Consider the following 56,314-nt stretch of genomic DNA (forward strand, 5'->3'; position numbering starts at 1 on the left):
CCCCCGCCCCCGCTCCAGCGCCCCCTTCCGGTTCCGGCGATTCCAGCCAGACTGAACACCCAGATTTTTCATGAGCCTTCGCATTTACAACACGTTGACGCGTGCCGTAGAAGATTTTTCGCCCCTGGTTCCCGGCCAGGTGCGCATGTATGTGTGCGGCATGACCATTTACGACCTGTGCCACATCGGCCATGCCCGCATGATGATGGCCTTTGACGTGATCCAGCGCTGGCTCAAGGTCAGTGGCTACCAGGTCACCTATGTGCGCAACATCACCGACATCGACGACAAGATCATCAAGCGCGCCGTCGAGCGCGGCATCACCATCCGGGCGCTGACCGACGAGATGATCACGGCGATGCACCAGGACATCGGCGCACTCGGCATCGAGCCGCCCACGCTGGAGCCGCGCGCCACCGAATATGTGCCGCAGATGCTGGGCATGATCGCCACGCTGGAGCAAAAAGGCCTGGCCTACCGCTCGGACAACGGCGACGTGAACTACGCGGTGCGCAAGTTTGAAGGCTACGGCAAGCTGTCCGGCAAGTCGCTCGACGAGCTGCGCGCTGGCGAGCGTGTCGCCGTGCTGGACGGCAAGGAAGATCCGCTCGATTTTGTGCTGTGGAAAGCGGCCAAACCGGCCGAACCCGCAGATGCCCAGTGGGACAGCAGTTACGGCAGGGGCCGGCCGGGCTGGCACATCGAGTGTTCGGCCATGAGCTGCCAGACCCTGGGCGAGACCTTCGACATCCATGGCGGCGGCGCCGACCTGCAGTTTCCGCACCACGAAAACGAGATCGCCCAGAGCGAAGGCGCCAACGGCAAGCCGCTGGCCCGCTTCTGGGTGCACAACGGTTTTGTGCGGGTGGACAACGAGAAAATGTCCAAAAGCCTGGGCAACTTCTTCACCATCCGCGAGGTGCTGGCGCAATACGACCCGGAGACCGTGCGCTTTTTCATCGTGCGTGCGCACTACCGCAGCGCGCTCAACTACAGCGATGCGCACCTGGACGATGCGCGCAATGCGCTCAAGCGCCTGTACACCGCGTTGCACCTGGTCCAGCCGGCCGCGGTGGTGATCGACTGGTCGCAGCCATTTGCCGCCCGTTTCAAGGCGGCCATGGACGATGATTTCGGCACCCCCGAGGCGATGGCCGTGCTGTTCGATTTGGCGGGCGAGGTCAACAAGACCCGGTCGCCCGAACTGGCGGGGCTGCTCAAGGCCTTGGGCGCGTGCCTGGGCCTGCTGCAAAACGATCCGGCCGCCTTTTTGCAGGCCGGCGCCGGCCTGGACGCCGCCGCCATCCAGGGCCTGATCGCGCAGCGCGCTGCCGCCAAGGCTGGCAAGAACTTTGCTGAAGCCGACCGCATCCGCCAGGACCTGCTGGCGCGCGGCATTGTGCTGAAAGACGCGCCGTCCGGCACAACCTGGGAGGTTGGTTCATGACTCGTTTTTCAAGAAAAAAATGCCTTCGGCCCATGACGGACGGGCGCAAGCAGCTATGAAAAAGATAGTAAAAAGCGGCCCGGCCAGCACCGAGCTGGCCGATGTCGTCGAGCCGGTGGCGACCATCGTGCCGGGCTACTGGGCCGAGGCCTGCAAACACCTGGTCAAGAAAGACCGGGTCATGAAGCGCCTGATCCCGCAGTTCGGCGACGCCTGCCTGCAGTCGCGCGGGGACGCCTTCAGCACGCTGGCGCGCAGCATCGTGGGCCAGCAGATTTCCGTGAAGGCGGCGCAGACGGTCTGGCACCGTTTCGATGCGCTGCCGAAAAAAATGACGCCCGGCAACGTGCTCAAGCTCAAGGTGGACGACATGCGCGCCGCCGGCCTGAGTGCGCGCAAGGTCGAGTACCTGGTGGACCTGGCGATCCACTTCGACGCCGGCACGGTGCACGTCAAGGACTGGGCGGCGATGGACGACGAGGCCATCATTGCCGAACTGGTGGCGATTCGCGGCATTGGCCGCTGGACCGCCGAGATGTTCCTGATCTTTTACCTGACACGCCCCAACGTGTTGCCGCTTGACGATGTGGGGCTGATCAACGGCATCAGCCAGAACTATTTTTCCGGTGAATCGGTCAGCCGCAGCGATGCGCGCGAAGTCGCCGCCGCCTGGGCGCCGTTTTGCAGCGTCGCAACTTGGTATATTTGGCGCTCGCTGGACCCCTTGCCGGTCCTGGGTGCCGAGAAACCCTAATCAAGAAGCCTGAGGAGCAGACCATGGCCAAGAAGACCTTTCTCGATTTCGAGCAGCCGATTGCGGAGCTCGAAGGAAAAATAGAAGAGCTGCGTTACGTGCAGACCGAGTCGGCGGTCGACATCTCGGAAGAGATCGACCAGCTCGCCAAAAAGAGCCAGCAGCTCACCAAGGACATTTACAGCGACCTGACGCCCTGGCAGATCACCAAGATCGCGCGTCACCCCGAGCGGCCCTACACGCTCGACTATGTCAACGAGCTGTTCACCGACTTTGTCGAGCTGCACGGTGACCGGCATTTTTCCGACGACCTGAGCATCGTCGGCGGCCTGGCGCGTTTCAACGGCACCGCCTGCATGGTGCTGGGTCACCAGAAGGGCCGCGACACGAAAGAGCGCGGCCTGCGCAACTTCGGCATGAGCAAGCCCGAGGGTTACCGCAAGGCCCTGCGCCTGATGAAAACCGCCGAGAAGTTCAAGCTGCCGGTGTTCACTTTTGTCGACACCCCGGGCGCCTACCCCGGCATCGACGCCGAGGAGCGCGGCCAGTCCGAAGCCATCGGCCGCAACATCTTCGAGATGGCGCAGCTTGAGGTGCCCATCATCACCACCATCATCGGCGAAGGCGGCTCCGGCGGCGCGCTGGCCATCTCGGTGGCCGACCAGGTCGTGATGCTGCAGTACTCCATCTACTCGGTCATCAGCCCGGAAGGTTGCGCCTCCATTCTCTGGAAAACCTCGGAAAAAGCCGAGGAAGCCGCCGAGGCCCTGGGCATCACCGCGCACCGCCTGAAGGCGCTCGGCGTGATCGACAAGATCGTCAACGAACCGGTGGGCGGCGCGCACCGCGACCACAAGCAGATGGCCGCTTTCCTCAAGCGCGCGCTCAACGACGCCTTCCGCCAGGTCAGCGACCTCAAGGTCAAGGAACTGCTGGACCGCCGCTACGAGCGCCTGCAAAGTTATGGCCGCTACACCGACACCAAGGCCGACGCGAAATAACCCGTCGCCCGCCTGCGGTGGCTGACCTGACATGAGCCGCCGCATCCGTCCCAAGGCGAGGCTTGCCCCGTGAGCACCAGCGTCGACGACGCCCTGCGCGTCTTTTCACCGTCACTGCCTGTGGCCGTGGCCTACAGCGGCGGCGCCGACTCCACGGCCCTGCTGCTGGCCTGCACCGACAAGTGGCCGGGGCAGGTGAGGGCGGTGCATGTGCACCACGGCCTGCAGGCCGCTGCCGACGGATTTGCCAGTCACTGCGAAGCCGTTTGTGTGCAGCTGGACGTGCCCTTGCGGGTCGTGCGGGTCATGGCCAGGCATGCATCCGGCGACAGTCCGGAAGACGCCGCCCGCAAGGCGCGTTATGAGGCATTTCGGGCCCTGGCCCATGAGGAGTGGGTGCAGCCAGCTATCAAAAGCATAGCACTTGCACAACATGCCGATGACCAGGTCGAGACCATGCTGCTGGCGCTGAGCCGCGGTGCCGGGCTGCCCGGCCTGAGCGCCATGCCGGCCCACTGGCAGCGCGACGGCCTGGACTACCACCGCCCCCTGCTGCAGGTGCCGGCGCCGGAGATCCGCGCCTGGCTGGCGCGGCGCGGCGCCGCCTTCATCGAGGACCCGAGCAACACCGACGAGCGTTTCACGCGCAACCGCATTCGCGCACGCCTGCTGCCGGCACTGGCGCAGGCCTTCCCGCAGTTTCGCGAAACCTTTGCACGCAGCGCCCGGCATGCGGCGCAGGCACAGGCCGTGCTGCTCGAGGTGGCGCGTGAAGACCTGCAACTGCTCGGCAGCCCCCCCGAGATCAAGGCCCTGCAACTTCTGTCCGGACCGCGCCAGGCCAACGCGCTGCGCCACTGGCTGCTGGACGCCCACCAGGCCACACCGAGCACGGCGCAGCTCGACCAGTTGCTGGCGCAGGTGGCGGCCTGCACCACGCGCGGCCACCGGATTGACCTGAAGGTGGCCAATGGCCACGTGACACGGGAGGGTGCGTATTTGCACTACGCTGCGGAGCCGGCCCGCTGACGCTGCTGGGTATAATTGAAGGCTTTGCTGGCCTGCCGCCAGGGCGCTTTTCGCAGCGCTTTCCGCCAAAAAAGCAAAAAACCGCACTCCCAACTCCTGATTGACACCCTGCAATGGCTTTGATCGTTCATAAATACGGCGGCACCTCGATGGGCTCGACCGAGCGCATCCGCAATGTCGCCAAACGCGTGGCCAAGTGGGCCAGAGCCGGCCACCAGATGGTGGTGGTGCCCAGTGCCATGAGCGGCGAAACCAACCGCCTGCTGGGCCTGGCCAAGGAACTCGCGCCTGCCAAGGCCAGCGACGCCTACCACCGCGAACTCGACGCCCTGGCCGCCACCGGCGAGCAGGCCTCCAGTGCGCTGCTGGCGATCGCGCTACAGGCCGAGGGCATGGACGCCGTCAGTTACGCCGGCTGGCAGATGCCCATCCGGACCAACAGCGCCTACACCAAGGCCCGCATCGAGTCGATCGACGACAAGCGCGTGCGCGCCGACCTGGATGCCGGCAAGGTGGTCATCATCACCGGCTTTCAGGGCATGGACGACGGCGGCAATATCACCACGCTGGGCCGCGGCGGCTCGGACACCTCGGCCGTGGCCGTGGCGGCCGCCATGAAGGCGCATGAGTGCCTGATCTACACCGACGTGGACGGCGTGTACACCACCGACCCGCGCGTCGTTCCGGAAGCACGCCGCCTGCAGACCGTGAGTTTTGAAGAGATGCTCGAGATGGCATCGATGGGCTCCAAGGTGCTGCAGATCCGCTCGGTCGAGTTTGCGGGCAAGTACAAGGTGCCCCTGCGCGTGCTCTCGAGCTTCACGCCCTGGGACATCGACATCGACGAAGAGGCCAAGTCCGGCACCCTGATCAGTTTTGAGGAAGACGAAAAAATGGAACAAGCCATCGTATCGGGCATCGCGTTCAACCGCGACGAAGCCAAAATCTCCATCCTCGGCGTGCCAGACACCCCGGGCATTGCCTACCAGATCCTGGGCGCCGTGGCCGACGCCAACATCGAAGTCGATGTGATCATCCAGAACATCAGCAAGGACGGCAAGACCGATTTCAGCTTCACCGTGCACCGCAACGACTACGCGCGCGCCATCGACCTGCTCAAGGCCGAGGTGCTGCCCAAGCTGGGCGCGCAGGAGATCACCGGCGACGCGAAGATCTGCAAGGTCAGCATCGTCGGGATCGGCATGCGCAGCCATGTCGGCATTGCCAGCAAGATGTTCCGCTGCCTGAGCGAAGAAGGCATCAACATCCAGATGATTTCCACCAGCGAAATCAAGACCTCGGTGGTGATCGACGAGAAGTACATGGAGCTGGCCGTGCGTGCCTTGCACAAGGCTTTTGACCTGGACCAGCCGGCGGCAAGCCCCTGATCGCTGGACAGCGGCCCAAGTCGTGAGATAATCCGGGCTCAGACAGAATTCAGGAAACGTGACCGAGTGGCCGAAGGTGCTCCCCTGCTAAGGGAGTATGGGGTGTAGAGCCTCATCGAGGGTTCGAATCCCTCCGTTTCCGCCAGACAAAAAGCCACCGCAAGGTGGCTTTTTTTTGTCCTGCTTCAGATGGCGCCGCACGCCGTGTCGCAACCAGTCGTAAAAAAGCAGGCGTCGCCGGGGCGCAGACGTTATGGTGGCGCTTTATCTCCCGGAGCCCCCATGTTGTTGAAGACCCCCCTGATCAGCGCGACGCTGGCCTGTCTTGCCGTTCTGGCCGGCTGTGCTGCGCCCGGTGCACCCTCGACGGGCGCCAGCCCCATGCCGCCAGCTCCCCCGGGAACGGCCTGCAATGCGGACGGTGCCCGGTTCGCGATTGGCAAGGCGCCGGGGGCGAGTGTGGTCGAGGAAGCACGCCAGCGCTCGGGCTCCTACATGGCGCGGGTGCTGCGTCCCAACCAGGTCGTTACCATGGAGTTCAACGCCCAGCGGCTCAACCTCGAGCTGGACGCCGCCGGCGTGATTCGGCGGGTGCGCTGCGGCTGAGGACTGCCGGGCGCAGTCCGCGCCTGTTTTGTTGTATGAAACACTTGTGCTATATTTCGCGAAATATTGATACAAATGTTTCATGCCGACTTCCTCACTGTTTGCCAACGTTCCGCTTGACGGCCTGAGTCCGGAACTGCTCCGTGCGGCGCGCTGGATCGAGGCGCATCCGCGCGAGGTGGCGCTGCATTCCATGCGTGAGTGCGCGCGCCGGGCCGGGCTGGCGCCGGCGACCCTGAGCCGGCTGTCGCAGGCCCTGGGCTTCCAGGGCTTTGAGGCGATCAAGCATCTCTGCCAGGAGTCTTTTTCGGCGCAGGCGGGGTATGCCGGGCGGGCCGAGGTGCTGCAGGCCAGCGCGCGGCATGACAAGGACTGGCTGGCGTTGCTCAATGAAACGCAACACGCCAACACCGCGTCCGTCAGCGGGCTGAACCAGGCCGCGCAGCTGGAGGCCGCGGCCGATGCCATGCTGAAGGCGCGGCGCGTTTATTTTCTGGGCCTGCGCGCCAGCCATGGCCTGGCGCTGCACCTGCACTACACCTATGGCTTGCTGGCGTCCAACGGCGTGCTGGTGCAGGGCCTGGGCGGCACGCTGACCGACCAGATCGGCGACATCGGCCCGGGCGACCTGCTGGTGGTGACTTCTGCCGCCGCGTACACGCGCCAGACGGTGGAGGCCGTGGTGAAGGCACGGGCACAGGGCGCCGACGTGCTGGCCCTGACGGACAGCGCCCTGTCGCCGATTGCCCGCTCGGCCACCCACACGCTGCTGTTCCGGACCGACAGCCCCTCGTATTTCCATTCCATGGTCGGCGCCCTGGCATTGACCGAAGCGCTGGCCGCCGCCGTGGCGGTGCGCGGCGGCCGCAAGGTGCTGGCCCACCTGCAAACCCGCCAGGATCGCCTGGACAGCGAGGGCGCGTACTGGGACGAACGCGCCGACAAGGCCGCCACCGGCCGGCCACAAACTTCTTCACCAAGGAAATAAGCCCATGCCTGCAGCCTCCACCCATGTCTTTCACCGCGAGCTGCAGCACACGCCGCCGGTGGCCGTCAGCGGCCGGGGGGTGTACCTGACCGATGCCGATGGCAAGACTTATATCGACGCCTCGGGCGGCGCCGCAGTGTCCTGCCTGGGCCACGGCCATCCCGACGTGCTGGCCGCCATGCACGCGCAGATCGACAAGCTGGCGTATGCGCACACCAGCTTTTTCACCACCGAAGTTGCCGAGACACTAGCCGCCCAGCTGATCCGGACGGCACCGCCAGGCATGAGCCACGTGTATTTCGTCAGCGGCGGCTCGGAGGCGATGGAGGCCACGCTGAAGATGGCGCGCCAGTATTTCGTCGAGATCGGCCAGCCGCAGCGCACGCATTTCATCGCGCGCAGGCAGAGTTACCACGGCAACACCCTGGGCGCGCTGGCCATAGGCGGCAACCAGTGGCGGCGCGAACCGTTCGCGCCCCTCCTGATGCCGGTCACCCATGTGTCGCCCTGTTATCCCTACCGCGAGCAGCGGGCCGGCGAAACGCCTGAGCGCTATGGCCAGCGCCTGGCGCAGGAACTCGAGCACGCCATCCTTGAAAAAGGCGCAGACCGCGTGATCGCCTTCATTGCCGAAACCGTGGGTGGCGCGACCGCCGGCGTGCTGGCGCCGGTACCGGGTTACTTCAAGGCGGTGCGCGAGGTCTGCGACCGGTATGGCGTGTTGCTGATCCTCGATGAAGTGATGTGCGGCATGGGCCGCACCGGCACCCTGCATGCGTGCGAGCAGGAGGGTGTGTCGCCCGACCTGCTGGCCGTGGCCAAGGGCCTGGGCGGTGGCTACCAGCCGATTGGTGCGGTGCTGGCGCAGAAGAAAATTGTCGATGCGATGCGGGAGGGCACCGGCTTTTTCCAGCATGGCCACACCTACCTGGGCCATGCCATTGCCTGTGCGGCGGCGCTCGCCGTGCAGCAGGTGTTCGAGCGCGACCAGCTCATCGCCCAGGTGCGCACACGGGGCGCCTTCCTGCAGACGCTGATGCAGGGCAGCTGGGGCGACCATCCCCATGTCGGGGATATCCGCGGCCGTGGTTTGTTCTGGGGCATCGAGCTGGTGCAGGACCGCGCGAAGAAGACCCCGTTCGATCCGGCACGCAAAGTGCATGCACGCATCAAGAAGGAGGCGATGGCGCGCGGCTTGATGGTTTACCCGATGGGCGGCACTGTTGATGGCCGTTATGGTGACCATGTCCTGCTGGCGCCACCGTTCATCAGCAGCGAAACCGAACTGACGATGGTGGTGGAGCGCCTTGGTTCGGCCATGGATGCCGCGATCGCAGCGGCTTGAACAACAAGTTTTACAACCTGGAGAAACTGATATGAGCAAGAAGTTTGCGTTGAGTGCCCTGAGCACCGCGAGTGCCGCTGTGGCCATGGCCGCGGCCATGATGTCTGCGCCGGCCGTTGCCCAGCAGAAATTCGTGACCATAGGCACCGGCGGCGTGACCGGTGTGTATTACGCCGCCGGCGGCGCCATTTGCCGCCTGGTCAACAAGGACCGCGCGAAACACGGCATCCGCTGCTCGGTCGAGTCCACCGGCGGCTCGGTGTTCAACGTCAACACCATCAAGGCCGGCGAACTGGACTTCGGTTTCACGCAGTCGGACGTGCAGTACAACGCCGTCAAGGGCCTGGGCCAGTACAAGGACGGCGCCTACAGCGACCTGCGCGCCGTGTTCGCGGTGCATCCCGAGCCCTTCACCGTGGTGGCGCGCAAGGAAGCCAACATCACGAAGTTCGAGGACTTCAAGGGCAAGCGTTTCAACGTTGGCAACCCCGGCTCCGGCACACGTTCATCGATGGAAGAGCTGCTCGCTGCGATGGGCTGGAAGCTCGGTGATTTCTCGCTGGCGTCCGAACTCAAGGCCGACGAACACGGCCCGGCCCTGTGCGACGGCAAGATCGACGGCTTCTACTATGCCGTGGGCCATCCTTCAGCCAACATCCAGGACCCGACCACGTCGTGTGGAGCCAAACTGGTGTCTCTCACCGGCCCGGTGGTCGACAAGCTGGTGGCCGACAAGCCTTATTACGCCAAGGTCACGATTCCCGGCGGCCTGTACCCGAACAACCCGCAGCCCACCGCCACTTACGGCGTGCTGGCCACGGTCGTGACCTCGGCCAAGACCTCGCCCGAGACGGTGTACCAGGTGACCAAGGCCTTGTTCGAGAACTTCGACGAGTTCAAGAAACTGCACCCGGCCCTGGCCAACCTGAATCCGCAGAACATGGTCAAGGATGGCTTGAGCGCGCCGCTGCATGAAGGTGCCGTGCGTTACTACAAGGAAAAGGGCTGGATCAAGTAATCCGGCGCAGCACGCCAGCTGCAGGCCGCGCCGGGGTGCGGCTTGCCAACCAGAAAAGGGCGGAGTGGACTTCGCCCTTTTTTTTGAAGCTCGTGCAAGCGACTTCCTGTTCCTGAAGGATGACCATGGCAACCGATATCGAAAAGGCGCCTGAAGCGCTGCAGCAACTCGTGGCCAAGGTGGACACCGGCGGGCGCAAGCCAACGGGTCTTACCGCGGGCATCATTTTTTCCGTCGCGCTCATCTGGGCGCTGTTCCAGTACTGGTATGCCTCGCCCTTGCCGTTTGCGCTGGGCTTTGGCATCCTCAACGACACCGAGGCGCGCGCCATCCACCTGGGCTTCGCGCTGTTCCTGGCTTTTCTGGCATGGCCGGCCCTCAACAGTTCGCCGCGTGACCACGTGCCGGTGCTGGATTGGGTGCTGGCCTTGCTGGCTGCGTTTGCGGGCGCCTACATCATGCTGTTTTATGCGCAGATCGCCACCCGACCCGGCCAGCCGACAACGATGGACGTGGTGGTGGCCAGCGCCGGCATGCTGCTGCTGCTGGAGGCGACACGCCGTGCGGTCGGCTGGCCGATGGCGGCCCTGGCCGTGGTTTTCGTGGCCTACAGCATGCTCGGTCCCTGGCTGCCCGACGTGTTGTCCCACCGCGGCGCCTCGTTAAACCGGCTGGTCTCGCACATGTGGCTGACCACCGAGGGCGTGTACGGCATCGCGCTGGGCGTGTCGGCCGGCACCATTTTTGTGTACGTGCTGTTCGGCGCCTTGCTGGACCGCGCGGGCGGCGGCAACTACATGATGCAGGTGAGCTTTGCGGCGCTCGGCCACCTGCGCGGCGGGCCGGCCAAGGTGGCGGTGGTGTCGTCGGCCCTCAACGGCATGATCTCCGGCTCGTCGGTGTCCAACGTGGTCTCGGGCGGCATCTTCACCATTCCCCTCATGAAGAAGGCGGGTTACGGCGGCGTGAAGGCCGGCGCCATCGAAACCATGTCCTCGGTCGACGGCCAGATCATGCCGCCGGTGATGGGGGCGGCCGCCTTCCTGATGGTCGAGTATGTCGGCATTCCATATTCGGACATAGTGCGCCATGCCTTCCTGCCGGCCATCCTGTCCTACCTCGGCCTGTTCTACATCGTGCACCTGGAGGCGCTGAAAATGGGCATGCAGCCCATCATCCGGCGGGAACCCAAGCCGCTGCGCGACCGCGTGCTGCGCAATGCCTTCGGCATCTCGGGCAGCATCATCGTGATCGGGTCCCTGTACTACCTGTTCGAAGGCATGAAGGCCATGCTGGGCGGTGCCGCACCCTATGTCATCGCGCTGGCGGTGATGGTGCTTTATGGCGTGTGCCTGCACCAGGCGGCGCGCAGCCCCGACCTGGCGCAGGACATCGACATCGACCATCCCAAGGCGCTGGACACCTGGCCCACGGTGCGCGCCGGCCTGCACTTTCTCATTCCCATCGGCACGCTGATCTGGTGCCTGATGGTCGAGGAGATGTCGCCGGCCCTGGCGGCTTTCTGGGCCGCCACCATCCTCGTCGTGCTGATGCTGTCGCAGCGTCCGCTGATCGACTGGCTGCGCCGTACGCGCACGCCGGACGCCTGGCACGAGGGCTGGCGTTCGGTGGTTGATGGTTTTCACGACGGTTCGCGCAACATGATCGGCATCGGCGTGGCCACGGCAACCGCCGGCATCATCGTCGGCGGCATCACACTCACGGGCCTGGGCCTGCGCATGACGGAGTTTGTCGAGTTTGTGTCGCAGGGCAACGTGATCGTCATGCTGCTGTTCATCGCGTTTTCCTGCCTGGTGCTGGGCCTGGGCGTGCCGACCACGGCCAACTACGTGCTGGTGGCCACGCTGATGGCGCCGGTGGTGGTGGACCTCGGCGCGCGGTCGGGGCTGGTGATTCCGCTGATCGCAGTGCACCTGTTCGTCTTCTATTACGGCATCATGGGAGACATCACGCCCCCGGTGGGGCTGGCCACCTTCGCGGCGGCCGCCATCTCGGGAGAAGACGCGATAGAGACCGGCATCCAGGGCTCCATTTATGCGCTGCGCACGGTGATCCTGCCCTTCATCTGGATCTTCAATCCGCAGTTGCTGCTGATCGATGTCGGCGGGGCGTTCTCCTTCTTCTGCATCGTGTCGGCCAGCATTCTGGCCACCTTGCTGTTTGCGGCTGTCACCATGCACTGGTTCCGCATCAGGAACCGCTGGTGGGAAACCGCGGCGCTGCTGGTGGCGGTGATCCTGCTGTTCCGCCCGGACTTTTTCATGGACCAGCTTGCGCCCGAGTACCGCGACGCCAAACCCGCCGAGGTGTTCGAGATCGCGCGCAATGTGGACAGCGACGGCCGCGTCGTGATGGTGACGCGCGGCACCACGCTGGAAGGCCGCGAGATCGTCAAGACCGTGGCGGTTCAGCTCGGCGACAAGGGCCCGGAAGGCCGCAAGCGCCTGGCCGATGCCGGTCTGCAACTGGTGCCGCTGGGCGACACGTTGCAGATCGGGCAGGCCAAGTTCGGCTCACGCGCCGCCAAGGCCGGGGTGGAGCAGGGCTGGGACGTGACCGCCATCAAGGTGCCGACCGACAGGCCTACGCCGCACTGGTTCTACCTGCCCGCGCTGCTGCTGGCCCTGCTGGTGTGGTGGTCCCAGGGCAGGCGCATGCATCGCGGCAGCGGTCCGGTGCCGCCCACGATGGCGGCCTCTTCTTTTTAGTGAAAAAGGCTTCCGGCCCTTGCTGAATATGCGCAGGCAGCTATCAAAAAAGGAGCATTTCAGGAGTCGACCGAGGCGCTCCAGCGGTCGCCCCAGGCCTTGTCCTGGGCCTTGTCCAGCGAGCGCCGGTCGCGTTTGGTGGGGCGGCCGTGCTCCAGGCTGCCGGCCGGTTCATGGTTCAGCCGGCGCTGCTCGGCCGCCGCCTCCCGCAACTGGATGCTCTCCGGCGTTTCTTCGTAGAGCTGCTGCGCCACCGGCGCCGGTCCGCGCTGCTGGCTCAGGCCCCGGACCTGCACGGTGCGTGTGACCGGCCCCTGCCGCATCGCCACCGTGTCGCCGGCCTTCACCTCACGCGCTGGCTTGGCGTCCTGGCCGTTGACCTGCACACGGTTTTTGCCGATTTCGTCGCTCGCCAGCGAACGGGTCTTGTAGAAGCGCGCGGCCCACAACCACTTGTCAAGCCGCATGGCTGACCTCGCGTGCGCCGCTATGCCAGGGAAGGGGAAACCGGTGTTTCATTGCCCGTCATTGTGGACCAGCGGCAGGCGCACGGTCGCGTCCAGCCCGGCAATACGCCCATGGTCTTCGCGGTTTTCCAGTGTGATGCTGCCGCCCAGCGCCTGCGTGATCTCGCGGCAGATCGCCAGGCCTAGGCCCGAGCCGTGGCGCACATTGCCGGCCGAAAACGGCTGGTACAGGCGGGCGGCCAGTTCGCCCGAAATGCCGGGGCCGCTGTCGCTGACGGTCAGGGCCAGGTACTGGGTGTCGGTGACGAGCCGCACCGACAGCGAGCCGCCGCGCTGGCAGTGCTTGATCGCGTTGTGCAGCAGGTTGCGGCAGAGTTCACCCAGCATCCATTCGTGGGCATTGACGCTGGCCGCCGTGGTTTCGATGTCAAAGTCCAGGTCCTTCTCGGCAATCAGCGGCGCCAGGTCCAGCGCGACCGCGCGCACGACGGCGTCCATGTCCACCGGCCCCAGGTCCGCCTGCTGGCGCAACTGCTCGACCTTGGCCAGCGCCAGCATCTGGTTGGCCAGCAGCGTGGCGCGGTCCACGGTCTGGTTGATCTCGGCCAGCGCCGCCTGGGCGTCCATGTCGCCGTGCAGCGCCGACTGCACCTGCACCTTCAGCACCGCCAGCGGCGTGCGCAGCTGGTGCGCCGCGTCGCGCACAAAACGTTTCTGGTTGTCCAGCAGGTGCTGCAGCCGGCCCATGACCTCGTTGGTCGCCTCGACCAGCGGCAGCAGCTCGCGCGGCGCGTCCGGTGCGGCGATCGCCGTCAGGTCGCCCTCGGGCCGTGCCTGCAGTTCGGCGCTGAGGCGGCGCACCGGGCGCGTGGCGCGCTGCACCACCACCACGGCCACCAGGGCAATCACCGCCAGCAGCAGCGCCTGGCGCCACAGGGTGTCGAACAGGATTTTCCGCGCCAGCGTGGTGCGCAGCTCCAGCGTTTCGGCCACCTGGATGACGGCCATGCCGCGCCCGTTCGGGCTGGCCACCGGCTGCAGCAAAACCGCGACGCGCACCGCGTCGCCCGCATAGACATCGTCGTAAAAATCGACCAGTGCCGCGTAGGGCGGTTTGGCGGGGATGCGGCCGCGCCAGAAAGGCAGCTGTGCATAACCCGAGACCATTTCGCCGTTGAGGCTGGATACCCGGTAAAAAAGCCGGCTCTGGTTGTCGGCCTCGAAGGCTTCGAGCGCCGCATACGGCACGGTCACGCGCAGTTCGGACTGCCCGTCATAGCCGCTCACGTCCAGCTGCTCGCCTATCGACTTGGCCGAGGCCAGCAGCGTGCGGTCATAGGCGGTGTTGACCGCGCCCAGCGCCTGGCTGTACAGGCTGGCCGTGTTGAGCGTGACCAGCAGGCCCACCGGCAGCAGGATGCCCAGCAGAAGGTAGCGCCTGAGCGAGATGGCACCGGATGCCGCCCGCGGCGTGTCTGCGCCTGCACTCATGCATCCACTTTCAGCAAATAACCCAGGCCGCGCAAGGTGACCAGGGTCACGCCGGTGTGCGCCAATTTCTTGCGCAGGCGGTACACCACCACCTCCACCGCCTCGTACTGCACATCGGTCTCGCCGGGAAACACCAGTTCGAACAGTTTTTCCTTGGACACGGCCTGGCCGGGCTTGACGATCAGGGCCTGCAGCAGGGCCAACTCGCGCGGCGTCAGTTCGAGGACCTGGTCGCGGTGGTAAATGGCGCCGCTTTCCTTTTCATAACGAAGCTGGCCCACAAGGTGGTCGCCGGCCCCCGGCTCGCTGCTGGACGCCGTGCGCCGGCGGCTCAGGGCGCGCAGCCGGGCCTCGAGTTCGTCGAGGTCAAAGGGTTTGGGCAGGTAGTCGTCGGCCCCCAGGTTCAGGCCAACGATGCGGTCGCCCACCGTGCCGCGCGCCGTCAGGATCAGCACCGGGGTGGCCAGCCCCTGGCGGCGCGCCTGCTCCAGCACCTGCAGGCCATCCAGCCCGGGCAGGCTCAGGTCCAGCACCACCACATCAGGCTGGGCGGCCGTCCATTGCGCCAGCGCCTTGCGACCGTCGGTGCAGCCCAGCACCTCCATGCCGCGCCGGCCCAGGGCGCGCTGCAGCGCAGCCTGCATGGAAGGGTCGTCCTCGATCAGCAGCAATTTCATGGTGGTCAGCATGGGCAGGACATTAGCACTTTCCCTAGGGCTTTCGGACAGCCGTTTGACAGACAGAAGGCGCATCATCGCTCTGTTACCAACACTACAAGGAGACATGCATGCGTCGCGATACCTTTTTGAAATCCCTGGCCGCGCTGGCCGCCACCGGGGCTTTCCCCCTGTCGGCCCTGGCTGCCGCCAATGTGAAGATGATGATTCCGGCCAACCCCGGTGGCGGCTGGGACACCACAGGCCGTGCCCTCGGGAAGGCCCTGACGGACTCGGGCGCCGCCTCCACCGTCAGTTATGACAACAAGGGCGGCGCCGCCGGGGCCCTGGGCCTGGCCCAGTTCATCAACGGCAGCAAGGGCGACCCGAATGCGCTGATGGTGATGGGTGCGGTGATGCTCGGCGGCCTGATCACCGGCAAGCCACCGGTCAGCCTGTCGCAGGTCACACCGATTGCGCGCCTGACCAGCGAATACAACGTGTTTGTGCTGCCCGCCAACTCGCCGTTCAAGACCATGGCCGACGTCGTGGCCCAACTCAAGAAAGACCCCGGCAGTGTCAAGTGGGGCGGCGGTTCGCGCGGATCCACCGAGCACATCGCTGCGGCCATGATTGCGCGCGAAGTTGGCGTGGACCCTTCCAAGATCAACTACGTGGCTTTCCGGGGCGGCGGTGAGGCCACCGCAGCCATCCTGGGCGGCAACGTCACCGTGGGCGGCAGCGGCTACAGCGAATTTGCGGAGTACATCAACACCGGAAAAATGAAGGCGCTGGCCGTGACCTCCGACACCCGCCTCAAGGGCGTCAACGTGCCCACGCTCAAGGAGCAGGGCATCAACGTGGTGATCGGCAACTGGCGCGGTGTTTACGGTGCACCCGGCATCTCGGCGGCCGAGCGCCAGGCACTGACCGAGATGATTCTCAAGGCCGTCAAATCCAAGAGCTGGATGGAAGCCTCCGAGAAAAACAACTGGACACCGGCCTTGCTGACTGGCGCAGCCTTCGACAAGTTTGTCGATGACGACATGGCCAGCCTGCGCGCCACCATGGTCAAGTCGGGCATGGTCTAAGGCTGCTGGCGTACCAGCACTTTCGGTTTGTCATGGCGGCCTGGTGCCGCCATGCATGTTCACTCGCGCAAGGCAGCGGTCGTTGTGGCATGGATCCTGGATCAAGTCCGGGGTGACAGTCCGTACTCCACGGAAAAAAACTCATGAACCAAGCAACCCTTTCTCCCACGCAAATCCGTTTGCAGACCGTGGTCGGCGCCGGCGTGGTGCTGCTCGCCCTCGGACTGGCGGCAGGTGCCGTCAGCATCCCGTCGGCAGCGGGCTACGGCGGCGTCGGGCCGAACTTTCTGCCGTGGGTGATTTCCGCGGCCCTGCTTATTTGCGGCGTCTTCATCGTGCGCGAAGCGCGCACCGGCGGTTTTCGCTTCCTGGAGGAACCCACGGATGCGGTCCACGGCCACTGGCCCGGCTTTGCCTGGGTGTCGGCTGGCCTGCTGGCCAATGCCGCGCTGATCACCACCATCGGCTTCATCTTCAGCTGCACCCTGTGTTTTGTGCTGGCCGTGCAGGGGCTGCGCGGTGCGGAGGGCAGGGCAGACCGGCGGCCGGTGGCCTGGCTCAAGGACGTGCTGATCGGCCTTGCGATTTCCGCGCCGGTGTTCTGGACCTTCACGAAATTCCTGGCGATCAACCTGCCGGGCCTCACTTCATCGGGCTGGTTGTAAACCATGGACATCTTCAACCAACTGCTGCAGGGCTTCGCCACTGCGGCCACACCGGTCAACCTGTTGTGGTGTTTTGTCGGCTGTGCGCTGGGCACGGCCATCGGCGTGTTGCCCGGCATCGGGCCCGCCGTGGCGGTGGCCATGCTGCTGCCCATCACGGCCAAGGTCGAGGCCACCGCCTCCATGATTTTTTTCGCCGGCATTTATTACGGTGCCATGTACGGCGGCTCCACCACCTCCATCCTGCTGAACACGCCGGGGGAAACGGCCAGCATGGTCACGGCCATGGAAGGCAACCGCATGGCCAAGAGCGGGCGCGCCGGCGCGGCGCTGGCCACCGCAGCCATTGGCTCGTTTGTGGCCGGCACGATTGCCACGGTGTTGGTCACCCTGTTTGCGCCCATCGTGGCGGAACTGGCCGTCAAGCTCGGTCCCCCCGAATATTTCATGCTGATGCTGCTGGCCTTCACCACCGTCAGCGCGGTGCTGGGCAAAAGCACGGTGCGCGGCTTGACGGCCCTGTTTGTCGGATTGGCGGCGGGCCTGGTCGGGCTGGACCAGATTTCCGGCCAGGCACGTTACACCGGCGGGGTGCCCGAGCTGCTGGACGGCGTCGAGATCGTTCTGGTGGCCGTTGGCCTGTTCGCCGTGGCTGAAGCCATGTACGCCGTGCTTTACGAGGGCCGCGTGGCCGAGTCGCAGAACAGGATGAGCCGGGTGCACATGACCGGCCGGGACTGGCGCCGCTCCTGGCCGGCCTGGCTGCGCGGCACCGCCATTGGTGCGCCCTTCGGCTGCATTCCTGCCGGCGGCACCGAGATCCCGACCTTCCTCAGTTATGCCGCCGAGAAAAAACTGGCCAAGGGCAGCGACCAGGCCGAGTTCGGCACGGCCGGTGCCATCGAAGGGGTGGCCGGCCCCGAGGCTGCCAACAATGCCACGGTCACGGCGGCCATGATCCCGCTGCTGACGCTCGGCATTCCGACCTCCAACACCACGGCGATCTTGCTGGGCGCTTTCCAGAACTATGGCATCCAGCCGGGGCCGCAGCTGTTCACCTCGTCGTCGGCCCTGGTCTGGGCGCTGATTGCCTCGCTGTACATCGGCAATGTGATGCTGCTGGTGCTCAACCTGCCGCTGGTGGGTCTGTGGGTCAAGCTGTTGAAGATTCCCAAACCTTACCTGTATGCGGGCATCCTGATTTTTGCGACGGTGGGCGTTTACGGCATGCGGCAAAGCGCGTTTGACCTGTTCCTGCTCTACGGCATCGGTGTGCTCGGGGTGGTGATGCGGCGCTTTGATTTCCCGACCGCGCCGGTCGTGGTCGGCATGATCCTGGGCCCGCTGGCCGAAGCGCAGCTGCGCAACGCCATGTCGATCGGTGAGGGCAGTGCGATGGTGTTCCTGCAGCGGCCCATGTCGGTGATCCTGATCGTGGTGGTGCTGGCGGTGCTGATCCTGCCGCGCCTGGCCAAACGCTGGTCGGCACGCCGGCTGCTGGCCTGAGGCCGATGTTTATCGAAAAATAGGCCGCCAGCCCTTTATCCACGGGGGCAGTTAGCTATTAAAAAAAAAGCGATGCGCGTCCTGAAAGGTGTGTGTTGCATCTGGCCGGCGGCAGTGGCCCAAGCGCCGCGCTACCATCTGCGCATGGATCACACCGACACCACACCGCACGGTTTGCCGCTCGATGCGCAGAGCATCCTGGAGCTGGCCGCCAGGTCCATGTTCCAGCTGTTCTCCAGCATCAGTCAGGGCATGTTTCTGGTGGACCGCACCGGCCGCATTGTCTGGGTCAATGAGGGGTACAAGCGGTTCTTGCCGGCGCTGGGTTTTTCTTCCGTGGACCAGTTTGTCGGCCACATGGTGGAGGAGGTCATTCCCAACACGCAGATGCGCCGCGTGCTGGAAACCGGCGAGCCTTTCCTGATCGACCTGCTGACCAACCGCGCCGGTACCTTTGTCGTCAGCCGCATCCCGTTGCGTGATGAAAGCGGCGGCGACGTCATCGGCGCCATTGGCATCGTGCTGTTCGACCATCCCGAGACCACGCTGCAACCGCTGATCAGCAAGTTTGCGCTGCTGCACCGCGACCTCGACGACGCCCGCCGCGAACTGGCCAGCCAGAGGCTGCAGCCGCCGGGCCAGCGCCAGTCCAAATACACTTTTGCCAGTTTTGTCGGCACCAGCCCCGCCGCGGTCGAGGTCAAGCGCCAGGCGCGGCGTGCGGCCCAGACCTCCAGCCCGGTGTTGCTGTTGGGCGAAACCGGCACCGGCAAGGAATTGCTGGCCCACGCCATCCACGCCAGCTCCAGCCGGGCGCGCGGATCCTTCATCAGCGTCAACATTGCAGCCGTGCCCGACACCTTGCTGGAGGCCGAATTTTTTGGCGTGGCGCCCGGTGCCTACACCGGCGCCGACCGCAAGGGGCGCGACGGCAAGTTCAAGCTCGCCGACGGCGGCACGCTGTTTCTCGACGAGATCGGCGACATGCCGCAGGCCTTGCAGGCCAAGCTGCTGCGTGCCCTGCAGGAGGGCGAGATCGAGCCGCTGGGCTCGAACAAGCTGATTCCCTTTGACGCGCGCCTGATTGCCGCGACCTCGCGCGACCTGGCTGCGCTGGTGCGCGAAGGCAAGTTTCGCGAAGACCTGTTTTACCGCCTCAACGTGCTGCCGATCAAGGTGCCGCCGCTGCGCGAGCGTCGCTCCGACATTCCTGCGCTGCTCGAGGTGCTCGGCGAGGAAATGGCGCTGCGCAGCGGCGACCGTCAGCCAGAGCTGGCGCCCGACGCGCTGGCCCTGCTGTCGGCGCAGACCTGGCGCGGCAACATCCGCGAGCTGCGCAATGTGCTGGAGCAGGCGGTGATGCGCAGCGACTCGCTCAACATCGGCCGCGCGCAGTTTGAGGAGGTGCTCAAGGAGGCCGGCATCGAGCGTATTGCGCCTTTGCCGCTGGCAGAGTTTGGGGACGGCGCAGAGTCCGCCTCCGACCCGCTGCGCCCTCTGGCCGAGCAGGTGGCGCAGGTCGAGCGCCGCGCCATCGCTGCTGCCATGACGGCGACCGGCGGCAACAAGCTGGCCGCCTCGCGCCTGCTCGGAATTTCACGTGCCAAGCTGTACGAGCGTCTGGATAACCCTGTATAAAAATAAGACATTTGTCTGATAATAGATCAATAAAAATGTCTTAAAAATAGACAGTTCAATGACAAATCTGAAAAAACCTATGTAAATCAATGGTTCTTTTCTGGCACGACATGTGCATTCATGGTGCATCGCCCAACAACAGGAGACATCCATGCATCGTCGCACGCTGATCGCGCTTGCCGCACTCGCCACCGCTTTGGTTTCGCCGCTGGCCCTGAGCCAGGCCAAAGAAATCAAGATCGCCCACATCTACAGCAAGACCGGCCCGCTGGAGGCCTATGGCAAGCAGACGGCCACCGGTTTCATGATGGGCCTGGACTACGCCACGGGCGGCACCATGATGGTGGCCGGCAAAAAAATCGTGGTGATCGAAAAGGACGACCAGGGCAAGCCGGACCAGGGCAAATCCCTGCTGGCTGCGGCTTATGGCGATGACAAGGTCGATCTGGCTGTCGGCCCCACGGCCTCGCCCGTGGCGCTGGCCATGCTGCCGGTCGCTGAAGAGTACAAGAAGATTTTGCTGGTCGAGCCCGCGGTGGCCGACTCCATCACCGGCGACAAGTGGAACAAGTACATTTTCCGCACCGGCCGCAACAGCTCGCAGGACGCGATTTCCAACGCCGTGGCGCTGGACAAGGAGGGCGTGACGATTGCCACCATGGCGCAGGACTCGGCGTTCGGCCGCGACGGCGTCAAGGCCTTCAAGGAAGCCATCAAGAAGGGCAAGCTGGTGCATGAAGAGTACCTGCCGCCAGCGACCACCGACTTCACGGCCGGCGGCCAGCGCCTGATCGACAAGCTCAAGGGACTGCCGGGCCGCAAGGTGATCTTCATCATCTGGGCCGGTGGCAATCCGTTCAAGATCGCCGACATGGACCTGAAGCGCCACGGCATCGAGATCGCCACCGGCGGCAACATCCTGCCTGCGATGGTGGCCTACAAGCAGTTCCCCGGCATGGAAGGCGCCGCTTATTACTACTTCGGCATGCCGAAAAACCCGGTCAATGACGCCATGGTGGCCCAGCACTACAAGCAGTTCAAGGCGCCGCCTGACTTCTTCACCGCCGGCGGTTTCTCGGCTGCGATGGCCGTCGTCACCGCGCTGAAAAACAGCAAGGGCGATGCCAGCGCCAACACGCTGATCAAGACCATGGAAGGCATGAGTTTCGACACGCCCAAAGGCAAGATGACCTTCCGCAAGGAAGACCACCAGGCCATGCAGAGCATGTACCACTTCAAGATCAAGGTGGACCCGGCCTTTGCCTGGGGCGTGCCTGAACTCGTGCGCGAGATCAAGGCGGAAGAGATGCAGATCCCGATCCGCAACAAACGCTAAAACAGCGTGCTCGGCTACTGCGCAACCGCCATGCCGCGTTGCGCAGTGCTCGAAATCCTCATGGACCTTTAGTCCATTCCGGTTTCTGCGCGCTGTGCGCCTTGCCCGACGATTGCTCGCTACGCCGCTCCCGCTGTTTTGGGGGTGCAAAAAATATGCTTCAAACCAAAGAACTCACGATCCGCTTCGGCGGGCACGTGGCGGTCAATGCTGTCAGCTGCACCTTTGCGCCTGGCACCTTGACGGCCATTGTTGGCCCGAACGGCGCCGGCAAGACCACGTATTTCAACCTGATCTCGGGTCAGCTCAAGGCCAGCAGCGGCACGGTTTTTCTCAATGGCGAGGACATCTCCGGCCTGAGCGCCTCGGCACGCACGCTGGCCGGCCTGGGCCGGGCTTTCCAGCTGACCAACCTGTTTCCCAACCTGTCGGTGCTGGAAAACGTGCGTCTGGCGGTGCAGGCCACGCACCACGGCAAACACCGGCGCGGCCTGAACCTGTGGAGCATCTGGAGCGACCACAAGGCCTTGCTGCAGCGCGCCGAAGAAATCCTGGAAATCGTGGCGATGCAGGGCAAAGCCGCGATGCCGGTGGCCAGCCTGCCGCATGGTGATCAGCGCAAACTTGAGGTGGCCTTGCTGATGGCGCTGGAGTCGCAGGTGTTCATGTTCGACGAACCGACCGCCGGCATGAGCACCGACGAGGCGCCCGTGATCCTGAACCTGATCCGCCAGCTCAAGCAGGACAAGAGCAAGACGATTTTGCTGGTGGAGCACAAGATGGATGTGGTGCGCGAACTCGCCGACCGCATCATCGTGCTGCACAACGGCGCGCTGGTGGCCGATGGCGAGCCGGCCGAGGTGATTGCGTCGCCGATTGTGCAGGAAGCTTATCTGGGGGCAAGCCCCCAGAACGCTTTCGCACAAGACAGGACGCCCCCCCATCCCGGCCTTCCCCCTCGAGGGGAAAGGAGTGAACAGCCATGACAAAAAATTTGCTGACATTGGAGGGCGTGCACACGCACATCGGCGCGTACCACATCCTGCACGGGGTGGACCTATCGATTCCGCGCGGCCAGCTGACCATGCTGCTGGGCCGCAACGGTGCCGGAAAAACCACGACACTGCGTACCATCATGGGCCTGTGGCAGGCCTCGCAAGGGCGTGTCAGTTTTTCGGGCCGTGACATCACGAAACTCAGCACGCCGCAGATTGCCGAACTCAACATCGCCTACGTGCCCGAAAGCATGGGCATTTTCTCGGACCTCACGGTCAAGGAAAACATGTTGCTGGCTGCGCGCAGCGCCAGACGTGCCAGCCAGATGGACGAAGCACGCCTGCAGTGGATCTTCTCGCTGTTTCCGGCGGTCGAAAAATTCTGGAACCACCCGGCGGGCAAACTCTCCGGTGGCCAAAAGCAGATGCTGGCCGTGGCCCGCGCCATTGTGGAGCCGCGTGAACTGCTGATCGTCGACGAACCCAGCAAGGGCCTGGCGCCAGCCATCATCAACAACATGATCGATGCGTTTGCGCAGCTCAAGGCCAGCGGCGTGACGATTTTGCTGGTGGAGCAGAACATCAGTTTTGCCAAACGCCTGGGCGACAGCGTGGCCGTGATGGACAACGGCCGCGTCGTGCATGCCGGGTCCATGGCCGAACTGGCCGAAGACGCTGCCTTGCAGCAATCACTGCTGGGACTGGCACTATGAAAACCCTTGATTTCGACTGGAAACCGCTGGCGCTCGTGCCCCTGCTCGCTGTGGGGGTGTTCCCCTTCATCGGCTCCAGCTCGACCTGGCTCACGCTCACGGTGGCCGGCCTGGCCATGGGCATGATCATCTTCATCATCGCCTCCGGGCTGACGCTGGTGTTCGGCCTGATGGACGTGCTCAATTTCGGCCACGGCGTGTTCATCGCGCTGGGCGCCTTTGTGGCCACCAGCGTGCTGGGCGCCATGAGCGACTGGACCGGCTCGCAGGAGCTGTGGCGCAACCTGGTGGCGGTGCTGCCGGCCATGCTGGTGGCGATGCTGGTGGCCGGTGCCGTCGGCCTGGCGTTTGAGCGTTTCATCGTGCGGCCGGTCTACGGCCAGCACCTCAAGCAGATTCTCATCACCATGGGTGGCATGATCATCGGCGAGGAACTGATCAAGGTGATCTGGGGTCCGGCGCAGATCGCGCTGCCCTTGCCCGAGGCCATGCGCGGCTCGCTGCTGGTCGGTGACGCGGCGATTGAAAAATACCGGCTGATCGCCGTGGTTGTTGGCCTGGCGGTGTTTGCCCTGCTGGCCTGGACGCTGGCGCGCACCAAGATCGGCCTGCTGATCCGTGCCGGCGTGCAGGACCGCGAGATGGTCGAGTCGCTGGGCTACCGCATCAAACGCCTGTTTGTCGGCGTGTTTGTGGTCGGCAGCGCTCTGGCCGGCCTGGGTGGCGTGATGTGGGGCCTGTACCAGCAGAACGTGGTTCCGCAGATGGGCGCGCAGGTCAACGTGCTGATCTTCATCGTGATCATCATAGGCGGGCTCGGTTCAACCGGCGGCGCGCTGATAGGCGCCTTGCTGGTGGGCCTGATGGCCAACTACACCGGTTTCCTGGCGCCCAAGGTGGCGTTGTTTTCCAACATCGCGCTGATGGCTGCGGTGCTGCTGTGGCGGCCGCAGGGCATCTACCCCGTGACCAACCGCTGAGGACGCGCCCGATGAACACCTTCCTCACCCGCGTTCTTTCCGGCGACTTTCCGCGCAACCGTGTGCTGGCCGTGATTCTGGTCGGCCTGCTGCTGGCACTGGCGTTTGCACCCTTCATTTTCCCCGGCGTCAAGGCGCTCAACGTCGCCGCCAAGGTGCTGATTTTCATCGTGCTGGTGGCCAGCTTTGACCTGCTGCTGGGTTACACCGGCATTGTCAGTTTTGCGCACACCATGTTCTTCGGCATCGGTGCCTATGGCATTGCCGTGGCCACCACCCACCTGGGCCCAACCTGGGCGGCGCTGGCCGTGGGCCTGCTCTGCGCGCTGGCGCTGTCGTTTGTGCTGTCGCTCGCCGTCGGTCTGTTTTCGCTGCGGGTCAAGGCCATCTTTTTTGCCATGATCACGCTGGCCGTGGCCTCGGCCTTCCAGACGCTGGCCTCGCAGCTGTCGGACATCACCGGCGGTGAGGACGGCCTGACTTTCAAGGTGCCCGAGCTGCTGTCGCCGAGCTTCGAGTTCATGGCGCAGCCTTTCCTGGGCGTGTCGATGGATGGTCGCCTGCTTTGTTACTACCTGCTGTTTGTGATTGCGCTGGTGCTGCTGCTGAGCCTGCTGCGCATCGTCAACTCGCCCTTCGGCCGCGTGCTGCAGGCGATTCGCGAGAACGAGTTCCGCGCTGAAGCCATTGGCTACCGCGTGGTGGTTTACCGCACCACCTCCAGCGTGCTGTCGGCCTTGTTTGCCACCGTGGCCGGCGCCATGCTGGCGCTCTGGCTGCGTTACAACGGCCCGGACACCTCGCTGTCGTTCGAAATCATGATCGACGTGCTGCTGATTGTCGTGATCGGCGGCATGGGCACGATTTATGGCGCAGCCATAGGCGCGGCCCTGTTTCTGGTGGCGCAAAGCTACCTGCAGGACCTGTTGCGCCTGGGCAGCGAAGCCGCGACCGGCCTGCCGTGGCTGGCGGCCTTGTTGTCACCCGACCGCTGGCTGCTCTGGCTCGGCGTCCTGTTTGTTTTATCGGTGTATTACTTTCCCACCGGCGTGGTGGGGCGGCTCAGGGCCGCGCGTAGCCAGGGAACAACCCCCCGGACCTGAATGCCAGGCCACCCGCAGGAGACAAAAAGATGACGACAAGCTTCAAGACCTGGGGTCGACAGATGCTGGCCGCGCTGGCCCTTTGCGGGCTGGGCGGCATGGCGCAGGCGGCTGATCTGGTCATTGGTCAGGTCGCGCCGCTCTCGGGTGTGCTGGCCAGCACCGGCCACCAGATGGTGGTGGGCGGCAAGATCTATTTCGACCACATCAATGCGCAGGGCGGGGTGCACGGCGCAAAAATCCGCCACGAGGTGGTGGACGACGGCTACAAGGTGCCCGAGACCGTGCGCCTCACGCGCGAGATGCTGGCCAAACCCGAGGTGGTGGCCCTGTTCGGCTTTGCCGGCACGGCCAACGTCACGCAGTTGTTGACCGACGGCGTGCTCGATGTCGGCGGCGCCGCCCTGGTGGCGCCCTACACCGGCGGCGAGTCGCTGCGCAACCCCTTCAACCCCTGGATCTTTCATGTACGCGCCGGTTATGCCGACGAGGCCGAACACATGGTGCAGCAGGTGACGACGCTGGGCATGAGCCGCATCGCGGTGATGTACCAGGACGACGGCTTCGGCAAGGCCGGCCTGCTGGGCGTCGAAAACGCGCTGGCCAAACGCAAGCTGAAGCTGGCCGTGGCGGCCGGTTATGAGCGCAACACCGACAAGGTCGAAGAGGCGGTCAAAAAGATCAAGGCGTCGGACGCGCAGGCCATCATCATGATTTCGGTCAACAAATCCACGGCGGCTTTTGTCAAACTCTACCGCGAGACCGGCGGCGGTGCGCAGCTCTACAACATCTCGGTGGTGGACCCGGCCGAACTCGTCCGGCTCGCTGGCCTGAAAAATGCCCACGGGCTGGGCATCAGCCAGGTGGTGCCTTACCCCTTCATGCCGAACACGCCGGTGGTGCGTGAATACCATGCATTGCTGAAAAAGTACGCGCCCGCCGAAGTCGTCAACTACACGAGTTTTGAGGAATTTGTCGGCGCCAAGGTGCTGGTCGAAGCCCTGCGGCGTGCCGGCCCCAACCCGACACGCGCCAGGATTGTCAAGGCGCTGGAGTCCATGAACAGCTTCGACACCGGCGGTGTCGTCGTCAACTATTCACCGGCCAACCGCATCGGTTCCCGTTATGTGGAAGTGACCGTGATCGGCAGCACCGGCAAGCTGCTGAAGTAGCCGCCGCGGTGCGTGCCCAGAGAAGAACATTTAAACCAGAGAGTCCGCTTCATGCAATTCACGTCAGAGTATTTGACCTGCGCCGGGCGCGAGATCCACTACACCGAATGGGGCCACCAGCACAGTGCCACCGTCATCGCCTGGCACGGGCTGGCCCGCACCGGGCGCGACATGGACGAGCTGGCGGCGCACCTGAGTGACCGCTACCGCGTGATCTGTCCCGACACCATCGGACGCGGCCTGAGCCAGTGGAGCCCGGACCCGAAAGGTGAATACCAGTTGGCGTTTTACGCGCGCATTGCGGCAGACCTGTTTGAGCAGTTGCACATCGCCAGGGCGCACTGGGTCGGCACCTCCATGGGCGGCGCCATCGGCACGGTCTGCGCGTCCGGCCTGTTCGAGCCCGCCATGAAGGGCCGCATCCAGAGCCTGGTGCTCAACGACACCGCGCCGCAGATTGCCGGCCCGGCCGTCGAGCGGATCAAGTCCTACGCCGGCAACCCGCCGGCCTTTGACACCATGCTGGCACTCGAAGCCTTTTTCCGACAGGTCTACAAACCTTACGGCTGGCTCAGCGACGTCCAGTGGCGCCGCATGACGGAGACCTCTGCACGCCGCCTGCCCGACGGCCGCCTGACACCGCACTACGACCCGGCCATGGTGCAACAGTTCACCCACCACCCGGGCGACTACCTGATCTGGGAGCATTACGACGCGCTCGAGATTCCGGTGTTGTGCCTGCGCGGCGCAGAGTCCGACCTCGTGCTGCGCGACACCACCGCCGAGATGCTGACGCGGGGACCGGGTGCGGCCGGCTTGACGCAGGTGATGGAGATTGAGGGCTGCGGCCATGCGCCGGCGCTCAACGTGCCCGACCAGCTGGAGCGGGTGGCGGCATTCATCGATGCGGTTGCCTGAACCTGAATTGCTATTGATTCAATAGCTGATGGCGCCCGTGGATAGAGGGATGGAGGCCGATTTTATGGGCATGATTCCGGCGCCAACGGGCTGGCACGGATCATGTGTCATCGAGATACCCGCGCTCCATGGCCAAGGCCTGGTTTTCAAAAATCGCCATGGCCGTGCGCATGCGCCTGAAACCCAGTTTCCGGTAGAAGCCTTCCTTGCCGGGAACCGCGTAGAGAATGATTTTCCGGTGGCCACGGGAAAGGTGCACGAGTTTGGCGACGATCTGCTGGCCCAGGCCTGTTCCCTGGTGGCTGGGCATTACCGCAATGTCGCAGATGTAGGCGCAGTCCACGCCATCGGCCAGCGCCCGGCCAACTCCGACCAGTTTGCCGTCGTCGTGAACGAAGCAGCGGAACATGCTGTTCGTGAAGACAGTTTTCAGATCGGCCGGTTTCTTGTTTCCCAGCGGCGCCGCGAGGTAGAGCGCGGAGAGTTCGTTCCAGTCGACGTTGTCAATGAGGTGGGTCCAGACCAGCGGCACATTGTTCTCCTGATCAATCAAGGGCCAACATCTTATTGGGCCCAGTGGTAGGTGGCCGCCGCCTGCAGCGTCCAGCTGCCGTCACCGGGCAACTCCAGCACTTGGTGGTGGTGCTTCAGCAGTGCCTGGTGGTGGCTGACGCTGATGGGGGTGATCGACAGGCCAGCGAGCTGGCGGTACAGGCGCTCCTCGTTGCTTGCGTCCAGCGCGCTGGTGGCCTCGTCGAGCAGCAGGTAACGCGGTTTGGCGAGCAGGGCGCGGGCGAAGGCCAGCCGCTGTTGCTCGCCGACGGACAGCAGCTTGGCCCAGTCCAGCTCGACGCCCAGGCCGCCGAAGCGTTCCGCCAGCGTCGGCAGGTTCACCTGGTCCAGCCATGACAGCAGCTCTTCGTCCGAGACTTCGCGATCGGTCTGGGGGTAGGTCAGCTGGCAGCGCAGGTCGCCCAAGGGCAGGTAGGGCTGCTGGGGCAGGAACAACATGTCCGGCCCGGCCGGGCGCACCACTTCGCCCGAGCCGGTGTTCCACAAACCGGCCATGACCCGCAGCAGGGAGCTTTTGCCAGCACCGCTGGCACCGACGATCAGCAGCCCTTCGCCCGGGGGAACAGCCAGCGTGAGCCCCTGCACCAGCAGGTGCTCCCGGTTGGGCGTGAGCGCCGTCAGGCGATCCAGTGCAAGCTTGAAGCCAGGTGTGGTGCGGATCTGCGGCGGGGCGTCGTTGCCAGGCCCCGCGGACTGGTCTGTCTGGGCATCCAGCGCCTGCGAGAAGGCATGCAGCCGGTCCACCCCGGCGGAGAAGCGGCTCAGGCCCTCGAAGTGTTCGACGATCACCGTCAGCGCGCTCAGGATGGCGGCGAAGGCGCCGGCGGCCTGAATCGCCCGACCGACCTCCAGTTTCCCGGCGAGCACATCGCCTGCAATGATCACGGTGGGCAGCACCACCGTCAGGAAGCTGTGGGCGAACTGGAAGAGGTTGAGCTTGAACTGCCAGCGCAGCACCTGCTGGAAGTTGGCGTAGGCTGCCTGGAAGATGCGTTGCAGCGCCGACATCTCGCGCGCTTCTCCGTCGTAGAAGGCGATCGGCTCCGCATGTTCGCGCACCCGCACCAGGCTGAAACGGAAGTCTGCCTCGCGCTGCAGCTGGCGGAAATTCAGGCCGATCAGCCGCTTGCCGAAGACCGAGCCGGTGAACCAGGTGCTGAACACGGCATAAGCGACAAGGAAGTAGACCAGTCCCTGGGAAATGGACCACAACACGCCGGAAAAGGCGATCAGCTGGATGAAGGAGCCCAGCACGATCATCGAGAAGTAGAGCGACTGCTGGGTGAAGGTGTTGATGTCCTCGGCAATGCGTTGGTCGGGGTTGTCGATGCCGGCGACGGCATTGAGCCGGTAGTAGGCGCGCTGATGAAAATAACGTGCCAGGAAGTGGTGTGTCAGCCAGCGGCGCCAGCGCAGGCCCAAAGTGTCGCGCACGAAGTAATACAGGCCGTAGAGCGGAACCGCCGCGATGAGGATGGCCGTGTAGCGCCAGATCGAGGCCCAGAAGCGTTCGGTGTCGCCCGCGGCCAGGGCCGAGGTGAACTCGCCGGTCTCGTGGTTGAACAGCACGCTGGCGGCCGTCTGAGCCAGCAGCAGCAAAATCAGCAGGGCCAGCAGACCGCGGGAACGCCAGCGTTCATCCGAGAGCCAGTAGGGCCGGGCGATCGCCACGAAACGTCGCCACAGACGGGCGTTGAAGCCGGGTGCTGCGGCTGTGCTCATGGGTGTTGCAGGGCCTGCTGGCTGAGGTTGGATGGGCCGTCCATCCCCCTATTGGACATGAATTCAGGGCGGTGTCAGCACGGCCGTGATCACGGCCTCGTCGGGCGCCGCAAAGGTGGCGTTGTGCCGTTCGGTCAGCGGACCGCCGCCCGGGATGACTTCACCCCCGGCGCCGTAACCGATCGCCTTGAATTTCCATTGCCCCCCAATCAGCTTGAGGTTGCCCACGTGGCGGCCAGTACCGGCGAGTACGCGGTACACGCCGTCATTGACCTGGCAGAGCGTCAAGGCTTCCACGGTCATTCACCTTCGCTTGTCCGGACAAGCCAAGGGCCCAGCCATGGTCAGGCCTTGATGGCCGCGAAGAGTTCGCGTTTGTCGAGGCCGTACATGTCGGCAAATTCCTCAGCGGTCTTGCCACTGCTTTCAAACGTGCGGCGCAATGCTTCGCGTTTGGCCAGCTTCTGGTCGCGCTCGGCAAAGGCCTCCTCGAGCAGGGCGGTGGCTTCCAGGTCATTGGTCTGGACCCGGGCCTGGTAGTCCTGGCGGGTCAGGCCGCTGGCCTCGAACGCGGCCATCAACTGCGCACGGAATTTGGGCCGCAGGTCCTCGCGGGCGCGGGCCTGGCGGCGGCGGAACAGTTCCAGCAGAGACAGGTAGACATGCTCGGGCGCCACGTCGTCACCCGCATTGCCCTGCAGGTCGTGGCGCTTGTTGCCGGCGGTCACGCATTGCAGGTAACGCGTGGAGCGTGTGTGGATGCCCAGCGCCGCCTTGAGGCTGTCGCGCTGGAAGTGTTCGGGGTGCGCAGCCAGCAGTTCCTGAAAAATACCGAGCTTGAGTGGCAGGAAATTGCCGCCGAAGAGATGCGGGTAAAGCTCGAACAGCTTTTCGAGCACGGGTTGCACGGAACGCGAACGGCCCGCTGCGGCGGTGGGCTCGCCGGCCGGCGCGCTGGAGGGCTGCACGGCCGGCGTGATCTCGTCCGCCAGGACGGTTTCAATGGGGGCTGCGCTTGTTTCTGAAGGGGTCATGGTCATGGGGGTCATCTTGGGGTCAACCCGTGATTGTCAACCAAACGGCCCGGCCGCTGTGTAAACCCCATGTTCATGGGGGCTGAATCGCCATCGGTGGCCGGTTTCTGGCTGCTTCGGGCGTCCATAATTTGACTGTCATGCGGGAAGGGATCTCCCCGTGCCACGCCTGCCGCGCACCCCGGTTTTTTTTGCGCGGTGTGTTCAAACTATTTCTGACAGGAAACCACCATGATTTCTGGAATTAAGGCTATCTCAGCCAGACTCGCGTTTGCCTTGCTGCTTTCGTTTGTCGGAGGCCAGGCCATGGCCGCGGGCGCGCTGGCCATTGACAGCCTGCAGGGTGAAAAATACGGGTTCTCCTACAACCACCCGACGACCAACCAGGCCGAGCATCGTGCGATGCGGGAGTGTGGTTCAAACTGTGCCGTGGTGCTGCGTTTCCGTGCCGAATGCGGCGCCTATGCCGCAGACCAGGCCAAGGGCTCCAATGCCTACGGTTGGGGCACAGGTGCGACGAGCTCCGCCGTCCAGCAGCGCGCATTGTCGGAATGCCGGGCCAAGGGCGGCTCAAGCTGCAAGGTCCGTGCATGGGGCTGTGACGCCACGAAGGCTTCGGCCGACGAGGACGACGAGTCCAAAGACAACAACGCGGCCAGCACGGAATTCCAGATGCAGGGTAACTGGCAGGTGGACTATGCCGGCTCAGCCGGATTCCCCTACAACGGGACCTTGCGGGTCAACGAGAAATCCGGCAACGGCGTCTATCGCGGTGTGATGGTTCTGGCCTACACCAACAACCAGGGCCAGGCCAAGAAGATTCAGCAGAACATGCTGATCACGGTTCGCGGAAACACCGTCACGATCAAGGGCAGCAATCCTGTCTACCTGCAGGGCTCGGGCAACTACGATCCCGACAACTACACCATGACCATCAGCAGTGCCAGTGTCCTGCGCGGCCAGAACAACGATGCCGGGGGCGCTGGCGGTTCTGTGGTGATCAGCAGGCGGTAAACCCCGCCGGGGGGCCGGACAGTTTTACTGTCGCGCTCCCCGGGCCAGCGCTGCAGCCCGTGACGCGGCCAGCGCCTGCATATCGGGCACACCCTGGGTCGGCCAGCCGGACAGGTGTTGCTGCGCAATGTCGCTCAGGGCCGCCAGCCACGCGGGGCTGTCGTTGAGGCAGGCGATGTAGTTGAAGCTCTTCCCGCCTGCATGCTCAAAAGCCTCTTTGGCTTCCTGCGCAATTTCCTCGAGGGTCTCGAGGCAGTCGCCGGTGAAGCCGGGGCACATCACATCGACACTTTTGACACCGGCCCGGGCCAACGCCACCAGCGTGGGCTCGGTGTAGGGCTCCAGCCACTTGGCCTTGCCGAAGCGCGACTGGAAGGTGACGCGGTATTGCTCTTTGGCCAGGCCGAGTTGTTCGGCCAGCAGGCGAGCGGTCTTATGGCACTCGCAGTGGTAAGGGTCGCCCAGATACAGCGTGCGCTCGGGCACACCATGAAAACTCATGACGAGCTTTTCCGCGCGGCCATGGGTTGCCCAGTGCGCACGCACGCGCGCTGCCAGCGCCGCGATGTAGCCCGGATGGTCGTGGTAGTGGTTGACGAACCGCAGCTCGGGAATGCAGCGTGTTTTGGCGGCCCAGCTGTAGACCGCGTCGAACACGCTGGCGGTGCTGGTGCCGCTGTACTGCGGGTAGGCGGGCAGCACCAGGATGCGTGTCACGCCTTCGGCCTTGAGCGAGTTCAGCTGCGCGGCCACGGAGGGCTGGCCGTAGCGCATGGCGTAGCGCACTTCCACATGGTGCCCGCGTTCGCCCAGGTAGCCACGCAGCAGCTTCGCCTGTTTGGCCGTCCACACCTTCAGCGGTGAACCTTCCGCGGTCCAGATGCTGGCGTATTTGGCCGCCGACTTTTTCGGCCGCACGCGCAGGATGATGCCGTGCAGGATGAACCACCACAAGGCCTTGGGGATTTCGATCACGCGGTGGTCACTGAGAAACTGCGCGAGGTAGGGGCGCAGCGCCGCGGCGGTGGGCGCATCGGGGGTTCCGAGGTTGCAGTACAGCACGGCGGTGCCGCTGGCTGCGCTGGGCGGTTTCCCATGCTCAAAGGGGGGTTCTGGGGAAAAAGACATGGGTTATTCTCTCCTACCTATGCTTGACCTGAAAATTATTAAAGCCATAACCCTTGACCTTGACGACACCCTTTGGCCGGTCTGGCCGGCGATAGAAAAAGCCGAAGTCGCCCTCGACGAATGGCTGGGCCGCCACGCGCCCATGACCGCGGCGATGTTTGCCAACCCCACGGCGCGCCACGATATCCGCGCGCAGATTGTCCGTACCCGACCCGAGCTCAGGCACGACCTCAGTGCCATCCGGCGCGAGGCGATCCGGCTGGCCCTGTACCGCTCCCGGGAGAACCCCTTGCTGGCGGAGGAGGCCTTTGAAGTTTTTTTTGCCGCGCGCCATGAGGTGACGCTGTTCGATGACGCGATGCTGGCGCTGGAGTTTCTTTCCGCGCGTTACCCGGTGGTTGCGCTGTCCAACGGCAATGCCGATATCGCCCGCATCGGGCTCGCGCCGTACTTTCGCGCCGCCATCAGCGCGCAGGCGTTCGGCGTGGGCAAGCCGGACCCGCGTATTTTCCATGCCGCGGCCGGCGCCGTGGATGTGCAGCCCCACAACGTGCTGCATGTGGGCGACGACGCTGCGCTGGATGTGCTGGGGGCGCTGAACGCGGGCATGCAGACAGCCTGGGTGAACCGGGCCGACCACCTGTGGACGCACGACGCCGTGCCGCATGAAACCGTGACCAGCCTGACCGAGCTGTGCGACCTGTTCCGCCTGGCGGACCCGCAGCCATGACACTGAAGATCTACGGCATCGCGGCCTCGCGCGCATCACGGCCCCTGTGGGTGGCGCATGAACTGGGCCTGGCCTATGAACACGTTCCCCAGCCTTACCAGGGCGGCGCAACGCGCACACCGGAGTTTCTGGCGCTCAATCCCAACGGGCATATCCCCGTGGTGGACGACAACGGCGTGCTGGTCTGGGAGTCCATGGCCTGCGCGCTGTACCTGGCCGGGCGGTTTCAGGGTGCGGGCGCTGAATCGCTCGCTGCGGTGAACCACGCCGAACAGGCCGAGATCCTGCGCTGGAGCTTCTGGGCCGTGACGGAGTGCGAGACAGACGCGCTGACCTTTCTGATGCATCGCGTGGCGATGCCGCCAGAAAGGCGCAAGCCTGAACTGGCGGTGCAGGCCGCGCACCGGCTGCTGCCGGCGCTGCGCGTGCTGGAGCAACATCTGCAGGACCGCGACCATATCGCCGGCGAGCGTTTTACCGTGGCCGACATCTGCGTGGCGTCGGTGCTGGCCTGGGTCCAGCGCGCCGAAGCCATGCCGCAGTACCCGCGGCTGGCCGGCTGGCTGGAGCGTTGCCTGGCGCGGCCGGCACAGATCCAGGTGCGCGCGCTGGCGCGGCGAAGCACCCCGTCCTGAGGCGAATTTTCCCAAGCGAAAAAGGCCGCCGGTCCTTATAGATTAAGCGCAGAACGCTATCTATTTGGTAGCAAAGCCAGCGCATATCCGGCCCGGCCGGGGCAGCGAGTGGCCAGGGGCTGGACGCAGGGCTCAGCGCGCGCCGATGGCTCGGCTCAGGGCCTCGTCCACGGTGGTCTGCGTGTTCAGGTTCTTGATCAGGCCCAGGGCGTTGCTGCTCGCGTTGATCACGGTCTGCTGGAGGATCTGCTGGTTGTTCAGCGTGTTCTGGATGACGGTGGCGAAGGCCGCTTCCGATGCCTCCGGCGCGATGCTGTTGCCCGGACCGACTTGCACCACCAGGCTGGTTGCCGCCAGCTGGCGGCTGAGTTGTTCTGCCTGCACCGGTGTCAACTCGGAGAGCTGGCCGAAGTTGAGGCTCATCTGGGTGACCAGTTCGCCGTTGACGTAGAGCGCGCGTGTGATGCCGAAACTCACCCGCAGCCCGTCCGCCAAGGCGAAACCGCCGCGCAGGCTGTCCAGCGTCCGGTCGCTCACGGCCAGCCACATCGCTTCTGCCGCCGAATGCGGGTGCGGGGTCTGGGCCTGGGCCGTGCCAAGCACACCGGCCAGTAGCGCCAGCAGGCACAGCCCGCGGCTGCTCAAGATGGAAGGGTTGCGGCTGGCGCGCATCAGAAATCTCCCGGTCCCAGCTTGGGCAGGGCGGTGCCGGCCAGGCCGTCCCGGTGGACGCCGTTGCCCAGGGGCGCCCGCGGCGCCACGCGCCAGTCGGACGCCAGGTTGAAGCGCGCCGACTCCATGCGGTTGTGCACCACAAACAGCAGGCGGGTGGTCCACAGCGCATCGAAGGTCTGCCGCGGCAGTGCCCGTGTGCCTTGCGACGGGTCGCCAATCAGCACCCGGTCGGCCTGCAGTCCCTTGACCACCACGAAATGGAAGTAGCCGTTTTCGTTGAGCAGCACGATCGCCGGAACGCCTGCCTCGTTGAGTTTTTCGAGTGGCTGCTCGAAGCCGTCAGCCTGGAAGCCTCGGGTGGCCAGGAAGTTTTTCATGTCCAGCAGCGAAAACCCTTCGCGCTGGATCTTCTGCTGGTTGCCGCGCGCATACATCTCCTGGAACACCGCTTGCTCGCTGACCGGATGACCGTAGTGATGCGTCAGCAGCGTCGCGATCGCTGCCGATCCGCAACTGAAGTCGTACTGCTGGAGCAGGGTGCTGGCCACACGCGCCTGCCGCAGGCTGGTGACGGGCAGACTGACGTCGCCCGCCCCCAGCGTCGGCAGGTGCACGCGCTGGGCCGGAACCGACCCGGCACCGGACAACAGCGCGAAGCAAAGCAAGAGGGCTCGCATGGTGGCTGCCGTCAGTTCATTTGCAGATTCAGGATCACGGCATTCTGGATCAGCACATTCGCGCCGGAATTCTGGATCACCACCGGTATGCCACTCATGTTGGCAAAGGCGCCGGCGCTGATCGCATTGCTGCCGGTGTTGACCTGCTCGGCCATGTTGCCGGCGGTGCTGCCGGTCAACGTCATGTCATTGTGCACGAGCACCAACTGGCTACCGCCGCGCTGGCTGTCCAGCGTGGCCTGATCAACCGGCTGGTCGAAGCCGGCCCGGCTGGCGCTGCTGGCGGCCACGCTGTCAGGCGGGAGCGGCACAGGCGTTTGCGCAGCACCCGTCGCCGCGAGCGCGGATAGCAGTACCCCACAGGCGGCGCAGGACAATCGCATCGGTTTCATGGTGTCCCTTTCGGACTCGGATGGGCGTGCTCCGACCCCACCGTGCGGCCTGCGCCTGACGCAGACCGCACGGGTGTGGCCGGACTCGCCTTATTGGCCGACGGACAGGTTGGCCTGCACGTTCACGCTTTGCTGAACCAGCGAGGTGAAGCCGCTGTTCTGACTCGCAAGCATGATGCCGGCTGCCGATTGCCCAACACTGGTCATGCTGTTGGCCATGCTGAACGTCCCGGCATTGACGCTGTTGGTACCGCCGGCGCCGCCGCTACCGCCTTGGCCCACGCCGCCGCTGCCACCAGCGGCTGTGTTGGTGCCGCCACTGCCGGCGCCACCGGTGCCGCCCGTGCCGCTGCCACCGGCACCGCCGTTGCCACCGGTGTTGCTGCCGTTGCTGGCGCTGCCGTTGGTGGCGCTGCCGTTGGTGGCCGGCCCGCCGGCCCCACCTGCGCCTGCTCCGCCGGTGCGGGTGCCGCCGCCGCCATTGCTGGCGGATGTGCCGCCGTCTCCGCCTGCGCCGCCGGCGCTGAGGCCGCCCGCGCCGCCAGCGCCGCCGTTGGCACCGCTGGTACCGCCGTTGTTGTTGCCACTTGCGGTGGCGCCCGTGCCGCTGCCGCCATTACCCGCACCGGCGCTGCCGTTGGAGGCGCTGCCGTTGCTGACGGCACCGTTGGTGGCGCTGCCACCGGTCGCGCCCACGGCACCCACGCCGCCGGCACCCGTGCCACCGACACCCGCGCCGGAAGCCTGGCCGCCGTTGCCGGTGCCACCGGTGCCACCGTTGCCGGTGCCGCCGTTGCTCGTGCCGGTGTTGTAGGCACTGTTGCCGATGCCGGAGACGGTGTTGCCCGTCACGACACCATTGAGGTTGCTGCTGGCGGTCGCGGTCATCACGTTGAAGGCATTGGTGAACGTGCCGGTGGAACCGTTGTTGAGCGCGGCGGACCGCGCGGCGCTGGCAAGCGCTTCGCCGGTCGTTGCGGTCGAAAACTCATTGGCTTGCGGCCCGTTGCCGCTTTGCCCTGAAGTCGCCGTCGCGGTTTGATTTCCGGTGCTTGCACTGGTGGTGCCGTCAGTGCCGTTGTTGACCGGATTGGCCCATGCGGACGCGAATGCGAGGGCAAGGGTGGAAGCGAGAAGTGTCTTTTTCATGGATCCTCCGAGAGTTGGGTTGGGTTGAGTTGAGAGAGGCATCGTTGGGGTGAGTCGCGTTGCCGCAAATCGGTCCCGCGACAGCAAATTCAGTGCCAGCGTGTTGCGGGGCTGGTCCGGTCGGCAAGGCGCTCCCTGCGATAGCCGCTGCCCTGCACCGCTTGTTTCAAGGTGTCCAGCAGGTGAGCGCCGGCCGGCACGCGCGTGTTTTTGACGCGAAGTGTCACAGGCAGTTGACGGCACGAGGCGACCGGTGCGAAAGACAAAGGCGCGGCGCCTCGACAACCTCGGCGGACTCCCCTTTTCTGGGGATGTCGCAGGCCTGTGACAGATGCCGCTGCGCGTGACGGGCCGGGTCGGTCGCTTGGACATGCTCCCTGCAAGGCCGTGCCTTGTCTGGCGTGTCGCCAGGTCCTGGAACTCCGGGCTGGCGCAGACCGACTCAAAAGTGTGACAGCTGTCTGGAGCGGGTCCTGCGTCAATTACGGGTCGTTTCAATGTACGGCTTGCCAGCGTCTGCACGATGCGCTTACGCTGTTGTCTTTGTACGAAAAAATCAAAAAGCGGAGCATTGGCACTCATGGCGCGCCAGCAGGGGGTTCCTGTCATGACAACAACAATTCACCACCCCCCGGTGTGGGCGGTGCTGGCCTGTTCCTCCACGGTGTTGTTGGCAACGCTCGCGCAGGCCCAGGGGACGGCCTCGTCCCGGAGCGCAAACAAGCGCATCGAGTCGCTGCAGCAGCAGGTCACCGAGCAGGGACGCCAGATCGAGGTGCTGCGCGAGACCCTGCGCCAGCAGGCCACGGAGCAGGAGGCGCGTTACCGCGAACAGCAGCGCGTCGAGCAGGAACGCCAGGAGGCGCTCAGCACGGCGCGTCCCGAAAGCCGGCCGGCGGACGACAAGAAGGAAACCGCCGCGAGCGACACGCCCGATGCCACCACCCGCTCGGTGCGCGTGGGCGTGGCGCCGAGCGCGGAGCCGCAGCCGCCCGCGGTTGCGCCACTGTTCGATCAGCCCGGCATCCTGACGCCGCGGGGGCGTTATGTGCTGGAACCCTCGCTGCAATACGGCTACTCGTCCAGCAACCGCGTCGCGCTGGTGGGGTACACCATCATTCCGGCCTTGCTGATCGGCCTGATCGATGTGCGCGAGGTCAAGCGCAACACCCTGACTGCGGCAATCACGGGGCGCTGGGGGCTCAGCAACCGGCTGGAAGTGGAAGCCAAACTGCCCTATGTCTACCGCTCCGACAACACCATCAGCCGCGAGCTTTTCACCGGCACCGCATCGGAGAGAGCTTTCAACGCCAACGGCAATGCGATTGGCGATATCGAGCTCGCGGCCCGTTACCAGTTGAACCAGCCACGCGGGAATTCTCCTTACCTGATCGGATCGCTGCGCTTCAAGACCCGCACCGGCAAGGACCCCTTCGAAGTGGTGACCGACTGCGTGACACGCTGCCTGGGCAACACCACCGGCACGGGCCTGCCGCTGGACCTGCCGACGGGCTCGGGTTTTTATTCCCTGCAAACCGGAGTGACCTGGCTTTTTCCTTCGGACCCGGCGGTGTTTTTCGGCGGTGTCAGCTACACGCACAATTTCGCGCGCGACAACGTCAGCCGCCTGGTGCTCAACAACCAGCGGGAGTTCATCGGCTCGGTGCGGCCGGGCGGCGTCGTGGGCGTCAATTTCGGCATGGGTCTGGCGCTCAACGAGCGCTCGTCCTTCAGTGTGGGTGTGGACCTAAACTCCGTCGGGCGGACCCGGCAAAATGGCGCGCCGGTGGCGACGTCGGTGCGCACCCAGCTGGCGTCCTTGTTGCTGGGGTATTCGTACCGCTACAGCAACAAGACCACGCTGAATGTGACGGTGGGTGCGGGCCTGACGCGCGATACCCCGGATTTGACGCTGACCGTCCGGCTGCCGATGTCGTACTAGGGCGGCTGGCCATGCTGATCCGAAACCTCCTGTGCGTGACCCTCAATGACGGTGCGGGCGGGGTAGCGGAGCACCTGCTCGCGCAGGGCTGGCGCGTGGCGCAGGCGACCAATCTGGCGGCTGCGGGGCGGATGCAGGCCCATCAGCGCTTCCCGGTCAGTTTGCTGATCATCGGCACACCGCTGGCTGGATCGGAGCACGCGCTGGAGGCCTGCGTCAAGGCTTCCAACGGATCGGAGTGGGTGGCCGTGTGCGACCGTGAGGCGCTGGAGTCGCCGGGCTTTCGCGATCTGCTGCTCAACTGTTTTTTTGACCACCAGACCCTGCCGCTCGTCTGGCACGACCTCGAGCTGGTCCTGGAGCACGCCGCCCAGCGCGCCATGCTTCGCAGCCGGCAGCATCCCCACGTGCATGCGGCAGACAGCCTGGGCCTGGTGGGCCAGGGGCCCGTCATCACCCGTCTGCGCGAGCAGATCCGCAAGGTGGCGGCGACGGAGGCGCCGGTGCTGCTCGGCGGAGAAAGCGGTAGCGGCAAAGAGCTGGCCGCGCGCGCGGTCCACCGCTGTTCACATCGCGCGGCGGGGCCGTTTGTGGCGGTCAACTGCGGAGCCATCGCTCCTTCGCTGATTTATTCCGAACTGTTTGGCCACGAACGGGGAGCCTTCACGGGCGCCTCGTCCCAGCGGCACGGGCTGATCGAGGCGGCCAACGGGGGCACGATTTTCCTCGATGAAATCGGCGACCTGCCGCTGGAGCTGCAGACCAGCCTGCTGCGCTTCCTGCAGGAGAAGACGATCACCCGTGTGGGCGCAGTGCGCAGCCTGCCGGTGGACGCACGCGTGGTGGCGGCCTCTCACCAGGACCTTGCTGAATGCGTGGCCATGGGCCGGTTCCGCGAAGATCTGTTTTACCGGCTGAATGTGCTGCCGATCGAGGTGCCGCCGTTGCGGCGCCACATGGAGGATGTGCCGATGCTGGCTGAGTATTTTTTCCAGTGCTGCGCGGTCAATGGCACGACCCGGGTGCGGGGCTTCAACCAGCAGGCAATGGCAGCGATGATGGCCCACACGTGGCCCGGCAACGTGCGAGAGTTGTACAACCGCGTGCAGCGCGCGGTGGTCATGACCGATCAGCGGCTGATAGGGCCTGCCGATCTGGGCCTGGCGCCGGCCGCCAGGCCCGCGGGGATCGGGCTCGATGCCGCCCGCACCCTGGCCGAACGCGATGCGATCTTCCTGACCCTGACGCGTGTTGGGCACAATGTCACGCGCGCGGCGCGCGAGCTCGGTGTTTCTCGCATGACCTTGTACCGTCTGATGGACAAACACAGCATGAGCCTCCCCAGCGGGCAGGGCGCCGGGCCTTCAGGTCTGCCCATGAGCAGCGGCAGCCAGGCCGCTGCGCACGGCACCTTCTAGCGTGGCCGGGTAGGGCCCGGCGATGTAGTCGCCACACGCCAGCAGCCCCGGCAGCAGCTGGGCGGCAGGCCGCTGCAGGCCGGGCAGGCAGGCAAAGGTGGCGCGTTTTTCCACAATCGTCTGCACGGCACGGAGCTGTGTCAGCCCGAGCTGCTGCGCGCCCTGCTGCAGCACCTGGCGGCTTAACGCGGCGTTATCGCCGTTGCTGGCACTGACGACAAAAGCCAGCAGGCCGGCCGGGCCGCCGAGCTGGCCCCGGTCAAACACGAATTGCGCGGGCGCCTCCCCGCCGGATGCGCTGGCGCGCAGTGCCAGCATGGGCTGGGCCAGGCGGGCCGTGGGCGAAAAAGCATAAACCGTGGTGATGGCTTCAAACTGCAGGGCGCGAGCCTGTGCCAGCCATGGCACGCAGGGCAGGCCGGTGCCTTCTGCCAGACGCGCGGCGTCAAGCGGCGGGCAGGCCAGGATCACCCGGTCAAAGTTTTCACCATCGACCTGCCAGCGCTCGCCCGCGGGAGCGAGCGCCAGCACGCGTGCGCCCAGGCGCAGCGTGGCGCCGCGTTGCGCCAGCCAGGCCAGCGCAGCGTCGGGCAGCAGCGCGCTCAAGTCGGTGCGCGGCAGCAGCAGGTTGGAGCCGCCGGCGTGTGAAAACAGCGAATCGCGCAACACCCGCAAAAACACCTGGCCGCTGGCGCGCTCGGCCGGCGTGTTCAGCGCCGCCACACACAGCGGCTCGATCAGGGTGGCCTTCACCGTCGGGCTCAACGTGCAGCACAGCTGCGCGACAGACAGCGCCGGCGCGCAGCGAAATCCCGAGACCTGCCAGCCGGCGGCGGCGCGCAGCAGCGAGAGTTTGTCGCGCCAGCTCCAGCCGCGTGCACGCACCATGCCGGCCAGCGCATCCAGCGGGGCAGGCAGCCGGGGAAAGGCCAGACCCGTGCCGTCGGGGAACCGCAGCGTCAGCGGCAGGCGCAGCAGCGCCGTGTCGGCAACCATGCCGACGTCGGCCATCAGGCGCAGCGTTTCGCTGTAGGCACCAATCAGGATGTGCTGGCCGTTGTCCAGCGCCAGCGCCGTGCCGTCGGGCCACTGGCTGTCAACGCGCCGCGCGCGCCCGCCGGGAATGCGGGCGGCTTCAAACACCGTGACCTGCTGGCCGAGCCGGGTGGCTTCGACCGCCGCCGCGCAGCCGGCCCAGCCGGCGCCGATGACGGCCACCTTCATGGTGAGAATTTTTCCGACGGGCCGCCCCTGGGAAAAATAGCTCCTCTTCTTCGTGCAAGGGGGAGCGCACCGCCGAAGGCACGCGAAGCGACAAGCGTGGGGGCCAAAGTTTTTACACCACTTTTCCGAAGGCCTGTGTTTTCCATGCCAGCCAGAACTTGCGCAGCGGCGTCAGGCTGACACGCTGGTGCAGCACCTGGTAGCCGTCGGCCTCGATCTCGCGCAGCAGGGTGCGGTAAATGCTGGCCATCATGAGCCCGGGTTTTTGCGCGCGGCGGTCGGCTTCAGGCAGCAGCGCCAGCGCTTCGTCGTACAGGCCCAGCGCACGCTGCGTCTGGAACTGCATCAGCGCGGTGAAGCGGTCCGAATACTGGCGCTTGAGGATTTCGTGGACCTTCACGTCGAACTGCTGCAGCTCGTTGACCGGCAGGTAAATGCGTCCGCGCAGCGCGTCCTCGCCGACGTCGCGGATGATGTTGGTCATCTGGAAGGCCAGCCCGAGCTTGTGCGCGTACGCGGTGGTCTGCGGCTGCGTCTGCCCGAAAATCCGTGCGGCCACCTCGCCGACGATGCCGGCGACCAGGTGGCAATAGCTCCTCAGGCCCGGGAAATCGAGAAAGCGGTTTTGCGTCAGGTCCATCTGGCAGCCTTCGATCACCGCCTGCAGGTGGCGCGCTTCGATCTGGTAGGTGGGGGCCAGCGGCATCAGCGCCTTCATCACCGGATGGGTCGGCGAGCCGGCGTAGGACTTGAGCACCTCGGCCTGCCACCAGGCGAGCTTGGTGTGGGCCACGCCGGGGTCGGTCACTTCGTCGACCACATCGTCGATTTCGCGGCAGAAGGCATAAAAGGCCGTGATGGCCGCGCGCCTTTCCCTGGGCAAAAACAGGAAGGCGTAATAAAAACTGCTGCCGGACGCGGCGGCTTTCTGCTGGACGTATTCCTCGGGGGTCATGGGCGGGATTGTCGCAGGCTTGGGGCGATGGCACGCCGGCCGCTGTCGCGGCTTACATCCAGATCGCGCGCCACAGCATCAGCGCCAGGTCCCAGGGCATGAGTTTGGGACGCTGCCGCAGCGTGGCAAAGTGGATTGCTTCGATCTTGTCGAGGATGCGCAGGCCGCCTTGCACCACCAGGCGCAACTCCCAGCCCGCGCGCCCCGGCACCCTTTTCACCAAAGGCAAGCCTTTCAGCATGCGCGCCCTTGCCGAATGGACGCAGGCAGCTATCAATTTCGTAGTGGCCGGATTCACGTCCCGGGCCTGCAGCCGGGCTTCATCGACACCGTGCGCGGCCCACAGTTCCTGCGGCAGGTAGATGCGCCCGCGCGGAATGTCCACGCTGAGGTCCTGCCAGAAGTTGATCAGTTGCAACGCCGTGCAGATGTGGTCGCTCTGCACCAGTGACGCCGCATCGTTCACGCCGTAAAGATGCAGCAGCAGGCGGCCGACCGGGTTGGCCGAGCGGCGGCAATAGTCGAGCAGCTCGGCTTCGGTGGCATAACGCTGCTTGACGACGTCCTGCTCGAACGCGCTGAGCAGGTCGTCCAGCAGCGGCACCGGCAGCCGGAACTGCCGGATCACCGGCGCCAGCGCGGCAAAGATGGCCGGCCACCGCGCCGAGACGGGCCGGCCCTCGGCCGCGGCGAACAGGTCGGCGCGGCAGGCCGCCAGGTCGGCCAGGCGCTGGGCGGGCAGGGCGTCGCCTTCGTCGGCAATGTCGTCGGCGGTGCGGGCAAACCAGTAGATCGCCGCCACCGCCGGACGCAGGTGCGGCGGGCACAGCAGCGAGGCCACGGGGAAGTTTTCGTAGTGGCTGGAAGGAGGCTGCAGCGGCTGCGCAAGGTCGGGATGGGGGCCGGAAGTCATGGGCTGGATTGTCGCTTGACAAGCCTTGGGAATTACCCTAGATTACTAACCGGTCAGTCATTAACTCGGTTTTCAGGCTTGCCTGATTCCTGCTTTCCGGTCTTTCGCCACCGTCTTTCCTCAACGCCATCATGAACAAAACCGTTTTTGCCGTCCTCAGCAGCGCCTTGCTGCTGGCCGCCTGTTCCAAGCCAGCTCCGCCCGAAGAGCCGGTACGTGCCGTCAAGGTCATGACCGTGGGGACGGATGCCTTCGATACCGCTTACGAGTTTGCCGGCGAGGTCAAGGCCCAGGTCGAGTCGCGGTTGGGTTTTCGGGTCGGCGGAAAAATCATCCGGCGCCAGGCCGAACTCGGCCAGCGCGTGAAGGCGGGGCAGGTGCTGGCCCAGCTGGACCCGCAGGACTACAAGCTGGCCGCCGATGCGGCGCGTGCCCAGGTCGCGGCGGCGGCCACGCAGCGCGACCTGGCCTCGGCCGACTACAAACGCTACAAGGAACTCCGGGACCAGAACTTCATCAGCGGCGCTGAACTCGAGCGCCGCGAGACCACGCTCAAGGCAGCGCAGGCCCAACTGGAGCAGGCGCAGTCGCAACTGGCCGTGCAGGGCAACCAGGCCACTTACGCCGTGCTGGTGGCCGACGTGTCGGGCGTGGTGACGGCCGTGGAAGCCGAGGTCGGGCAGGTGGTCTCGGCCGGCACGCCGGTGCTGCGCATCGCCGCCGACGGCCCGCGCGATGTGGTGTTTTCCGTGCCCGAAGACAAGGTGGCGGCCATCAAGGTCGGCATGCCGGTCAAGGTGCGGGTCTGGGCGCAGAACGCCGGGCTGGAAGGCACGGTGCGCGAAGTGGGTGCCAGCGCCGACCCGCTGACGCGGACCTACCCGGTCAAGGTGGCGCTGGCCACCCAGGAGCCGCCGGTGCTGGGCGCCACGGTTTACGTGCAACCGCAGGGCCTGGGTGCTGCGGGTGTGCAGGTCATCAAGCTGCCGACCACCGCCCTGCGCCAGGAAGGCCGGGCGACGGCGGTCTGGGTGCTGGACAAGGCGAGCATGACGGTGAAGTCGCAGGTCATCCAGATTGCCACGGCCGACGGCAACGAGGCGGTGGTGGCTTCGGGCCTGCAGCCCGGCATGCTGGTGGTCAGCGCCGGCGTGCATGTGCTCTCGCCCGGGCAGAAGGTCACGATTTATCAGCCAAAAGTGGCTGCAGCCCTTGCCCCGCCTGCGCAGACGGCTATCAATCCGGTAGCGTCTGCCGCTGGCGCGATGCCATCCCCGGTCGCTGCACCTGCCGCGAAGTGAGGCTGGCATGACCCAAGTACAACCGAAGGACGGCTTCAACCTGTCCAAATGGGCGCTGGACCATCCGGCGCTGACGCGTTACCTGATGGTGGTGCTGATGCTGCTCGGCTTTGCCGCCTACTTCCAGCTCGGCCAGGACGAGGACCCGCCGTTCACCTTCCGGGCCATGGTGGTGCGCACCTACTGGCCGGGCGCCACGGCGCAGCAGGTGGCCGAGCAGGTGACCGACAAGATCGAACGCACGCTGCAGGAAGTGCCGTTTGCCGACAAGATCCGCAGCTATTCCAAGCCCGGCGAGTCGCAGATCATTTTTCAGATCAAGGACTCGTCGAAAGCTGCCGACGTGGCCGGTGTCTGGTACGCGGTGCGCAAGAAGATCGGCGACATGCGCGGCACGCTGCCCGGCGGGGTGCAGGGGCCGTTTTTCAACGACGACTTCGGCGATGTCTATGGCGTGATCTACGCGCTGCAGGCCGACGGCTTCAGTTATGCCGAGCTCAAGACCTTTGCCGACGAGGTGCGCCAGAAACTGTTGCGTGTGCCCGATGTGGCCAAGGTCGAGCAGTTCGGCGTGCAGGACGAAAAGCTCTTCATCGAGATTTCGCAAAAGCGCCTGGCCCAGCTCGGGCTGGACTTCAACCAGGTGCTGAGCCAGCTCGGCCAGCAAAACGCGGTGGAGTCCGCCGGCGCGGTGCAGACACCGCTGGATGTGGTGCAGGTGCGGGTGGCCGGGCAGTTCGAAGCGGTCGAGCAGTTGCGCGCCATGCCGATACGCGGCGCCTCGGGCAGCCAGCTGCGCCTGGGCGACATTGCCGAGGTCAAGCGCGGCTACGTCGACCCGCCGGCCGTCAAGGTGCGGCACCAGGGCCGGGAAGTGATTGCGCTCGGTGTTTCCATGGCCAAGGGCGGCGACATCATTGCGCTGGGCAAGGCGCTGAAGGCGACCACTGCCGGCATTGCAGGCGGCCTGCCGGCCGGCATCGAGCTGGTGCAGATCCAGGACCAGCCGACCGCGGTGGCGACCTCGGTCAACGAGTTCGTGAAGGTGTTGATCGAAGCGGTGGTGATTGTGCTGGCCGTGAGTTTCATCGCGCTGGGTTTTCACCGCCGGCCCGGGCAACACCCGCTGTGGAAGCGGTACTACATCGACATGCGGCCCGGCTTGGTGGTCGGCATCACGATTCCGCTGGTGCTGGCCGTGACCTTTCTGGCCATGAACTACTTCGGCATCGGCCTGCACAAGATTTCGCTGGGTTCGCTGATCATCGCGCTGGGCCTGCTGGTGGACGACGCCATCATTGCGGTCGAGATGATGGTGCGCAAGATGGAAGAGGGCTACGACAAGGTGCGCGCCGCGACCTTTGCCTACGAAATCACCGCCATGCCCATGCTGACCGGCACGCTGATCACGGCGGTTGGCTTTTTGCCGATCGGCATGGCCAAATCAGCCGTGGGTGAGTACACCTTCGCGATTTTTGCGGTGACCGTGATCGCGCTGGTGTTGAGCTGGATCGTGTCGGTGTATTTCGTGCCGTATCTGGGGACCTTGCTGCTCAAGGTGCCGCCGCATGTGCAGGAGGTGGCCGCCGGACAGGACAGCCCGCACGAGATGTTCGACAGCCCCTTCTACAACACCTTTCGCCGGGCGGTGAACTGGTGCGTACAGTACCGCTGGGTCACGATTGGCGCGACGGTGCTGTTTTTTGCGCTGGGCATTGTCGGCATGGGCAAGGTGCAGCAGCAGTTCTTCCCCGATTCGAGCCGGCGCGAGATCATGGTCGACATCTGGTTCCCGGAAGGCACCTCGTTCGCCGCCAATGAACTGACGGCCAAACGTGTCGAGGCGCGCCTGCTTCAGGAAGCCGGCGTCAGCTCGGTCAGCACCTGGGTCGGCTCGGGTGTGCCGCGTTTTTACCTGCCGCTGGACCAGGTTTTTCCGCAGACCAATGTGTCGCAATTCATCGTGCTGCCGCAGGACCTGAAGGTGCGTGAATCGCTGCGCATCAAGCTGCCGGCGCTGCTGGCCCAGGAGTTTCCCGAGGTGCGCGGCCGCATCAAGCTGCTGCCCAACGGCCCGCCCGTGCCTTACCCGGTGCAGTTCCGTGTGGTTGGCATCGATCCGCTGGTGCTGCGCGAACGCGCCGACGAGGTCAAGGCCGCGCTGCGCGAGAGCCCCAACACCCGCGGCGTCAATGACAACTGGAACGAGTCCGTCAAGGTGCTGCGCCTGGAAGTGGACCAGTCCAAGGCGCGCGCGCTCGGCGTGACCAGCCAGTCGATTGCCCAGGCGTCCAAAACCATCCTGGCCGGCACCAACGTGGGCCAGTTCCGCGAAGGCGACAAGCTGATCGACATCGTGCTGCGCCAGCCGCAGGACGAGCGCAACGCCATCACCGACATTGCCAACGCCTACCTGCCGACGGCGTCGGGCAAATCAATCCCGCTGACGCAGATCGCCAAGCCGGTGTTCACCTGGGAGCCCGGCGTGATGTGGCGGGAAAACCGCGACTACGCCATCACCGTGCAAAGCGACATCGTCGAAGGCCTGCAAGGCGCCACGGTGACCCACCAGCTCCTGCCCGGCCTGAAGGCGCTGGAAGCGACATGGCAGAAAACCGGGATGGGCGGCTACCGCATCGAGGTCGCCGGCGCCGTCGAGGAAAGCAGCAAGGGCTCCAGCTCGATTGCGGCCGGCATTCCCGTCATGCTGTTTCTGACGTTCACGCTGCTCATGTTGCAACTGCACAGCTTCAGCCGCGCCATGCTGGTCTTCCTGACCGGGCCGCTGGGCATTGCTGGCGTGGCCGGGGCCCTGCTCCTGCTGGGCCGCCCCTTCGGCTTTGTGGCCTTGCTCGGCGTGATCGCGCTGATGGGCATGATCCAGCGCAACTCGGTGATCCTGATCGACCAGATCGAGCAGGACCGGGCGGCCGGCGTTCCCGCCTGGGACGCGATCGTGGAGTCGGCCGTGCGGCGCTTGCGCCCCATCGTGCTGACGGCCGCTGCCGCCGTGCTGGCCATGATCCCGCTGTCGCGCAGCGTGTTCTGGGGGCCGATGGCGGTCGCCATCATGGGCGGCCTGATTGTTGCCACCGTGCTGACGCTGCTGGCCTTGCCGGCGATGTACGCCGCATGGTTTCGCGTGAAACGCGAAACACCGGCGTTTCAATAATCAGCCCGGCGGGGCGGCGCGTAGCGCCCAGACCCGCATGGTTCCGTGTGAAACGGGAGTCACCGGTCCCGGCCTGACCCCACCTGCGGGATGGCTGGGCGCTGAAGCGGCAGCCGATACAGGCTAAAATAGAAAGTTGACCGATTTCAGGCGGGGGTCCGGAAGCCGAAAAGCTGAGGATTCCCGTTTTTATTTCAGGCGCGCGGGTGGCGAAATTGGTAGACGCACCAGGTTTAGGTCCTGACGTCCGCAAGGATGTGGGGGTTCGAGTCCCCCCCCGCGCACCACGATTGAGACTTTCAGGACGATGGCCGCACGGGTTGACCGGTGCGCCCCTCTGTCTTTTACACATTTTTCGGATATTTAGGAGTAGATCATGGCCGTGACTGTCGAAACCCTTGAAAAGCTGGAGCGCAAGATCACTTTGACGCTGCCCGTAGGCACCATCCAGTCCGAAGTGGACGCGCGCCTGAAACGCCTGGCCCGCACGGTCAAGATGGACGGTTTCCGTCCCGGCAAGGTGCCCATGAACGTGGTTGCCCAGCGTTATGGCTACTCGGTGCATTACGAAGTCATGAACGACAAGGTCGGCGAGGCTTTCTCCGTGGCCGCCAACGAAGCCAAGCTGCGTGTGGCCGGCCAGCCGCGCATCAGCGAAAAGGAAGGCGCGCCCGAGGGCGAGCTGGCGTTTGACGCCATTTTCGAGGTCTACCCGGAAGTCAAGATCGGCGACCTGGCCAGCGCCGAAGTTGAAAAAATCACCGCGGAAGTGACCGACGAAGCCATTGACAAGACGGTGGACATCCTGCGCAAGCAGCGCCGCACCTTTGCCCAGCGAGCCATCGACGCGCCGGCGCAGGACGGCGACCGCGTCACCATCGACTTCGAAGGCAAGATCGACGGCGAGCCGTTTGCCGGCGGCAAGGCGGAAGCCTTCCAGTTCCTGGTCGGCGAAGGCCAGATGCTCAAGGAGTTCGAAGACGCGGTGCGCGGCATGAAAAGCGGCGAGAGCAAGACCTTCCCGCTCAATTTCCCCGCCGATTACCATGGCAAGGATGTGGCCGGCAAACAGGCCGACTTCATGGTCACCGTCAAGAAGATCGAAGCCGCCCACCTGCCTGAAGTCAACGAAGCCCTGGCCAAGTCCCTGGGCATCGCCGACGCCACCGTCGAAGGCCTGCGCGCCGACATCCGCAAGAACCTCGAGCGCGAAGTCAAGTTCCGCCTGTTGGCCCGCAACAAAAACGCCGTCATGGACGCGCTGCTGGCCCACGCCGAACTCGACGTGCCCCAGTCGATCGTCCAGTCCGAACTGGACCGCATGGTCGAAGGTGCCCGCGCCGACCTCAAGCAGCGCGGCATCAAGGACGCCGACAAGGCGCCGATTCCCGACGACATCTTCCGCCCGCAGGCTGAAAAGCGCGTGCGCCTGGGCTTGGTGGTGGCCGAGCTGACCCGCACCAACGACCTGTTTCCCAAGACCGAACAGGTCAAGGCCCACGTCGAAGAACTGGCTTCGAGCTACGAAAAGCCGGAAGACGTGGTGCGCTGGTACTTCAGCGACGAAAAACGCATGGCCGAGGTTGAGTCCGTCGTGATTGAAAACAATGTCACGAATTTTGTGCTGGGCAAGGCCAAAATCGTCGAAAAATCGGTGCCATTTGATGAATTGATGGCGCAGAACTGAAGCGGACGGCGGGCCCTTGGTCCGGCGCAGAGCTGATTTCTGATGCAGGGGCTTGCGGCTGAGGCTTCAAGCCCCATTTATTTTGGGTAAAGTAGTCCCAACATTTGGAGAAAACATGAACATTTACAGCAGTGCACAGGACATCCAGGGCCTCGGCATGGTGCCGATGGTGATTGAACAGTCTGGCCGTGGCGAGCGGTCCTATGACATTTATTCGCGTCTGCTGAAGGAGCGTGTCATTTTCCTCGTGGGCCCGGTCAATGACCAGACGGCCAACCTGGTGGTGGCGCAGTTGCTGTTCCTCGAGAGTGAAAACCCGGACAAGGACATTTCGTTCTACATCAACTCCCCGGGCGGTTCCGTGACCGCCGGCATGGCGATTTACGACACCATGCAGTTCATCAAGGCCGATGTGTCTACCCTGTGTGTGGGCATGGCGGCGAGCATGGGCGCCTTTTTGCTGGCGGCCGGCGCCAAGGGCAAGCGCTTCTCGCTGCCCAACTCGCGCGTGATGATTCACCAGCCCTCGGGCGGCGCGCAGGGCCAGGCCACCGACATCGAGATCCACGCCCGCGACATCCTCAAGACGCGCGAGCAGCTCAACCGCATCCTGGCCGAGAACACCGGGCAGACGATCGAGAAAATCGAGCGCGACACCGAGCGTGACTACTTCATGTTTGCCGACGACGCGAAGGCTTACGGCGTCGTGGACCAGGTGATCGCCAAACGCCCCTGAACGGGCGTTCGCTTCCCCTGGTTGCAGCATAGCAACGGCGTTTCTGTAACAGGGGACGCCGTTTTTATTGGCATCTCCCTCGGAGCCGGCTGAGACCTGTTTCGCCGTAAGTCGGGCCAGGTTTATTTGGTTATCATTAGCTAACACGTCCCACGGGCACCCAAAGGCATTACATTCATGGCCGATAAAAAAGGCTCTTCCAGCGAAAAAACCCTGTACTGCTCCTTCTGCGGCAAAAGCCAGCACGAAGTCAAGAAGCTGATTGCAGGGCCATCGGTTTTCATCTGTGATGAATGCATCGACCTGTGCAACGAAATCATCCGCGACGAACTGCCCGCCGGGGATGACGTGCGCGAAACGCGTGGCGACCTGCCGACGCCGCTGGAAATCAAGGCGACGCTCGATGGTTACGTGATTGGGCAGGAGCCGGCCAAGCGCACGCTGGCCGTTGCTGTCTACAACCACTACAAGCGCCTGCGCCACAAGGAAAAAGCCAAAAAAGACGATGTGGAGCTGACCAAAAGCAACATCCTGCTGATCGGCCCCACTGGCTCCGGCAAGACCCTGCTGGCCCAGACCTTGGCGCGCACCCTCAACGTTCCCTTCGTGATGGCCGACGCCACCACGCTGACCGAAGCCGGCTATGTCGGCGAAGACGTCGAAAACATCATCCAGAAACTGCTGCAGAGCTGCAACTATGAAGTCGAGCGCGCGCAGCAGGGCATTGTCTACATCGACGAAATCGACAAGATCTCGCGCAAATCCGACAATCCGTCGATCACGCGCGACGTGTCGGGCGAGGGCGTGCAGCAGGCGCTGCTCAAGCTGATCGAGGGCACGATGGCCTCGGTGCCGCCGCAGGGCGGCCGCAAGCACCCGAACCAGGACTTCCTGCAGGTCGACACCACCAACATCCTGTTCATCTGCGGCGGGGCTTTCTCGGGGCTGGAAAAAGTCATTGAAAACCGCACCGAATCGTCCGGCATCGGGTTCGGCGCTTCCGTGAAGAGCAAGAAGGCCCGCAGCCTGACCGAGTCCTTCAAGGACGTGGAGCCGGAAGACCTGATCAAGTTTGGCCTGATCCCCGAACTGGTGGGCCGCATGCCGGTGGTCGCCACTTTGGCCGAACTGACCGAGGACGCGCTGGTGCAGATCCTGACGGAACCCAAAAACGCCGTCGTCAAGCAGTTCAGCAAGCTGTTGTCCATGGAAGGGGTCGATCTGGAGATTCGCCCCTCGGCGCTCAAGGCCATTGCCCGCAAGGCGCTGGCGCGCAAGACCGGCGCGCGCGGCCTGCGCTCCATCCTGGAGCAGTCCCTGATTGACACCATGTTTGACCTGCCCAATACCAGCAATGTGGAAAAAGTGGTGGTTGACGAGTCGACGATCGAGGAAAACAAGCCACCGCTGCTGGTGTACCGTGAAGCCGCCAAACAGGCCTGAGACCGCCCCAGGGGAAGAAGGACGAAGAAGGACTCCGGTGTGTAGCCTGTCGTGGCATAAATGGGCGGCAGGCTTGAAAAGTGGCCGCTGTTCCCCACTTTCGAGTTAACTGTTTTCGCCGATACTGAAAATTCCCCGGACGCCACCGCGCCTCGGTTTTCGTTAAAGGCCTACCTTTAAAGGTTGATATGTCCGCACAAACCACATTGCCTTCCAGCCCCATCGACCTGCCGCTGTTGCCGCTGCGTGACGTGGTGGTGTTCCCCCACATGGTGATTCCACTGTTCGTCGGCCGCCCCAAAAGCATCAAGGCCCTGGAGTCGGCGATGGAGGCCGAGCGACGCATCATGCTCGTGGCCCAGAAAGCCGCCGCCAAGGACGAACCTTCTGTCGAGGACATGTTCGGGGTCGGTTGCGTGGCCACGATTTTGCAGATGCTCAAGCTGCCGGACGGCACGGTCAAGGTGCTGGTCGAAGGCCAGCAACGCGCCGTTGTCAACAAGATCGAAGAGGGTGAGGCCCACTTCAGCGCCAACGTGACGCCGGTGGAGGCGGCCGTGCTCACGCCGGGCGACAAGACCAGCGAGACCGAGGCCCTGCGCCGCGCCGTGATGCAGCAGTTCGACCACTACGTCAAGCTGAACAAGAAAATCCCGCCGGAGATCCTCACCTCGATTTCCAGCATTGATGACGCCGGCCGGCTGGCCGACACCATTGCCGCGCACCTGCCGCTCAAGCTGGACGCCAAGCAGGTCATTCTCGATCTGGACAACGTCAAGGCCCGTCTCGAGAACCTCTATGAGCAGCTCGAACGCGAAGTCGACATCCTCAATGTGGACAAGAAGATCCGCGGCCGCGTCAAGCGCCAGATGGAGAAGAACCAGCGCGACTTCTACCTGAACGAGCAGGTCAAGGCGATCCAGAAGGAGCTTGGCGAAGGCGAAGAGGGCGCGGACATCGAGGAGATCGAGAAGAAGATCAAGACCGCCAAAATGCCGCAGGAAGCGCGCAAAAAAGCCGAGAGCGAGCTGAAGAAACTCAAGCTGATGTCGCCGATGTCGGCCGAGGCGACCGTGGTGCGCTCCTACATCGATGTGCTGACGGGCCTGCCCTGGAGCAAGAAGACCAAGATCAAACATGATCTGGCCAACGCCGAGGCGGTGCTGGACGAAGACCACTACGGCCTGGAAAAGGTCAAGGACCGCATTGTTGAATACCTCGCGGTGCAGCAGCGCGTCGACAAACTCAAGGCGCCGATTCTCTGTCTGGTCGGCCCTCCCGGTGTGGGCAAGACCTCGCTGGGCCAGTCGATTGCCAAGGCCACGGGGCGCAAGTACGTGCGCATGGCGCTGGGCGGCATGCGTGACGAGGCCGAGATCCGCGGGCACCGGCGCACCTACATCGGTGCCTTGCCGGGCAAGGTGCTGCAGAGCCTGACCAAGGCCGGCACGCGCAACCCGCTGTTCCTGCTCGACGAGATCGACAAGCTCGGCACCGATTTTCGTGGCGACCCTTCCAGCGCACTGCTGGAGGTGCTGGACCCCGAACAGAACCACACGTTCGGCGACCACTATGTCGAGGTCGACTTCGACCTCAGCGACGTGATGTTCGTGGCCACTTCGAACTCGATGAACATTCCGCCGGCCCTGCTGGACCGCATGGAAGTGATCCGCCTGTCGGGTTACACCGAAGACGAAAAGACCAGCATCGCCATGCGTTACCTGCTGCCCAAGCAGCTCAAGAACAACGGCGTCAAGGAAGACGAGCTGGAGATCAAGGAGCAGGCGGTTCGCGACATCGTGCGTTATTACACGCGTGAGGCTGGTGTGCGCTCGCTTGAGCGCGAACTTTCCAAGATCTGCCGCAAGGTGGTCAAGGGTATCCAGCTCAAGAAGATGGTGCCCAAGGTGCTGGTGACTGCCGACAACCTCAACGAGTTTCTGGGCGTGCGCAAGTTTGACTACGGCCGGGCCGAGCAGCACAACCAGGTCGGCCAGGTGGTCGGTCTGGCCTGGACGGAAGTCGGCGGCGATCTGCTCACGATCGAGGCGGCGATGATGCCAGGCAAGGGCGTGATCACGCGCACGGGTTCGCTCGGCGACGTGATGAAGGAGTCCGTGGAGGCCGCGCGTACGGTGGTGCGCAGCCGGGCACGGGTGCTGGGCATCAAGGACGAAATGTTCGAGAAGCGTGACATCCACATTCACGTGCCCGACGGCGCCACGCCCAAGGATGGTCCGAGCGCCGGTGCGGCGATGACCACGGCCTTTGTATCGGCCATCACCGGCATTCCGGTGCGCGGCGATGTGGCGATGACCGGCGAGATCACGCTGCGTGGCGAGGTGACGGCGATTGGCGGCCTGAAGGAAAAACTGCTCGCGGCTTTGCGCGGCGGCATCAAGACCGTGTTGATCCCCGAAGAGAACGCGAAGGACCTGCAGGAGATTCCGGAAAACGTGAAGAACGGCTTGGAGATCGTGCCCGTCAAATGGATCGACCAGGTGTTGCAGATCGCACTGGTGCGCCAGCCGGTGCCCCTGCCGGACGACGAGCCCGCGGTGGTCGCAGCAACGCCTGCTGCACCTGCGGTGGAAGTTGCGGACAGCATCAAGCATTGAGTCTTGTGCAAATTTTTCAAGTTTCTTCGCAAAGCACAAAAAAGCACGCTATAATTCGAGGCTGATAACGCGGGAGTAGCTCAGTTGGTAGAGCGCAACCTTGCCAAGGTTGAGGTCGAGAGTTCGAGACTCTTCTCCCGCTCCAATTCGAAAAGGGCAGCACTTAAAAATGCTGTCCTTTTTCATTGGTGATAGTTCACAAGCGATTCAGTAGAATCATCCTGTTGGTTCTGCTGGAAGCGGTCAGATTACGGCGCGGTAACAAAGCGGTTATGTACCGGATTGCAAATCCGAGTAGGTCGGTTCGACTCCGGCCCGCGCCTCCATCCATGTTTTTTGCAGCCCCTTGCCAGGGGCTTTTTTGTTCGTCAGCATGTCCCCGGCCTGAGTGGTGAAATAGGTAGACACAGCGGACTTAAAATCCGCCGCTTCGTGAAAACGGGCGTACCGGTTCGATTCCGGTCTCAGGCACCAGACCCCGGAACAACGCCTCACAGGCCCTGTCGGCATGCTGGCGATGCCCATTTCAGACCGCAACTGGTTAAGATAGATTCCATGGCCCGCTACACCACCCCTCCTTTCGAAATACATGTCCACGGCGAAGTGCCGTTGCGTGAGGATGTCGGCTTTGAGCAGTTGCAGGACGCCCTGAAGCCGCTCTGGAAATACGCGGGTGCCAAGTCGCTGGCCGACGGTGCGGCCAGCACCTATGAGGAGGAGCCCGGCATACGCTTCGATGTCCACCAGCATCTGCTGCAACTGTGCTGGACGGTTCCCGGTGACGAGGATTTCCGCCAGGTCCTCGACGAGGTCTGCATGGCCCTGAACGAGCTGGCTGCCAGCGGTGCGCCCATCGAAGTCACTTTCTACGATGCGGATTTTGACGAGGATGAGGAGCCCGATGGCGAAGAGGCCAGGGACGACTTTGCGATGTATTTTGTCGGCCCCACGCCGGCTGCCATCATGCAGGTCCAGCGCGACCTGCTGGTGCAGGACATGATCGGCCTGATGGAGCGGCATTTTGATGCGGCCGAACTCGGCGATGTGGTGTCCGCTGTCGACAAGTTGTTCGAGCAGCGTTTTGATGCGCTGGTCAGTTCCATGCAGCTGGGCCGGCCTCCGCGCGGGATGGGCGGTCCGCAGGGCGGTTCAGGCCACGGCGGCGGCGGACGCAAGCCGCGGCATCTGCATTAAGGCTGAGACCCGGGCGGGGCCGTAGCGCCCCTGCCTGCGTCGGGAAATCCCAGCCCGCGCAGATAGACCTCCACCACGTCCCGCCCCAGGGACTCCAGATCGAAGTCGGCGCTTTCCAGCAACCAGCTCTGGATCAGGCCGTCGATGATGGCGTGCAGGCCCTGCGCCGCCGCAGCGGTCGAGACCGGCAGTTCCAGCGCGTGGTGCTGGCTGGCCGCCTGAAAACCCCGTTCAACCTGCTCCAGAAAGTCACTTCGGCTCTTCAGGTGACGCAGGCGCACGGCCTGGAGCTCGCCGACATATTCCACCTTGTGGGTGGCCACTTCGAAGACGCGGCGCGTCTGCGGGTCGCTGGCGATGCGCAGCAGCGCCTCGCCCACGCCGTTGCGGATGCGCACCAGCGGGTCGGTGTGCCCCGCTTGTCCCTCCTGCCCTTCTTGCCCCAGCTGGTCCTGGAAGGTCTTTTCCAGGGGCAGGGTGACCCGTTCCATCATCGCGTTGAAGAGATCGGCCTTGTCCTTGAAATGCCAGTAGACCGCGCCGCGGGTTGCCCCCGCCCGCCGGGCGATGTCCTGCAGGCTGGTGCGCGAGACGCCCTGCGCCTGGAACAGGTGCTCGGCTGCATCGAGCAGCTTGTGGCGGGTGGCCAAGGCGTCTTCTTTGGTTCGTCGGACCATGCTTCTCCTCCCGAGAACAGAGTTTCAAGCGGGTTTATTTATACATTCATAAATGTATGTAAACTATATCACTCGTCAAAACCCTTATTCTTTTGCCTTTTGTCCGATGTGCCGCGTGGCCATGGCCATCCAGGTTGCCGTCCAGGACTCACCTTTTGCGCTTTACTCCAGAAAATTCGAGGATCAGCATGCCCATGTCCCGCGTCAAGCAGCCCCTTGCGGCGCTTCCCTCCAGCAATCACCAGCGGCTGTTGATCGTCGCCATCTTG

50 protein-coding genes and 5 tRNA genes (1 of these 55 cut by a window edge) are annotated in these 56,314 nt (G+C 64.5%); 39 read left to right on the plus strand and 16 right to left on the minus strand.

Going from position 1 to position 56,314, the window contains the following annotated elements:
- The first annotated feature begins 70 nt into the window (after positions 1-70).
- The 11 genes from cysS (at position 71) to B7G53_RS16920 (ending at position 12,305) form a co-directional block, all read left to right on the plus strand.
- On the plus strand, positions 71-1,447 hold the full coding sequence (cysS, locus tag B7G53_RS16870; RefSeq protein ID WP_096669814.1) for a cysteine--tRNA ligase: 1,377 nt from the start codon (positions 71-73) through the stop codon (positions 1,445-1,447).
- A 55-nt stretch (positions 1,448-1,502) separates the two neighbouring features.
- Positions 1,503-2,201, plus strand: a complete 699-nt coding sequence (locus tag B7G53_RS16875) for a DNA-3-methyladenine glycosylase family protein (protein WP_096669816.1) — start codon at positions 1,503-1,505, stop codon at positions 2,199-2,201.
- Between the two features lie 23 nt (positions 2,202-2,224).
- Entirely contained in the window at positions 2,225-3,202 is a 978-nt protein-coding gene (locus B7G53_RS16880) for an acetyl-CoA carboxylase carboxyltransferase subunit alpha (protein ID WP_096669818.1), read from the plus strand.
- A gap of 69 nt (positions 3,203-3,271) precedes the next feature.
- A complete protein-coding gene (gene tilS, locus B7G53_RS16885; RefSeq protein ID WP_096669820.1) occupies positions 3,272-4,231 on the plus strand; it encodes a tRNA lysidine(34) synthetase TilS in 960 nt (319 codons plus the stop codon).
- Between the two features lie 113 nt (positions 4,232-4,344).
- Complete coding sequence (locus B7G53_RS16890; protein ID WP_096669822.1) at positions 4,345-5,619, plus strand: aspartate kinase; 1,275 nt, start codon at positions 4,345-4,347, stop codon at positions 5,617-5,619.
- A 52-nt stretch (positions 5,620-5,671) separates the two neighbouring features.
- Positions 5,672-5,764: transfer RNA gene (locus B7G53_RS16895), tRNA-Ser, on the plus strand.
- A gap of 137 nt (positions 5,765-5,901) precedes the next feature.
- Positions 5,902-6,225, plus strand: coding sequence for an I78 family peptidase inhibitor (locus B7G53_RS16900; RefSeq protein ID WP_096669824.1), 324 nt, complete (start codon positions 5,902-5,904; stop codon positions 6,223-6,225).
- 82 nt (positions 6,226-6,307) lie between these two features.
- A complete protein-coding gene (locus B7G53_RS16905) occupies positions 6,308-7,213 on the plus strand; it encodes a MurR/RpiR family transcriptional regulator (RefSeq protein WP_096669826.1) in 906 nt (301 codons plus the stop codon).
- Positions 7,214-7,217: 4 nt separating this feature from the next.
- Positions 7,218-8,558, plus strand: a complete 1,341-nt coding sequence (locus tag B7G53_RS16910) for an aspartate aminotransferase family protein (RefSeq protein WP_096669828.1) — start codon at positions 7,218-7,220, stop codon at positions 8,556-8,558.
- A gap of 31 nt (positions 8,559-8,589) precedes the next feature.
- Positions 8,590-9,576, plus strand: coding sequence for a TAXI family TRAP transporter solute-binding subunit (locus B7G53_RS16915; RefSeq protein WP_096669830.1), 987 nt, complete (start codon positions 8,590-8,592; stop codon positions 9,574-9,576).
- A gap of 125 nt (positions 9,577-9,701) precedes the next feature.
- Complete coding sequence (locus tag B7G53_RS16920) at positions 9,702-12,305, plus strand: TRAP transporter permease (protein WP_096669922.1); 2,604 nt, start codon at positions 9,702-9,704, stop codon at positions 12,303-12,305.
- Positions 12,306-12,364: 59 nt separating this feature from the next.
- Here the strand turns inward: B7G53_RS16920 and B7G53_RS16925 are convergent, their stop codons facing one another.
- Genes B7G53_RS16925 through B7G53_RS16935 form a run of 3 tightly spaced genes read right to left on the minus strand, consistent with a single transcriptional unit; the run spans position 12,365 to position 14,940 of the window.
- Positions 12,365-12,772, minus strand: a complete 408-nt coding sequence (locus tag B7G53_RS16925) for an RNA-binding S4 domain-containing protein (RefSeq protein ID WP_096669832.1) — start codon at positions 12,770-12,772, stop codon at positions 12,365-12,367.
- Positions 12,773-12,820: 48 nt separating this feature from the next.
- Positions 12,821-14,263 (minus strand): sensor histidine kinase, encoded by a 1,443-nt coding sequence (locus tag B7G53_RS16930; RefSeq protein ID WP_096669834.1) that lies wholly within the window; start codon positions 14,261-14,263, stop codon positions 12,821-12,823.
- Positions 14,260-14,940, minus strand: a complete 681-nt coding sequence (locus B7G53_RS16935; RefSeq protein WP_255250056.1) for a response regulator transcription factor — start codon at positions 14,938-14,940, stop codon at positions 14,260-14,262. The genes B7G53_RS16930 and B7G53_RS16935 overlap by 4 nt, the downstream gene beginning before the upstream one ends.
- A gap of 110 nt (positions 14,941-15,050) precedes the next feature.
- Between B7G53_RS16935 and B7G53_RS16940 the strand changes: the two genes are divergently transcribed.
- The 11 genes from B7G53_RS16940 to B7G53_RS16990 all read left to right on the plus strand — a co-directional run bounded on the left by B7G53_RS16940 (position 15,051) and on the right by B7G53_RS16990 (position 27,036).
- Complete coding sequence (locus B7G53_RS16940; protein WP_096669836.1) at positions 15,051-16,010, plus strand: Bug family tripartite tricarboxylate transporter substrate binding protein; 960 nt, start codon at positions 15,051-15,053, stop codon at positions 16,008-16,010.
- A 143-nt stretch (positions 16,011-16,153) separates the two neighbouring features.
- Positions 16,154-16,675: a tripartite tricarboxylate transporter TctB family protein gene (locus B7G53_RS16945; RefSeq protein ID WP_096669838.1), complete on the plus strand. Its 522-nt coding sequence runs from the start codon at positions 16,154-16,156 to the stop codon at positions 16,673-16,675.
- Between the two features lie 3 nt (positions 16,676-16,678).
- On the plus strand, positions 16,679-18,181 hold the full coding sequence (locus B7G53_RS16950; protein WP_096669840.1) for a tripartite tricarboxylate transporter permease: 1,503 nt from the start codon (positions 16,679-16,681) through the stop codon (positions 18,179-18,181).
- Positions 18,182-18,325: 144 nt separating this feature from the next.
- Positions 18,326-19,819: a sigma-54 interaction domain-containing protein gene (locus B7G53_RS16955; protein WP_096669926.1), complete on the plus strand. Its 1,494-nt coding sequence runs from the start codon at positions 18,326-18,328 to the stop codon at positions 19,817-19,819.
- 151 nt (positions 19,820-19,970) lie between these two features.
- Positions 19,971-21,155, plus strand: a complete 1,185-nt coding sequence (locus B7G53_RS16960; RefSeq protein WP_096669842.1) for a substrate-binding domain-containing protein — start codon at positions 19,971-19,973, stop codon at positions 21,153-21,155.
- Between the two features lie 155 nt (positions 21,156-21,310).
- Positions 21,311-22,141, plus strand: coding sequence for an ABC transporter ATP-binding protein (locus B7G53_RS16965; protein WP_096669844.1), 831 nt, complete (start codon positions 21,311-21,313; stop codon positions 22,139-22,141).
- Positions 22,138-22,863, plus strand: a complete 726-nt coding sequence (locus B7G53_RS16970) for an ABC transporter ATP-binding protein (RefSeq protein WP_096669846.1) — start codon at positions 22,138-22,140, stop codon at positions 22,861-22,863. Before B7G53_RS16965 ends, B7G53_RS16970 begins: the two co-directional genes overlap by 4 nt.
- The gene (locus B7G53_RS16975) at positions 22,860-23,843 is read left to right on the plus strand and encodes a branched-chain amino acid ABC transporter permease (RefSeq protein ID WP_096669848.1); all 984 of its coding nucleotides are present in this window, start codon (positions 22,860-22,862) and stop codon (positions 23,841-23,843) included. Before B7G53_RS16970 ends, B7G53_RS16975 begins: the two co-directional genes overlap by 4 nt.
- Positions 23,844-23,854: 11 nt before the next feature.
- Positions 23,855-24,946: a branched-chain amino acid ABC transporter permease gene (locus tag B7G53_RS16980; protein ID WP_096669850.1), complete on the plus strand. Its 1,092-nt coding sequence runs from the start codon at positions 23,855-23,857 to the stop codon at positions 24,944-24,946.
- A gap of 29 nt (positions 24,947-24,975) precedes the next feature.
- Positions 24,976-26,118, plus strand: a complete 1,143-nt coding sequence (locus B7G53_RS16985; protein WP_096669852.1) for an ABC transporter substrate-binding protein — start codon at positions 24,976-24,978, stop codon at positions 26,116-26,118.
- A gap of 51 nt (positions 26,119-26,169) precedes the next feature.
- Positions 26,170-27,036 (plus strand): alpha/beta fold hydrolase, encoded by an 867-nt coding sequence (locus B7G53_RS16990; RefSeq protein WP_096669854.1) that lies wholly within the window; start codon positions 26,170-26,172, stop codon positions 27,034-27,036.
- Positions 27,037-27,136: 100 nt separating this feature from the next.
- On the opposite strand, the gene B7G53_RS16995 is transcribed toward B7G53_RS16990, so the two are convergent.
- The 4 genes from B7G53_RS16995 to B7G53_RS17010 form a co-directional block, all read right to left on the minus strand.
- Complete coding sequence (locus B7G53_RS16995; protein WP_255250057.1) at positions 27,137-27,589, minus strand: GNAT family N-acetyltransferase; 453 nt, start codon at positions 27,587-27,589, stop codon at positions 27,137-27,139.
- Positions 27,590-27,600: 11 nt separating this feature from the next.
- Positions 27,601-29,331 (minus strand): ABC transporter ATP-binding protein/permease, encoded by a 1,731-nt coding sequence (locus B7G53_RS17000; protein WP_096669856.1) that lies wholly within the window; start codon positions 29,329-29,331, stop codon positions 27,601-27,603.
- A gap of 63 nt (positions 29,332-29,394) precedes the next feature.
- On the minus strand, positions 29,395-29,628 hold the full coding sequence (locus tag B7G53_RS17005; RefSeq protein WP_441338992.1) for a hypothetical protein: 234 nt from the start codon (positions 29,626-29,628) through the stop codon (positions 29,395-29,397).
- 47 nt (positions 29,629-29,675) lie between these two features.
- Positions 29,676-30,365 (minus strand): ProQ/FINO family protein, encoded by a 690-nt coding sequence (locus tag B7G53_RS17010; RefSeq protein WP_096669930.1) that lies wholly within the window; start codon positions 30,363-30,365, stop codon positions 29,676-29,678.
- 231 nt (positions 30,366-30,596) lie between these two features.
- On the opposite strand from B7G53_RS17010, the gene B7G53_RS17015 reads away from it, so the two are divergent.
- On the plus strand, positions 30,597-31,379 hold the full coding sequence (locus tag B7G53_RS17015) for a DUF4189 domain-containing protein (protein ID WP_096669860.1): 783 nt from the start codon (positions 30,597-30,599) through the stop codon (positions 31,377-31,379).
- Positions 31,380-31,403: 24 nt separating this feature from the next.
- Here the strand turns inward: B7G53_RS17015 and hemH are convergent, their stop codons facing one another.
- Positions 31,404-32,507, minus strand: a complete 1,104-nt coding sequence (gene hemH / locus B7G53_RS17020) for a ferrochelatase (RefSeq protein ID WP_096669862.1) — start codon at positions 32,505-32,507, stop codon at positions 31,404-31,406.
- Between the two features lie 19 nt (positions 32,508-32,526).
- Between hemH and B7G53_RS17025 the strand changes: the two genes are divergently transcribed.
- Both B7G53_RS17025 and B7G53_RS17030 read left to right on the plus strand, forming a co-directional pair.
- Positions 32,527-33,237, plus strand: a complete 711-nt coding sequence (locus B7G53_RS17025; protein ID WP_096669864.1) for an HAD family hydrolase — start codon at positions 32,527-32,529, stop codon at positions 33,235-33,237.
- Positions 33,234-33,872, plus strand: coding sequence for a glutathione S-transferase family protein (locus B7G53_RS17030; protein ID WP_096669866.1), 639 nt, complete (start codon positions 33,234-33,236; stop codon positions 33,870-33,872). Before B7G53_RS17025 ends, B7G53_RS17030 begins: the two co-directional genes overlap by 4 nt.
- 132 nt (positions 33,873-34,004) lie before the next feature.
- Here B7G53_RS17030 and B7G53_RS17035 read toward each other — a convergent pair whose 3' ends face one another.
- The 4 genes from B7G53_RS17035 to B7G53_RS17050 all read right to left on the minus strand — a co-directional run bounded on the left by B7G53_RS17035 (position 34,005) and on the right by B7G53_RS17050 (position 36,765).
- Positions 34,005-34,544 carry a hypothetical protein gene (locus B7G53_RS17035; protein WP_096669868.1) on the minus strand — a complete coding sequence of 180 codons (540 nt, stop codon included), beginning with the start codon at positions 34,542-34,544 and terminating at the stop codon, positions 34,005-34,007.
- Complete coding sequence (locus B7G53_RS17040; RefSeq protein WP_096669870.1) at positions 34,544-35,224, minus strand: C39 family peptidase; 681 nt, start codon at positions 35,222-35,224, stop codon at positions 34,544-34,546. The genes B7G53_RS17035 and B7G53_RS17040 overlap by 1 nt, the downstream gene beginning before the upstream one ends.
- A gap of 11 nt (positions 35,225-35,235) precedes the next feature.
- On the minus strand, positions 35,236-35,535 hold the full coding sequence (locus tag B7G53_RS17045; protein WP_255250058.1) for a hypothetical protein: 300 nt from the start codon (positions 35,533-35,535) through the stop codon (positions 35,236-35,238).
- Between the two features lie 171 nt (positions 35,536-35,706).
- Positions 35,707-36,765 carry a hypothetical protein gene (locus tag B7G53_RS17050; RefSeq protein ID WP_096669874.1) on the minus strand — a complete coding sequence of 353 codons (1,059 nt, stop codon included), beginning with the start codon at positions 36,763-36,765 and terminating at the stop codon, positions 35,707-35,709.
- A gap of 607 nt (positions 36,766-37,372) precedes the next feature.
- Between B7G53_RS17050 and B7G53_RS17055 the strand changes: the two genes are divergently transcribed.
- Entirely contained in the window at positions 37,373-38,707 is a 1,335-nt protein-coding gene (locus B7G53_RS17055) for an acetate kinase (protein ID WP_096669932.1), read from the plus strand.
- 11 nt (positions 38,708-38,718) lie between these two features.
- Complete coding sequence (locus B7G53_RS17060) at positions 38,719-40,125, plus strand: sigma-54 interaction domain-containing protein (protein WP_096669876.1); 1,407 nt, start codon at positions 38,719-38,721, stop codon at positions 40,123-40,125.
- Here the strand turns inward: B7G53_RS17060 and hpnE are convergent.
- From hpnE to hpnC, 3 genes are all read right to left on the minus strand, one after another.
- Complete coding sequence (gene hpnE, locus B7G53_RS17065) at positions 40,072-41,349, minus strand: hydroxysqualene dehydroxylase HpnE (RefSeq protein WP_096669878.1); 1,278 nt, start codon at positions 41,347-41,349, stop codon at positions 40,072-40,074. The genes B7G53_RS17060 and hpnE overlap by 54 nt on opposite strands.
- A gap of 112 nt (positions 41,350-41,461) precedes the next feature.
- Positions 41,462-42,304, minus strand: a complete 843-nt coding sequence (hpnD, locus tag B7G53_RS17070) for a presqualene diphosphate synthase HpnD (protein ID WP_096669880.1) — start codon at positions 42,302-42,304, stop codon at positions 41,462-41,464.
- Between the two features lie 52 nt (positions 42,305-42,356).
- The gene (hpnC, locus tag B7G53_RS17075) at positions 42,357-43,217 is read right to left on the minus strand and encodes a squalene synthase HpnC (RefSeq protein ID WP_096669882.1); all 861 of its coding nucleotides are present in this window, start codon (positions 43,215-43,217) and stop codon (positions 42,357-42,359) included.
- A 131-nt stretch (positions 43,218-43,348) separates the two neighbouring features.
- On the opposite strand from hpnC, the gene B7G53_RS17080 reads away from it, so the two are divergent.
- From B7G53_RS17080 to B7G53_RS17130, 11 genes are all read left to right on the plus strand, one after another.
- Complete coding sequence (locus tag B7G53_RS17080; RefSeq protein ID WP_096669884.1) at positions 43,349-44,518, plus strand: efflux RND transporter periplasmic adaptor subunit; 1,170 nt, start codon at positions 43,349-43,351, stop codon at positions 44,516-44,518.
- Between the two features lie 7 nt (positions 44,519-44,525).
- Positions 44,526-47,690 (plus strand): efflux RND transporter permease subunit, encoded by a 3,165-nt coding sequence (locus tag B7G53_RS17085; protein ID WP_096669886.1) that lies wholly within the window; start codon positions 44,526-44,528, stop codon positions 47,688-47,690.
- 200 nt (positions 47,691-47,890) lie between these two features.
- Positions 47,891-47,977: transfer RNA gene (locus B7G53_RS17090), tRNA-Leu, on the plus strand.
- Positions 47,978-48,066: 89 nt separating this feature from the next.
- On the plus strand, positions 48,067-49,377 hold the full coding sequence (gene tig, locus B7G53_RS17095) for a trigger factor (protein ID WP_096669888.1): 1,311 nt from the start codon (positions 48,067-48,069) through the stop codon (positions 49,375-49,377).
- Between the two features lie 115 nt (positions 49,378-49,492).
- On the plus strand, positions 49,493-50,113 hold the full coding sequence (gene clpP / locus B7G53_RS17100; RefSeq protein WP_096669890.1) for an ATP-dependent Clp endopeptidase proteolytic subunit ClpP: 621 nt from the start codon (positions 49,493-49,495) through the stop codon (positions 50,111-50,113).
- A gap of 177 nt (positions 50,114-50,290) precedes the next feature.
- Positions 50,291-51,556 carry an ATP-dependent Clp protease ATP-binding subunit ClpX gene (gene clpX, locus B7G53_RS17105; RefSeq protein ID WP_096669892.1) on the plus strand — a complete coding sequence of 422 codons (1,266 nt, stop codon included), beginning with the start codon at positions 50,291-50,293 and terminating at the stop codon, positions 51,554-51,556.
- A gap of 188 nt (positions 51,557-51,744) precedes the next feature.
- On the plus strand, positions 51,745-54,174 hold the full coding sequence (gene lon, locus B7G53_RS17110) for an endopeptidase La (RefSeq protein WP_096669894.1): 2,430 nt from the start codon (positions 51,745-51,747) through the stop codon (positions 54,172-54,174).
- Positions 54,175-54,243: 69 nt separating this feature from the next.
- Positions 54,244-54,319, plus strand: a tRNA-Gly gene (locus B7G53_RS17115).
- Between the two features lie 107 nt (positions 54,320-54,426).
- A tRNA-Cys gene (locus B7G53_RS17120) sits at positions 54,427-54,500 on the plus strand.
- 56 nt (positions 54,501-54,556) lie between these two features.
- Positions 54,557-54,648, plus strand: a tRNA-Leu gene (locus B7G53_RS17125).
- A gap of 81 nt (positions 54,649-54,729) precedes the next feature.
- A complete protein-coding gene (locus B7G53_RS17130) occupies positions 54,730-55,368 on the plus strand; it encodes a DUF6806 family protein (RefSeq protein ID WP_096669896.1) in 639 nt (212 codons plus the stop codon).
- Here B7G53_RS17130 and B7G53_RS17135 read toward each other — a convergent pair.
- On the minus strand, positions 55,365-56,045 hold the full coding sequence (locus B7G53_RS17135; RefSeq protein ID WP_096669898.1) for a TetR family transcriptional regulator: 681 nt from the start codon (positions 56,043-56,045) through the stop codon (positions 55,365-55,367). The two genes, B7G53_RS17130 and B7G53_RS17135, sit on opposite strands and share 4 nt — an antisense overlap.
- 188 nt (positions 56,046-56,233) lie before the next feature.
- On the opposite strand from B7G53_RS17135, the gene B7G53_RS17140 reads away from it, so the two are divergent.
- On the plus strand, positions 56,234-56,314 hold the beginning of the coding sequence (locus tag B7G53_RS17140) for an efflux RND transporter periplasmic adaptor subunit (protein ID WP_096669900.1). 1,161 nt of this gene lie beyond the right edge of the window; only the first 81 of its 1,242 coding nucleotides appear in the window; it begins with the start codon at positions 56,234-56,236; the stop codon falls past the right edge of the window.

The organism is Polaromonas sp. AET17H-212 (genome assembly GCF_002379085.1).
Lineage (GTDB): Bacteria > Pseudomonadota > Gammaproteobacteria > Burkholderiales > Burkholderiaceae_C > Polaromonas.

What these genes read in the sequence shown, in the direction of transcription:
- cysS (WP_096669814.1), top strand. Translation starts at nt 71, where the DNA reads ATGAGCCTTCGCATTTACAACACGTTGACGCGTGCCGTAGAAGATTTT.
- B7G53_RS16875 (WP_096669816.1), top strand. Translation starts at nt 1,503, where the DNA reads ATGAAAAAGATAGTAAAAAGCGGCCCGGCCAGCACCGAGCTGGCCGAT.
- B7G53_RS16880 (WP_096669818.1), top strand. Translation starts at nt 2,225, where the DNA reads ATGGCCAAGAAGACCTTTCTCGATTTCGAGCAGCCGATTGCGGAGCTC.
- B7G53_RS16890 (WP_096669822.1), top strand. Translation starts at nt 4,345, where the DNA reads ATGGCTTTGATCGTTCATAAATACGGCGGCACCTCGATGGGCTCGACC.
- B7G53_RS16900 (WP_096669824.1), top strand. Translation starts at nt 5,902, where the DNA reads ATGTTGTTGAAGACCCCCCTGATCAGCGCGACGCTGGCCTGTCTTGCC.
- B7G53_RS16905 (WP_096669826.1), top strand. Translation starts at nt 6,308, where the DNA reads ATGCCGACTTCCTCACTGTTTGCCAACGTTCCGCTTGACGGCCTGAGT.
- B7G53_RS16910 (WP_096669828.1), top strand. Translation starts at nt 7,218, where the DNA reads ATGCCTGCAGCCTCCACCCATGTCTTTCACCGCGAGCTGCAGCACACG.
- B7G53_RS16915 (WP_096669830.1), top strand. Translation starts at nt 8,590, where the DNA reads ATGAGCAAGAAGTTTGCGTTGAGTGCCCTGAGCACCGCGAGTGCCGCT.
- B7G53_RS16920 (WP_096669922.1), top strand. Translation starts at nt 9,702, where the DNA reads ATGGCAACCGATATCGAAAAGGCGCCTGAAGCGCTGCAGCAACTCGTG.
- B7G53_RS16925 (WP_096669832.1), bottom strand. Translation starts at nt 12,772, where the DNA reads ATGCGGCTTGACAAGTGGTTGTGGGCCGCGCGCTTCTACAAGACCCGT.
- B7G53_RS16930 (WP_096669834.1), bottom strand. Translation starts at nt 14,263, where the DNA reads ATGAGTGCAGGCGCAGACACGCCGCGGGCGGCATCCGGTGCCATCTCG.
- B7G53_RS16935 (WP_255250056.1), bottom strand. Translation starts at nt 14,940, where the DNA reads ATGAAATTGCTGCTGATCGAGGACGACCCTTCCATGCAGGCTGCGCTG.
- B7G53_RS16940 (WP_096669836.1), top strand. Translation starts at nt 15,051, where the DNA reads ATGCGTCGCGATACCTTTTTGAAATCCCTGGCCGCGCTGGCCGCCACC.
- B7G53_RS16945 (WP_096669838.1), top strand. Translation starts at nt 16,154, where the DNA reads ATGAACCAAGCAACCCTTTCTCCCACGCAAATCCGTTTGCAGACCGTG.
- B7G53_RS16950 (WP_096669840.1), top strand. Translation starts at nt 16,679, where the DNA reads ATGGACATCTTCAACCAACTGCTGCAGGGCTTCGCCACTGCGGCCACA.
- B7G53_RS16955 (WP_096669926.1), top strand. Translation starts at nt 18,326, where the DNA reads ATGGATCACACCGACACCACACCGCACGGTTTGCCGCTCGATGCGCAG.
- B7G53_RS16960 (WP_096669842.1), top strand. Translation starts at nt 19,971, where the DNA reads ATGCATCGTCGCACGCTGATCGCGCTTGCCGCACTCGCCACCGCTTTG.
- B7G53_RS16965 (WP_096669844.1), top strand. Translation starts at nt 21,311, where the DNA reads ATGCTTCAAACCAAAGAACTCACGATCCGCTTCGGCGGGCACGTGGCG.
- B7G53_RS16970 (WP_096669846.1), top strand. Translation starts at nt 22,138, where the DNA reads ATGACAAAAAATTTGCTGACATTGGAGGGCGTGCACACGCACATCGGC.
- B7G53_RS16975 (WP_096669848.1), top strand. Translation starts at nt 22,860, where the DNA reads ATGAAAACCCTTGATTTCGACTGGAAACCGCTGGCGCTCGTGCCCCTG.
- B7G53_RS16980 (WP_096669850.1), top strand. Translation starts at nt 23,855, where the DNA reads ATGAACACCTTCCTCACCCGCGTTCTTTCCGGCGACTTTCCGCGCAAC.
- B7G53_RS16985 (WP_096669852.1), top strand. Translation starts at nt 24,976, where the DNA reads ATGACGACAAGCTTCAAGACCTGGGGTCGACAGATGCTGGCCGCGCTG.
- B7G53_RS16990 (WP_096669854.1), top strand. Translation starts at nt 26,170, where the DNA reads ATGCAATTCACGTCAGAGTATTTGACCTGCGCCGGGCGCGAGATCCAC.
- B7G53_RS17000 (WP_096669856.1), bottom strand. Translation starts at nt 29,331, where the DNA reads ATGAGCACAGCCGCAGCACCCGGCTTCAACGCCCGTCTGTGGCGACGT.
- B7G53_RS17010 (WP_096669930.1), bottom strand. Translation starts at nt 30,365, where the DNA reads ATGACCCCTTCAGAAACAAGCGCAGCCCCCATTGAAACCGTCCTGGCG.
- B7G53_RS17015 (WP_096669860.1), top strand. Translation starts at nt 30,597, where the DNA reads ATGATTTCTGGAATTAAGGCTATCTCAGCCAGACTCGCGTTTGCCTTG.
- hemH (WP_096669862.1), bottom strand. Translation starts at nt 32,507, where the DNA reads ATGTCTTTTTCCCCAGAACCCCCCTTTGAGCATGGGAAACCGCCCAGC.
- B7G53_RS17025 (WP_096669864.1), top strand. Translation starts at nt 32,527, where the DNA reads ATGCTTGACCTGAAAATTATTAAAGCCATAACCCTTGACCTTGACGAC.
- B7G53_RS17030 (WP_096669866.1), top strand. Translation starts at nt 33,234, where the DNA reads ATGACACTGAAGATCTACGGCATCGCGGCCTCGCGCGCATCACGGCCC.
- B7G53_RS17035 (WP_096669868.1), bottom strand. Translation starts at nt 34,544, where the DNA reads ATGCGCGCCAGCCGCAACCCTTCCATCTTGAGCAGCCGCGGGCTGTGC.
- B7G53_RS17040 (WP_096669870.1), bottom strand. Translation starts at nt 35,224, where the DNA reads ATGCGAGCCCTCTTGCTTTGCTTCGCGCTGTTGTCCGGTGCCGGGTCG.
- B7G53_RS17050 (WP_096669874.1), bottom strand. Translation starts at nt 36,765, where the DNA reads ATGAAAAAGACACTTCTCGCTTCCACCCTTGCCCTCGCATTCGCGTCC.
- B7G53_RS17055 (WP_096669932.1), top strand. Translation starts at nt 37,373, where the DNA reads ATGACAACAACAATTCACCACCCCCCGGTGTGGGCGGTGCTGGCCTGT.
- B7G53_RS17060 (WP_096669876.1), top strand. Translation starts at nt 38,719, where the DNA reads ATGCTGATCCGAAACCTCCTGTGCGTGACCCTCAATGACGGTGCGGGC.
- hpnE (WP_096669878.1), bottom strand. Translation starts at nt 41,349, where the DNA reads ATGAAGGTGGCCGTCATCGGCGCCGGCTGGGCCGGCTGCGCGGCGGCG.
- hpnD (WP_096669880.1), bottom strand. Translation starts at nt 42,304, where the DNA reads ATGACCCCCGAGGAATACGTCCAGCAGAAAGCCGCCGCGTCCGGCAGC.
- hpnC (WP_096669882.1), bottom strand. Translation starts at nt 43,217, where the DNA reads ATGACTTCCGGCCCCCATCCCGACCTTGCGCAGCCGCTGCAGCCTCCT.
- B7G53_RS17080 (WP_096669884.1), top strand. Translation starts at nt 43,349, where the DNA reads ATGAACAAAACCGTTTTTGCCGTCCTCAGCAGCGCCTTGCTGCTGGCC.
- B7G53_RS17085 (WP_096669886.1), top strand. Translation starts at nt 44,526, where the DNA reads ATGACCCAAGTACAACCGAAGGACGGCTTCAACCTGTCCAAATGGGCG.
- tig (WP_096669888.1), top strand. Translation starts at nt 48,067, where the DNA reads ATGGCCGTGACTGTCGAAACCCTTGAAAAGCTGGAGCGCAAGATCACT.
- clpP (WP_096669890.1), top strand. Translation starts at nt 49,493, where the DNA reads ATGAACATTTACAGCAGTGCACAGGACATCCAGGGCCTCGGCATGGTG.
- clpX (WP_096669892.1), top strand. Translation starts at nt 50,291, where the DNA reads ATGGCCGATAAAAAAGGCTCTTCCAGCGAAAAAACCCTGTACTGCTCC.
- lon (WP_096669894.1), top strand. Translation starts at nt 51,745, where the DNA reads ATGTCCGCACAAACCACATTGCCTTCCAGCCCCATCGACCTGCCGCTG.
- B7G53_RS17130 (WP_096669896.1), top strand. Translation starts at nt 54,730, where the DNA reads ATGGCCCGCTACACCACCCCTCCTTTCGAAATACATGTCCACGGCGAA.
- B7G53_RS17135 (WP_096669898.1), bottom strand. Translation starts at nt 56,045, where the DNA reads ATGGTCCGACGAACCAAAGAAGACGCCTTGGCCACCCGCCACAAGCTG.